Raw genomic sequence first — 57,671 nt, 5'->3', positions numbered from 1 at the left:
TTATTATTTGCAACCGTAAATGATGGGACAAAAACACCCATTACGAATTTATATCACGCTCTTAATAAAGGGCTGGAAAAAGTCATTTCAACAATTGGAATTCATGAATTACGCGGTTACGGTCGCCTCTATTCTTCTATCGGATTACATGAGGAAATCGCAAATATATTACAAATCACGAATTTCTTCGGTTCAAATAATTTAGCCTTTTCGCTTGCTTCACTTGCTGAAGATGCACAAATGCGCGCAGATGATTACAACGATCCTAAAGTTAGAATGCGAAAATCTTTTCATATATTCCCGCGAATTTGGAAAGCAATCGGCGATGTCGCAAAAGGAAACTCTTATGATGATTACCGTGACAAGTTAAGTGAATTAGAAGAAAATAACCCAATTGCAATTAGACACCTTGTTCAAATGAAAGAAACAAAACATATCGTTCCGGCTGAAGAAGTGTCGATCCGCATTCAAAATCATGATTTACCATTTATTATTAGTTCCATGTCATTCGGTTCTCAAAATGAAGTTGCCTTTCGTTCGTATGCAGAAGCAGCTGACCAACTAAATATGATCAGTTTGAACGGTGAAGGCGGCGAAATTAAAGACATGATCGGAAAGTATCCACATACACGTGGACAACAAGTTGCATCTGGGCGATTTGGTGTAAACGCCGAACTACTAAATTCATCAAACTTAATTGAAATAAAAATTGGTCAAGGTGCAAAGCCTGGTGAAGGTGGACATTTACCAGGCTCAAAAGTAACAGCCAAAATCGCTGAAGCACGTAACGCTACAATTGGCTCAGATTTAATTTCACCTTCTAACAACCATGATATTTATTCCATTGAAGATTTAGCTCAAATGATTACAGAAATTAAAACCGCCAATCAACTTGCGAAAGTAGCTGTAAAAGTTCCTGTTGTCCCTAACATTGGAACAATTGCTGTCGGTATCGCAAAAGCTGGCGCTGATTTTATTAACATTAGCGGATTTGATGGCGGTACAGGAGCTGCACGTATTCACGCATTGCAACATGTAGGCCTTCCTGTAGAAATCGGTGTGAAAGCCGCTCACAATGCTTTATTAGAAGCAAATATGAGACACAAGGTAGAAATTTGGGCAGACGGTGGTATTCGAAGTGTGAATGACGCCTTGAAAATCATGCTTCTTGGGGCAAACCGTATTGGATTTGGTACATTATCCATGATTGCAATCGGCTGTACAACTTGCCGCGGATGTCATCTAGATACTTGTCACGTTGGAATTGCAACACAAATTGAGTCTGAAGCTCAGGCGAAAGAACACGGATTACGCCGCTTCGTCCCACGCGAATTAGAAAGCGCCGTTGCTGGATTATTACATTTATTCACCACTTTTGGTGTAGAACTAAAACGATTAACAGGAAATCTTGGTTATACAAATTTACAAGAAATTGTCGGGCGTTCCGATTTATTAGAACAAGTTCGAGGCGAAAATTCATTAGACTTATGTAATTTACTACAAACGATAGAACATCCATCTGTTACACAAACAGAATACGTACCGGAAAAACAATTTGAAACAGTTCATTCCCCTCATTCGAAAGAATTAGTAGGCGTTGGCGTAGAGCAACGTGTTATGGGTGGTCTAGAATCTTGCTATCGCGTTCGTAGTAAATTATATGAAGACACGAAGCTTGAACCACTTACATTAAAGTATACGAATGGTTCTATTCCCGGAAATGGATTAGGTGCTTACAATAGCGAGAACTTATTTATACACGTAAATGGCGGTGCACAAGATGGCATTGGTAAAACCTCCTTTGGTGGTGGTATTTATATAACGAAAGCAAAAGGAAAAGACGGCATATATTATAACGGTTCTGTCGGAAAAGGTTTTGGATACGGTGCACAAAAAGGAGCGCTATACGTTCAAGGCAATGCTGATGCTCGCGCTGGTATCCGCCTCTCTGGAGCAGACATGATAATTGGAGGGCGTATGACAAAGCCACTCCGTGAAAGAGAGCAAGGGAATATAGGGGCATACTCTAATATTAAAGGTTTCGCTTTTGAATATATGACAAATGGGCGAGCGCTTGTTTTAGGGGATCCTGGTCCATGGATCTGTGCTGGTATGACTGGCGGTGTTGTATATTTACGTCATGATTCAAGCTTAGGTTTAACTGCACAGGCTTTAAAAAGAAGAATCGCAAAAGGAGCAAATGTTACATTACAACCAATTAGTAAAAATGGTGTGCAAGATGTAACTGAGTTATTGCTAGATTATATTCGTGTATTAAATGAGCATGAGCAATACGAGGAAGTTGCTTTATTAACACCGTTACTCGATGATATGCAGCAACAGTTTTTTGAAATTATCCCGAAAAAAGAGCAGGCTGATCCATCTATCTCAACAGAGTGATATACCTAACTTTCATTTTCAAGAATAAATTGACGAAGTACACTTCTCATAGTAATCTATAGTAACAATTTGAAACCTGCTGAAATTCAGCAGGTTTTTTTACTAAAAATTGATGTTTAAAAAGAATTAGGAAAAAGTATAAATGAATCTTAATTTCTTATTAACGTCACTAAAATATCACTTGCTAACATATTGTAATGAATGTATAGTATCATGTTGTACATTCATTATGACAAGAGAAAGGATCTTATTAAGGGTATGAAACTTGGTGCTCGCATTTTAAAAACGGGTATTGCCATCACATTAGCTTTATTTGCTTGTATTTTACTTCAATTACCGAGTCCGGTATTTGCGGGAATCTCAGCTATATTCGCTGTTCAACCGTCTGTATACCGCTCGTATTTAACTGCTCTTGAGCAAATTCAAGCAAACGTCATTGGCGCGGTATTCGCTATCGTATTTGCTACTGCTTTTGGACATAATCCTTTTATTATTGGATTAACATGTATATTAGTAATTGCGCTTACGTTACAATTACGATTAGAAAACACAATATCAATTGCTTTAGTAACAGTTATCGCCATTATGGAGTATCAAGGCGAAGATTTCTTCAGTTTTGCCTTACTTCGCTTTGCGACAATTATGATTGGAATTATTGCGGCTTCACTTGTAAATTTAGTGTTTATGCCGCCAAAATACGAAACAAAATTGTATCATCGTATCGTTGATAATACAGAAGAAATTGTAAAGTGGATTCGAATGAATAGCAGGCAAGCTTCTGATTTTACAACGCTAAAAACTGATATTGATCGTATGAAAGAAAAAATGATCAAACTAAACCATTACTATTTGCTGTATAAAGAAGAAAGAAGCTACACGAAAAAAGTACAGTTCGCAAAAATTCGTAAGCTCGTTTTATTCAGACAAATGTTAGCGACGACAAGCCGTGCTTTAAGTACGCTAAAATCATTACATCGTACTGAAAATGAACTGCGCTATATGCCAGAAGAATTTCAGGAATCTATCCAAAACGAACTTGATTCATTAACGCATTATCATGAACAAGTGCTATTAAAATTTATTGGCAAAGCAAAAAAACAACAATCCGTTGAAATGCTTGATGAAGTTGAAACAGGTAAACAAGAATTAATTGATATCTTTATGGATTATCAAAACAAAGACGATGAGGAAGCGTATAAAACATGGCTACACCTCTTCCCTCTAATTTCTGCCATTATTAACTATAGTGAAGAAGTAGAGCATTTAGATTTACTTGTGGATAGCTTCTACACATACCATAAACCAGAAGCAGAACTCCAAATCGAAGATAAAAAAGAAGACGAATAAAGAAAACAGCTCCTTTTACGCTAAAGGAGCTGTTTCTGTTATATGTTGAAGTTGATATAAATTGTAATAAAACCCTCTTTTTTTCATTAACTCTTCATGAGAACCTGTTTCTTTAATTTCACCATCTTCAATATAAATAATCGTATCCACATGCGTAATCGTCGCCAATCGATGTGCGATTATGATCGTCGTTCGATCAGCAGCTAACGTCTGAAGCGCCTCTTGAATATACCGTTCATTTTCTAAATCTAAAGCGGATGTCGCTTCATCTAATATAAGTAACGATGGATTCTTTAGAAACACTCGTGCAATCGCTACACGTTGCCTTTGTCCACCAGATAACTTCACACCGCGTTCCCCAACGACAGTATCATAACCATCAGGTAACTCTATAATAAAATCATGAATTTGCGCAGCTTTGGCAGCTGCAATCACTTCTTCCTCTGTAGCTTTCGGATTTCCATATAAAATATTTGCCCCAATTGTATCACTAAATAACAAATTATCTTGCAGTACAATTCCAATATGACTACGTAAATTTCTCATATCATACTTTCTAACATCTATCCCATCTACATAAACTGCACCTGAAGAAACATCATAGAAACGCGGGATTAAACTAGCAAGGGATGACTTCCCTCCCCCACTTGCTCCTACAAGTGCTACCTTCTCTCCTGGCAACATAGTTAACGAAAGGTTATGCAATATCTCTTTTTCATCTGAATTGTAACGAAAAGATACATTATCAAATATCACTTCACCATTTAATTTTTTCGTTTGTACCGCACTTGGCACATTCACAATATCGTATTTCTCATCTAACAATTCAAACACTCGATCCATCGATGCGAAAGACTGCGTTAATGTCGTAGAAGAATTAACAAGACGACGAAGCGGACTATACAAACTATCCATATATCCAACAAAGGCAACCATAGTCCCTAATGTTAACTGCCCCTGTATCACTTCGTACGCTGCAAAACCGATCACAAGTAACGGGCCTAAATCTGTTAACGTATTCACTGCCGAAAATGTTCTCGCCGTCCAACTCGTATGTGTTAATGCTTTCGTCAAAAACTCATTATTTCTTTTTTCAAACTGCTTACCCTCATACTCTTCTAATGCAAAGCTACGTGTCACTTGCATCCCTTGAATACGTTCATGTAAATACCCTTGCATCGTCGCTAAAGCTTGTGAACGCTCTTTCGTCAATTTTCGAAGACGCCCGAAAAAATATTTCACTGCCACTACATAAATAGGTAAAATTAATAGTGCAACAAATGTTAATTTTACATTCATAGAAAACATAACAATAATAGCAATAGCAATTGTTGCCGTATCTAACCAAACATTCATCAAACCAGTAATTACAAAATCCTTCGTTTGTTCTACATCATGAATGACACGTGAAATAATCTCTCCTGTTTTTGTATTCGAATAATAGCGTAAACTCAACTTTTGCAAATGACCAAAAATATGCTTTCGCAAATCATATAGTATTGTGTTCGCGATACGCTGCGCGAAATATTGACGATAATATTCAATTGGCGGTCTCACTACTGCAAAAATAAAAAAAGCAATCCCAACAGCTGTTACTAATTGAGATGTTTTATCTTGAAGTGACCCTCCGCCTTGAATTACATCATCGATAATATATTTTAATAACCACGGCATAATAAGCGGGATGCCGAATTTAACTAGACCAATCATAATCGTAATAGCAATAAGCCATCGATATGGTTTAACAAATTGCAAATATCTTTTTATACCCTGCACATAATCCCCCCTCTAATAGGACAAACCTGCCGGGAAATCCCCTGCAGGTTCGTTTTAATTTCTGTACATTAAATATCTTTCATACCACATATCTACGAAATCTGGCGCGAATGGCCCTTTTCTCTGATGAATCCATTGCGTTAATTGCGCTACATTTCGTTTTAAAATAGTATCAATAACAGGTGGGTACTGCATAATTTGACTATGCTTTTCATACTCATCTTCATCTAAAAGCGTATATGTCATATCTGGATACACTTTAATATCTAAATCATAATCAATGTACTTCAATGCTTCAGAATCATATGCAAAAGGTGAGCCTAAATTACAATAATAATATACTCCCTCTTCCCTTAGCATCCCAATCACATTAAACCAATAGTTTGCATGAAAATAACAAATTGCTGGTTCACGAGTAATCCATGTTCGGCCATCTGATTCTGTCACTACTGTACGATCATTTGCTCCGATCACAAGACTCTGTGTCCCTTTTAAAATTGTTGTCTCTTCCCACATTCTATGAATGGAGCCATTATGTTTATAACTATGTATTTGTACTCTTTCTCCTTCTTTGGGAAATCCCATATATACTCCCTTCTTTCAACTGCAAATGCCCTTTGAACTGCATCCACTTTTTTTCTATTATAACTTTTTTGTCGAAATTTTAAAACTAAAGCGACAAGACTCTATTTTTTCACACTGCATACCATATCTCTAACCTTCTTAAAGGCCAGACCCTTCGCTACATTATTTAGACACGAGGAATTGAGAATAGAAAAAGCCCTTCCTTATTTCTATCTAAAGAAGGACCTTTCACCGAAAGGTAACAATATGTCTTATCCTAAATTTGAAATCATTTTTTCAGTTTCAAAAGATTGAATCACACTATTTGTTTGCTCTTCAAATTTCTCATGTAACAGTTTTAACGCTAATTCTGTTCTATATATTTCTTGGCGGATAAAATGTAATTCCTTTTTATCGCACGTATCCTTTTCGCTCATTTCAATTTGCTGATACTTCTCTAGATGCGCTTGTAACTTTAACAACTCATCCATCGTTTCCAATTGCTCTCCTACCAACTTATCAAAATCGTTCATTACTTACCCCCTTTTGGACTTATTTATCAGTTATTATTCCTCATTACATATTTCTAATCTTTAACTTCCTTCTCCTTTGACTACATTTGTTGACTTATTAGAAGTTATGTCGTTCACTTTCTTTTCATTACCATGGCCCAAGCACAAAGAAAACACTTCTCTTGAGTTAGAGAAGTGTTTTTCTTTCATTACTGATTTGAACTAGAAGATTGTGATTGTTTTGCAGCTGATTTTGCATTTTGTTTTTGTACAGCATGCACATCTGTTTCAGTTGCAAATTCTGTACCATAACTAGCGTTTGCACTTTGTGCACCAGAAGCTTGCGCTTTCTTTGCTTCTGATTGTGCGTTTGCTTGTTTTACTGCTTGTACATTTGTTTCAGTCGCAAACTCTGTACCATAACTAGCATTTGTACTTTGAATGCTAGCGCCAGAAGTTGCCTTGTTATAACCTTGTTGTTTTTTACTCATCTTTCTCACCTCCACAATCAATAATGTACCCAATTGACTTAAGAGCTATCCGTAATTTTCTTTTGAAAAAATTCTGCATATATCTCTTATCACTCATTCAAACTACAGATGATGGAGGTGGAAATATGTACACTGGACGTGACATGACTGCTCTAACGATGATTTCAAAACATGAATGGAAAGAAGATGAATTAGCTCATTTTCATCATTCATTTCAGCAAATTATGCCTTATCTAAATGTAGAGGGACAAACAATCTATAAAGAAATTGTGAAAGAAATTGAATCACGCGGCGGATTATAAAGTGAAACTTTAATCCGTCCGCAAATAGTGTGATAAAAGCGTAATTTTTTACATCCAAAGTACAAAATTATCTTAATAAAAAAACGTGTTCTAAAATTCTAGAACACGTTTTTTATCATTTACCCCGCTATTCACCGGGCAGTAAGACCCTCACTGATTAAAGTTTCACTTTATTGCATCGTAATTTTCTCAACGCAATTCTCATAAATCGTACGATGCGATTTCGAGAAAGGTAACTGCTCAAATGCTTCTTTCGATACAAATTTCAATGTATCTGTTTCAACAATATCACCGGTTACTTTTCCGTAAAATACAAATATGTCCCAAGTACGATGTGTAAACGTATGTTGCACATTCATTGCGTATTCTTCAATAGAAATCGAGAGCTCAAATTTTTCTTTCATATAATCTGTAAGCTGCTCTTTCTGGTTCCGAATCCCTTCGCCTAGTTCAGCATTTGGAAACTCCCACATGTTAGCTAATAACCCGGTACTTGGACGTTTATTAATGACGTAACGACCATCTTCCGTTTGAAGTACCCCTGCAACAATCGGTACCATTGTCGGAGCTTTCGCTTTACTTTTTACTGGTAACTCCTTTTGAACGCCTTCAGCATATCCTCGGCAATGCTCACGTACAGGACAAAGTAAGCAAGATGGATTTTTTGGAATACAAATTAGTGCACCTAATTCCATCAAACCTTGATTAAAATAAGATGGATTTTCAGCCGAAATAATTTCACGTACAATCTCTTCAAACACTTTTCTAGTTTTCGGTTTTGCAATGTCATCCCATACTGATAAAATACGGGATAATACACGCATAACATTTCCGTCAACTGCCGGCTCTGGTATACCATATGCGATACTTAAAATAGCACCTTTTGTATAAGGTCCGACTCCTTTTAATTTTTCGATCTTCTTTACATCACTCGGTACAATCCCGCCGTATACTTCTTTTACTTCTTTTACGGCCGCATGTAAATTTCGTGCTCTAGAATAATACCCTAAACCTTCCCACGCTTTTAACACTTCTTCATCATCTGCATTTGCCAAAGCTTCTAGAGTAGGAAACTTCCCCATAAAATTCGCGTAATATGGTTTTACAGCTTCTACCCTTGTTTGCTGCAACATAATTTCTGAAACCCAGACGCGGTATGGATCTTTATTTTTACGCCACGGTAAGTCGCGTTGCTCTTTTTCAAACCAACCAATTAAATCATTTTGAAACTGCTCTATGTTAAAATTATTTAATATTTCAAGTGTCAAACTTGATCCCCCTCATTTTTTTGCATATAAGTACTATTATAAAGATTTTAGGAAAAAATTTAAGTAAGATGACATAGGAAATAGAAGGCAAAGGACTTGAGGTATCGAATAAAAAGAGTTACATTAATAAAAAAACGGAGGTGTATTTCTATGGACACAGCCACTCACCTTGTTATGGGCGTTACTCTAGGCAGTTTGGCAACGTTAGATCCAGCCATAGCACAAAGTGATATTGGACCACAAGCAGTTATGCTTGCTACAATTGCCGGTTCCAATATTCCTGACATCGATACAGTTTTAAAATTGCGTAATAACGCTAAATATATAAGAAATCATCGTGGAATTACTCATTCCATTCCTGCAGTGATTCTTTGGTCATTCCTTATAAGTGGCATCTCTTTCGCCTTCTTTTTAGACGCCCCATATTTGCACCTACTACTTTGGTCATTTATTGCCGTCTTTCTTCATGTCTTTGTAGATATTTTTAATGCCTACGGTACACAGGCATTACGACCCTTCACAAAAAAATGGGTAGCGCTCGGTATCATTAATACATTCGATACCGTCATTTTCTTTATTCATCTACTCGCTATTGCATGTATGCTCGTAGGTTCCCATAAAGGGTATACTGCCTTAGCAGCGTATATATTGATGATCGTTTACTATATCGGACGGATTATGATGCATAGAAACATACGTAGCGTCGTATATAAACGTTTCAATAACGTTGAGAAGATAATCATTTCCCCTTCTTACAGATTTTACCATTATCATTTAGCAATCGTTACAACTGATTATTACTACGTTGCTAGATGGCATCGTGGTAACATCATGGTCTATGATAAGTTCGACCGGGTACCATTCCCAGATAACGCTATTATGCGCGCAGCGAAACAAGATGAAAACATCTCAGCATTTCTATCTTTCTCCCCTGTGTATCGCTGGGACGTTTTCGATTATGATCATTATTACGAAGTTCGATTCATTGATTTGCGATATCGCAGTAAAGATTATTATCCATTCGTTGCAATCGTTCAACTCGATCATAATTTAAATATTATTAGTTCCTATACAGGATGGATTTTTAGTGAAGAAAAACTCCGAAAAAAGCTGGAGTTACTTCCACATTAAAAAAAGCGACTTAAGTCGCTTTTTTTAATGTTTCAAATGATCTTCTTGATTGATTAAATGGCTATATTTCGGATTATTTGTACGCATTTCATGAAGACGCGCTCCATGGTTATTAATCCATGTTCTTACCACTTGTTCAGTCATTTCTTCTCCTTGATAACGACCTGATTTCGCATAAGTTGTTTGAAAATCTTCCCACAGTAATTCAACCCACGCACGAGCCTGCGCGTAAGAAAGATTGTCATTTTTGTCTAATAGTTCTTTCGTTAATGCTTCATACATATCATTCATGTTCTAATCTCCTTTTACCTATTTATCCCTTCATTTCTAAAGGATAGTTTCTTCTATTTTGCACATTCTATAATTGATACTTCTTCAAGAGGTATCAACTGATGATGAGGAGGGCGTTCGCAATGGGTAAACAAGCCGAATTTTGGTCTGAGTCAAAAAACAACAGCAAAATCGACGGTCAACCGAAAGCGAAATCACGCTTCGCTTCGAAACGACCTAACGGCACAATTAACACGCACCCACAAGAACGTATGCGTGCTGCAAATCAGCAGGAAGAGTAGTACAAATTAAATTAACTTCCTACACGAGGTGATAAAGATGAGCTACCGTGATCGCTTAGATAGTCGTTCTGAATTATTTAACCATACGTGGACTCGTCCGAAACATGCGAAAGCGCAGGTTAACGGACAGACGCAACAAACCCAGTCTCTCATTATATTGGCGAATGAATGTAAAAAGCGCCAATTTTAGAATCTCCTATCTCCTGTAACGCCTACCAAAGATGAAAACCAGAGAGATATTCGCTCTCTGGTTTTTATTTTTCTTGCAATAAGGAAATCGGTATTCCAATCTCTTCATTATCATTTTGCTTATGTCCCCAAGCAAATACCCCATTGAAATACGTAATTTCAAATAATATACCAGGTTCTTCTACCAATTCATATGTCTCACCAATATGGAATTTATTTATGTCAGTCATATAAGCGCGAGCCATTGCCATCTTTCTCATTAATACATCGAACTCATTTACAATTCCAAGCTGCTCAGCCTTTATCGCTTGCTCTTTCAAAAGGCCAATTTCTTCCCTTAGCTCATGTGGCGTCATTTCACTGTAGCGCTTTGGCATATTCATCTTATTCCCCTCATCCCTCTTCGCGTTTCATCTGCAAAAATATCTCTATCTCATCAATAGAGAATCCTTTGCGATATAACGCTTGTTTCATCTTATTTTCGAATGTCCATCCATCATACTTCTTATATTTCTCATAATATTTATTCCCATGATAGTGTAACGCTTCTTGTTGCTGTTCGTCATCTTTTTCGTCTTTCAATTCTTCCAAACAAATTTGAATCACATCTCTAGAATATCCTTTACGAACGAGCATTTCGTCTAACTTTAGCTTCATTTGTAAAAAGGAATGCTTTTGATAAGACCTTTTCTTCTTTTCTATAAGAATTAAAGCATTCTCAATTTGCTTTTCCTTCGGATATTCTTGTAAACTATGCGTAATAATTAGATCCTGAACACCCTTATTTAACAACTCTCTTTTAATAACAGTGGGACCTTTTCGATTCACATTACTTTGCGTTCTCGTATATAAAACAGCGTACTCTTTATCATTAATATATCGGTCATGTAATAATTTCGAAACGACTTCAGAGATGATGGCCTGTCCCACTTCTTTTTTTCGTAAAAAATCTTCTATTTCTTGTTTCGTTCTCATTTGATAGGATAAATAGGAGACTGCTTGTAAATATGCTTTTTGTACCTCTTCATTGTACAAAATATTTCCTAACGCTATTTCATCAATTTCTAAGCCCTTTTGTAATCCGTGTTTTATTAAGATTACTTCATTCACACTAAACCCGTACTCTTCACCTTGACCTTTACCTTTATCAATATAAATATTAAACCGTTCTTTCGATCGTTTTTGCACTTCTATTTTTGTAATGACAGCCATACTCTCACCTCTCTATTATTTTAACATAGTCAAGGAACGTTTTTGCTTTTCAAGAATATATATAATGAGGAGGAAATAATTGTGAGAATCGCAATTTCTGGTGGTACCGGCTTTATCGGTAAATACCTTTCTACTTTTTTGATTCAAAAAGGATATAATGTTTACATTCTTACTCGAAACAAAACTATTGAAACTTCCCACCCTAACCTTCAATACGTACAATGGACACCAGATTTACAAACATTCCCCCTCTCTTCTATTGATGTAGTTATTAATCTAGCTGGAGAGTCTATTAATAGTAGATGGACAAAGAAACAAAAAGACTCCATTTTAAACAGTAGAATTCAAACAACAAAAGGACTCATTAAACAATTGCAAAAACTAAATACAAAACCAAACACATTTATTAACGCAAGTGCTATTGGCTACTATGGAACGTCTGAAACTGAGTCTTTTACAGAACAGTATGAGATTCCTGGAAATGACTTTTTAGCAAATACAGTATATTCATGGGAACAAGAAGCATCTAAAGCTCTTTCTCTCGGAATTCGAACAATCTACGCTAGACTCGGAGTTGTATTAGGCGCAGACGGAGGAGCTCTTCCCAAAATGCTACTCCCTTATCAATTCTATATCGGAGGTACAATTGGATCTGGAAACCAATGGTTATCATGGATTCATATAGACGATGTCGTTCGCCTTATTGATTTCATCATACACAAAGAAGAAATTGATGGACCTTTTAACATTACAGCTCCCCTACCTATAAGAATGAAGGAATTTGGAGAAACCATTGCAACTATAATGAAAAAACCTCATTGGTTACCTGTCCCTTCATTTATGCTTCACGCTTTATTGGGTGAGATGAGTATACTTGTACTAGAAGGACAACACGTATTACCTAGTAAAGCAATTAAACATGGGTATCAATACACATTTCCGGCAATAGACCATGCATTACAAAATATACTTTCGCATACAATGTAGTACTTCTAAAACACAGTTTTACAGGGGCCCCTTTCAAAACTTTCATGTTCTAGAATCCGGAGCATTATTACACAAATAATCTTTCAGTTACTTTCCCTTAAATTCCATTAATATTGTAAAGTAACAGAAATGAGGTACCTATGAAAATATTGCTCAAACAAGCCATTGTCTATCCTATTACATCCCAAAAATTTCAAGGGGATGTACTCGTTATAGGAGAAAGAATTGCCGAGGTCAAACCTTCCATTCAACCTACCCAAGATATGACAGTTATAGACGCTCGCGCTCTTCATCTTTTACCTGGATTTATTGATGTTCATACTCATCTTGGTCTCTATGATGAAGGTACTGGTTGGGCTGGCAATGATGCAAATGAAACATCTGAAGTTTCAACACCACATATCCGTTCCTTAGACGGAATCCACCCTTTTGATATTGCATTTCAAGATGCTGTACAAAATGGAATCACAACTGTTCACGTTATGCCAGGAAGCCAAAACATTATCGGTGGTACTACTTGTGTAATAAAAACAGCTGGAACTTGTATTGATCATATGATTATTCAAGAACCTGCTGGCTTAAAGATTGCCTTTGGAGAAAATCCTAAAAAGGTCCATAGTAATGGAACAAAAGAATCCATTACACGTATGGGAATTATGGGCTTACTTCGGGAATCATTCTATGAAGCGCAGCACTACGGGCATGAGGCTGATTTTCGAATGCTGCCTATCTTAAAAGCATTACGACGCGAAATACCTGTACGTATCCACGCTCACCGAGCAGATGATATTAGTTCAGCTCTACGCTTTGCAACAGAATTCAACCTCGATTTACGCATTGAACATTGCACAGAAGGACACTTTATTGTTGAAGAGCTTTCAAAACACAATTTGAAGGTTTCAGTTGGCCCCACTCTTACACGCCGTTCTAAAATCGAACTTAAAAACAAAACATGGGATACTTACCATATATTATCGAAAAATGGAGTGGAAGTTTCTATAACAACAGATCACCCTTATACACCAATTCAATATTTAAATGTTTGTGCTGCTGTCGCAGTAAGAGAAGGATTAGACGAAAAAACTGCACTAGAAGGCATCACTATATTTCCAGCACGAAATTTACGTTTAGAGGATAGAATTGGAAGCATTGAGGTTGGAAAAGACGCTGATCTCGTGTTATGGACTCATCATCCTTTCCATTATTTAGCCAAGCCTGTACTAACCATGATTGATGGAAAAATAATTTACAAAAAAAATAAAAAAAACTAGTTTATTTTTTTGACTAGATAAAGTATTATACGATTATAAACTGAATGAAACCATAATCAATTTGTGTCGTGATTATCATTTTCAAATTGATGAATGGGGAAGGCAAATGGTGCGCCACCAGCGTTAGAAACTGGTTCTAGTGGGTTCGATTCCCACCCCGAAATTTTTTAAAGATTGATATAAAAATTTCGAGGGTGGGGTGCTTTTTCGTCATGCTACCCTCGTGTGAGGAGGAGTTAGTATGTTGAAAAAACGCGACTTACACGACAGCCACGTTCTATACGAGTTAATGGTGGATCCAGCTGTCTTCCCTTTTGTGCGTCAAAAGGCTTATTCTTATGAGGAGTATTTATTTTTAACGAAACAAACGATTGAAGCTGAAGAGCGTGGGGAATTAATTTCACGCACAATTTTAGATGAATGGGGTAACCCTATCGGAACAATTACTTTATTTGATGTGCAAGAAAAAGCCGGATTTCTCGGAACCTGGCTTGGCAAACCCTATCATGGAAAAGGCTATAATAAATTGGCGAAAGATTCATTTTTTAGCGAACTTTTCTATGAATTAGATATTGAAACAATCTTTATGCGTATTCGCAAAATAAATATTCGTTCTATTAAAGCTGCCGAAAAACTACAATATGTTAATCTAGCAAACGAAACAAGAAAAGCCGTTTATGATGAAATTAACGCAAATGAAGAAGTATATAACTTATATGAAATTCCAAAAGATCAATATACACTTGCTACAATGCGAGATACAACGTTCCAAGATGCTCATCAATTAAAAGAAGCATAATATAAATTTTCAGAAAAAATAATTAACCATTAACATTTTGCCATATACGTATATCACCCCATGTCTTTGGAAACGATAGATAGTGACTTTAGGACACGAGGTGATTTGTAATGGATAAAAAGAAACGTGACAAAGCAAAAAACACATTATCTAGTACACAAGAGGTTCTCTACCAACGAGAATTTCGCAAAGCAGATCGCGCAGCGGGTTATCGCTCGAAAAGTATTTAAAGTGAGAATGAATAATTAGAAGTTTTCCCCCCTAATTATTCATTCTCATTACATATTTTTTCTACGTGATAGAATAGACAAAAAAGGTTCCTTATAAATGAGGAACCTTTTTTGTGTGGATAACGTTATCCACACAATATATAGAATTGTGCATAAATTCCGCAAACCCTTCACAAATTTACATATTATAACGCATAGTAAATGTTAGAATTGTGGATATTTTTCTAAAAAATGTGGACAATGTGGATATAGTTGTTAATATTTCGACTTTACTGTTTAATGAAAGCGTAATCTTCATGTGGATAAGTTGCTGCTTTATCGTATAAAACAACAAAGAACCCTCTTTAAACATATAAAAGAGGGTTTCATATTAAGTAAATAATTGTGCAAGAGCAGGTGATTTAATAGGTATATGATTCGGTTCTACATGATTTTCTGCCAAAATTGTATCCACAATATGACCAGCTGGCTCCGGACGATAAATGCTTTTCATCGCTTCTTTCATTTGAAGAAGCTTCATATCATCTTGTAATAACGCCTCTGTCTTTGCAAAAACCTCACTATCATCACGAATAACAACTGCAGCTCCTTTTCTTTCAAAGTACATCGCATTTTCATTTTCTTGTCCTGGAACAGGCTTATATAAAATGACAGGTACTTGCAATGCTGCCGCTTCACTTAACGTAATACCGCCTGGCTTCGTAATCATACAAGAAGTAACACGGAATAATTCATCAATATTTTCAACATAACCAAATACTTTTAATACATCAGGATTTTTTTCCTGTAACCCTAATAGATCCTGCTTTAACGCTTCATTTTTCCCACAAACGACAACTACTTGTAAATCAGGTACTGACATAAATGATTGGCATAGTTCTTTTACACTTCCTAATACCCCATGAGCACCTGCTACAATTAGTAAAATCTTTTTATTCTTACATAACTGATATTTATTATATATAATGTCTGGATTGATCTTTAGTTCAAAACTACTACGAATCGGAATTCCAGTTTCAACAATTTGCTCCGCAGGCACACCGATATCAACCATAACTTTTTTCACGTGATCAGTTGCTACAAAATAACGATCTACTTCCCGATGAATCCATATTTTGTGCACACAAAAATCCGTTAATACGTTATACACAGGAATTGAAATACCTGTTTGCTTTTTTAACTCTGGTACAGCTATGATCGGAAAAGTATTAATAACAATATCCGGTTTCTCTGCTTGTAAAAGTAATTTCAAACGTTTTCTTCCAAAGTTCGCATACCAAGATGCTATTTTTTTATCATAAATTTTTTCTACGCCGTAATAAAACAAGCGGTATAATTCTTTTCCTATTGTATAACTTTTCAAATATAAATATTTTGTAATATCGGTTATAACTGGATGTGATTCTCCGAACAAATCACATACAATTACATCTTCAATTCCTTTTTGGCGAAATGTTTGTTCTAATGTTTTCGCTACTTGCACATGACCATTGCCGTAATGTGCAGTTAATATTAAAACCTTGGGGTTTTTTATCAAACAAATCCACTCCTAGCTTATTGTTTCTCCATATTGCATATACGACAATAGGAAAAACATTTTCCTTAAAAATTACATAAACAGATTCTAATACTTCTCTTTCAGCTATGTACCTGTCGTGGATATGCAAAGCATATAAGATTGACCCCTTAATCCTATCTGTGCTCATATCTTTACATTATACTTTCCTATAAGAGCTTTCGCAATAACTTACAAATGTTCTCTATTCCATGATACTCACTCTTTTACTTCTTAATTCTTTTTACTATTTTGATTTCCCTTTACAATTATGTAAATTTCTCCACTTATTCCTTACAAAAATATGGATATTCTATTTTCAGTATACTCTTTTCTATATACATACTCTAGGTTTTATTGTGAAGAAAGCAAAAAGCCTAACCCAATATTTGGATTAGACTGCTTGTAAAATATGTCTTGCTTGTTCTACATTTTTTTCAGTAGGTGGTTCTACATTCGCAAGTGGATACTTATGTCCAAGCGCCTCCCATTTATATACACCAAGCTTATGGTACGGTAGCACTTCAACTTTCTGAACATTAGACAGGCTTTGAATAAAGCTAGATAATTTTTGTAGATCCTCTTCATTATCCGTAATACCAGGAACTAATACGTGTCGTACCCAAATCGGTTTATTTTTATCCGATAAATAACGAGCAAATTGTAAAATATGTTCATTTGGTTTTCCTGTTAATTTACGATGTTTCTTTGAATCAATATGTTTCAAATCCAATAAAACTAAATCTGTGTAATCCATTAAAATATCTAGCTTATTTTGGAATTCTGGCTCTTCAGAATAACAACCACCCGAAGAGTCAATTGTTGTATGAATTCCAGCTTCCTTACATTTCTTAAATAATTCAATTAAGAAATCTAGCTGTAATAATGGTTCGCCACCACTAACTGTTATACCGCCTCCAGAAGCTTCAATAAACGGAAGGTAACATGTCACATCCTGCATTACTTCTTCAACTGTTATTTCGTTTCCTTTACCAATCTCCCACGTATCAGCATTATGACAATATTGACAACGTAATAAACACCCTTGTGTAAATATGACATAACGAATTCCTGGGCCATCAACAGTACCACAAGACTCTACAGAATGAATTCTTCCTTTTACCATGTTACTTCCTCCTTTATTGAAGCAGCCTCCCTCTGCTATTTATATAAAGCAGAGGGACACTTTTTCACTTACATACTTTCATGCATTGTACGGTTAATTACATCGATTTGTTGTTCACGAGTTAATTTAATAAAGTTTACAGCGTAACCAGATACGCGAATTGTTAATTGTGGATATTTTTCAGGATGTTCCATTGCATCCATTAATGTTTCACGATTAAATACGTTAATATTTAAGTGATGACCTTCTTTTACTGCATAACCATCAAGCATTGATACTAAGTTACGTACTTGTACATCATCTTCTTTACCAAGTGCTTTTGGAATAATAGAGAATGTATTAGAAATACCATCTTGTGCATCTTCATATGGTAATTTAGCTACAGATAATAATGAAGCTAATGCACCTTTTGTATCACGGCCATGCATTGGGTTCGCACCTGGTGCAAATGGTTCTCCAGTACGGCGACCATCTGGAGTGTTACCAGTTTTCTTACCGTATACAACGTTAGATGTGATTGTTAAGATCGACATTGTATGAACAGAATTTCTGTATGTTTTATGTTTACGAAGTTTATTCATAAATGTTTTTACAAGATTTACAGCGATTTCATCTACACGATCATCATTGTTACCGTATTTAGGGAAATCTCCTTCGATTTCAAAGTCAACTGCAATTCCGTTTTCATCACGAATTGGTTTTACTTTTGCGTGTTTAATTGCACTTAAAGAGTCTGCTACTACAGATAGACCCGCGATACCTGTTGCCATTGTACGAAGAACATTTGTATCATGAAGTGCCATTTCAATACGTTCGTAGCTATATTTATCGTGCATGTAATGAATAACATTTAATGTGTTTAAGTATAGACCCGCTAACCATTCCATTGTCATATCAAACTTATGCATAACTTCTTCATAATCTAATACTTCAGAAGTAATTGGTGCGTACTCAGGACCAACTTGTGCTTTAGATTTTTCATCTTTACCACCGTTAATCGCATATAATAATGCTTTTGCTAAGTTTGCACGTGCACCGAAGAACTGCATTTGTTTACCAATTCTCATTGCAGATACACAACAAGCAATTCCGTAATCATCGCCGTAGTCAGCACGCATAATGTCATCATTTTCATATTGAATTGCTGATGTTTTAATAGACATTTTCGCACAGTAGTTTTTAAAGTTCTGTGGTAATTGTTTAGACCAAAGAACTGTTAAGTTTGGTTCTGGAGCTGGTCCTAAATTATCTAATGTATGCAAGAAACGGAATGAGTTCTTTGTTACTAATGGACGACCATCTAATGCCATACCACCGATAGACTCAGTTACCCAAGTTGGGTCACCAGAGAATAATTCATTATAATCAGGTGTTCTTGCAAATTTCACAAGACGTAATTTCATAATGAAGTGATCCACAATTTCTTGTACTTCTTCTTCTGTTAAAGTACCATTTGCTAAATCTCTTTCAATATAAATATCTAAGAATGTAGAAGTGCGTCCAAGACTCATCGCAGCTCCGTTTTGCTCTTTAATTGCTGCAAGATATGCGAAGTATAACCATTGGAATGCTTCTTGTGTATTTGTTGCAGGCTTAGAAATATCAAAGCCATGAGAAGCAGCCATTTGTTTTAACTCTTGAAGGGCACGCATTTGCTCAGATAACTCTTCGCGTAAACGCATTGTATCTTCGCTCATTACACCGCCAGTTAAATTCAAATCAGCTTTTTTCACTTCAATTAAATGATCAATACCATATAATGCTACGCGTCGGTAGTCACCGATAATACGTCCACGTCCGTATGCATCTGGAAGACCAGTAATTACACCTGATCTACGAGCCGCTTTCATTTCTGGTGTGTATGCATCAAATACACCTTGATTATGCGTTTTTCTCCAATCTCTGAAAATACGACTAAGTTCTTTATCCATTTCGTATCCATAAGATTCACAAGCTTGTTCCGCCATACGAATACCACCATATGGCTGTAAAGAACGTTTAAATGGTTTTTCAGTTTGGAAACCGACTACTTTTTCAATATCTTTATTTAAATATCCTGGTTCATGTGATGTAATAGAAGAAACAATTTTTGTATCCATATCAAGAACGCCACCATTTTCACGTTCTTTCGTTGTTAAATCCATTACTTGATCCCAAAGTTGTTTCGTTGCTTCAGTTGCTCCCGCTAAGAAAGATTCATCTCCTTCGAAAACGTTTACATTATTTAAAATGAAATCGCGAACATCAATCTCTGCTTTCCATTTTTCACCTTTAAAGTTTTCCCATGCGTTTTTAACATTTTCTAATACTTGAGTCATCCTAATCTCCTCCATTTTTGATTAGTACAGGACTAAGATTTTTTATATAACAGCTTACACACTTAGAATACTACTTTTTGGCGAAAGTGAACGAAATAGTTGTGACATGTTTGTGAAATGTTGAGCAATCTACTATATGCATAGTATTAACTTCACTTAAAAGTCTTTATAATTAACCCTTCCCTTAATTGTATTTTTTTGGTATCCTTATATACGAGTCCTATTTTGTAATATAAAAACAATACCCATTGTAGAGCTGTAATACTCTTATCTCCTAATCTGTTATAGTTTTTATAACAGAACAAAAAAGTGTACATATGTTGTACACTTTTTTTGTTACTACTCTAAAACATCTCTTTTTCTATTCCCATCATAGAATCCACCACGACTACCTTCTAATACAATTAATTGCTCTAATCCTTCTATATGATCACCTATAATTCGCAAGACAGCTGGAGGGTGACCTATTTTTGCAAAATGTTCACTGGGACGAATACGGTTCATCTTATCAACCTCTACACGACTTACACATGCAATCTCGAATCCCGACAGAATGGCTTTCACTTGAGCTACACAAGGTGAAAGTAAAGATCTATATCCGATTTCTTTCAAACACTTACGACTAAACGCATTCGGTACAGCGATAAGAGAGCCTACTCCTAGATCTTTTCTATCACAAGCTAAATTTAATGCATATTTAAATGCAGTTACAAGATGAAGCGGTACTCTTAAATCTAAATAATGATTTAGATCATTTAAGGCGACATCCATTCCATCTGCAATAGCTTTTGCGAAAGGATATAACTCTCTAGCTGGAATAACAAAGTCACCGTCTATAAATAATACAATTTCCCCTTTTGCAAAATAAGTTCCTAGTGAACGCCCTACATCATTTCCAAGTGCTTCTTTATATACAATTGTTGTTGCTCCCTTGTCTTTTGCAATCGTTGCTGTTTGATCAGACGAACCATTTACAACAACGATAATTTCAAAAGGTTCAATTTTGCGGAGCTCTTCTATAACGTTTCCAATTGTTTTCTCTTCATCTTGTACAGGAATAATGACCGATAATTGCTTTCCTTTATACAACTTAGATGTGACGCCCCATCCTTGATAAAAATCTTCGAAACTTAAAGTATGATAAACACACTCTCTTTTCCTATTTCCATCGTAATACCCTCCGCGCTCATCGCTGCCCGCTATTCGCTCCGCTACAGCTTCTATATGATCACCTATCATCCGTTTTTCAGATTGAGAAAGACCCGTTCCATACGCAGCATGCTCAATTGGCCGAAATTTATTTGGCGTAATAACATCTATTGCACAATGACGACTAATTCTCCATTTGCTTTGTACTAGGCGTAAATGAGCTACAATAGGATTCACAAAACATTCATATCCAATGCTTTGAACAACTTCTTTCGTCAACGCATGAGGTACAGATAATAAAGAATCAATTTTTAACTCTTCACGCTCTAACATTGCATTTAATATTTGGCGCCATACTGTCACGGAGTGCGGTTTTTGTTTCTTTAAAAATAGTGCGTCCAAATTATTTAAAACGATGTCGGCCTGATCATGTAAAATTGGATTCAGGAATAATTGTAATTTTGAAGTTTGAATAGCAAAATCTCCATCTATAAATAGTAGTACATCACCTATCGCGTGTTTTGCGCCGACTGCACGTCCAACATCGTTCCCGAGCAGCTCTGTATACTCAATTACTTTACACCCTAAACGACTGGCAACCTCTTCTGTACCATCGTTACAACCGTTTGCTACTACAATAATCTCTACTGGATTTAATCCTTTTACCGATTGAATAACGTCTGAAATCGTATCTGCTTCATTACATACAGGTATAATAATTGATAGCGACTTAGCCATTGTTTTCTTCACGAAACCATTTAATAGTTTCTTTCAATCCTTGTTCCCACGTTACTATCGCTTCAAACTGCACAAGTTCTTTTAATTTCGTTACATCTGGTCTTCTATTTGGAATTTCTTCAAAGCCATGTGGGTATACCTCTTCGAAAGGAACTTGGACAATCTTTGAAGAAGATTTCGTTAGCTTTTTAATTACTTCTGCTACTTGCTTTATACTCTTTTCGTTCTCAGAACCTATATTAATAATCTCACCATTTACCTTCTCATCCATTGCCCGAATCGTTGCCTCTACCGCATCACTTACATACGTAAAGCAACGTGTTTGCTTTCCATCTCCATATACGAGAATGTCTTCTCCTTGCAGGGCCGCACTGATAAATCGTGGGATTACCCCTGCATACGGACCATCTTTCGCTCTTGGACCATAAATATTAAAATAACGAACAATCGTTACAGGTAAACCTTCTAAAGCATATCCTAAACATAATGTTTCTTCTAACGTTTTACAAATTGCATAACTCCAACGTATTTTAGAAGTCGCCCCGTATAATCGATCCCCCTCTTCAGAGAAGGGTGGTTTTGCTTTACCATATACTTCTGAAGTAGACGCAAAGACTACTTTCTTCTTTTCTTTTAGCGCTGCTTGTAAAATGTTTCTCGTTCCATCAAAATTCGTTTCAATAAGCTCTATACTCTTTTCCATTGTCGTTTTCACACCTAAAATTGCGGCTAAATGAAACACTACATCATGTTGATTTACTAATTCATAAATTGAGCTTTTATCTAAAACGCTTATTGGAATAACCCGAATTTCTTTCATTAACTCATCATGATATTTATTTTTTCCTTTATAGAAGTTATCAACGATTGTGACCCCATAACCTCTTTTCACTAATTCTTCAGCTAGATGCGATCCAATGAATCCTGCTCCACCTGTAATTAAACATTTCTTACTCATACACTCACCTTCTTTACAATTCCACGTGTATCTATTACTCGCTTCATTCCTTTAAAAAGCTTCCAATCGATATTAGAGTGATCAGTTAAAATTAAATTACAACCCGCTTGTTTAATGACTTGTTCATCCAAAGAAACAGATTGGTACACCTTATCTCCAAATTTTGCAGAAGAAATATATGGATCATGATATTCTATCTCATATCCTTCTTCTATTAACAATTCAATAATTGGCAACGCTGGTGATTCTCTTAAGTCATTTACATCTTTCTTATACGCAATTCCTACAATTAAAACTGATGCAGGTGATTGCACCATGCCTTTTACTTTCTGGACTATTTTCTCTGGCATTTCTTCATTAATTACATGTGCCGCCTCAATTAATTGACTAATTGCTCCATTCTTTTTTATTCTCCATTGAAAATATAAAGGGTCTACTGGAATGCAGTGTCCCCCTATTCCTGGCCCTGGCCAATATGGGGTAAATCCAAACGGTTTTGTAGATGCAGCTTCAAGCGCCTCGTAAAAATCAATTCCTAAACTTTCACATAGTGTGTTTAACTCATTTACTAATGAAATATTGACTAAACGCTGAATATTTTCAAATAACTTACACATTTCCGCTACTTTCGGAGAACTAACTGGAACAACTACATCAAATATAGTGCTATATAACTCCTGTACTTTTTGTTTACACTTTTCTGTTTGTCCACTAATAACTTTTGGAATCGTTTGAACGGAATAGTGACTATTAGCCGGATCAATTCTCTCAGGGGAATATCCGATATAGAAATCTTCTCCTACCTTTTTTCCTGTTTGAGAAATAATCGGAATGATAACTTCCTCGAGCGTACCTGGATATGTGGAGCTTTCGAAAATGAAGGTTTGTCCTTTTTGAAGGTGTTGTTGTATATAATGCGAAGCTGAAATGAGGGCACTTAAGTCTGGTTCTCTTTTTTCATTAATCGGAGTCGGAACAGTGACAATAACATAATCACTATTTTGAAAATCAGCAATACCTTGATCCGGTGTATTTACTATTAATTTTTTTTTAGCCAATAAACTTTGTAACAATTTAGAAGAAACATCTGGAATATAACTTTCTCCTTTTATAATTGATTCTATTTTTCTAGTATCTTTATCTAATCCAATTACTGTATGTCCCCTCTCTGCAAAATGAACTGCCAAAGGAAGGCCAACATACCCTAATCCGATAATAGCAACTGTACTACTAACATTCATCTGTATTCTCTTCTTCCTTTCTCAATTGTTGAATTATATTTCTATCCCGCTCTCCATCTGTAAAACTCCCGCGTTCATCTGTGGATTGCAATAAATATGCAATTGCCTCAAGTTGGTCACCGAAAATACGGTCAAATGCTGGAATACGTCCATTTACAAATCCATGTTGCTCTGGGCGTACACGATTTGTTTTTATAACATCTACAAACTCTACCGCTGTAATAGAGAATCCCTCCAAAATAGCTTTCATTTGAGCTAGTGGCGGAATGATAAGAGAATCATATCCTATTTTCTCTATTACCTTTTTATGCATAGCATGTGGTACTGCCGTTAATGAGTTATTCCATAAATCTGGTCGTTTCGCTACCAAATTCACAAAATATTTTCCCATGCTAATTGGATCTGCCGGATGAAACATATCTAATAAACACTGTAAATCATTTAATGCCACATCATGCCCATCTTCAATCGCATGTAAAAATGGAATTAATTTTTTTCCCGGAATAACAAAATCACCATCGACAAATAAACAAATATCGGCCGTGGCATGCATAGCTCCTATCGCTCGGGCCACATTATGTCCGAGTGCTTCCTCAAATTCAATAACGATAACATGCTCTAACTTTGCTTGTTTAATTGTCTCCAAATCAGCTCCATTCGCAACCACTATAATTTCATCTACTCCTGCTTTTTTTACTTCTTGTATAACAGATCTTATAGTCATCTTCTCTTCTGATACAGGGATAATGGCACTATATTTTGCTTTTTTCTTTTGTAATACAACTCGTTTATACTTTCCTACAAACTCTCTATCCCTAGTTCCTTCCGAAAAACCACCACGCTTACCATAGGTTTCGATTACGTATTGCAAAGCACGTAAATGATCTCCCATAATACGACTAGTCGCTTTCGGATAAGGCGAACCGGGAGATGTACCAGTATGAACAGGACGCACTTTATTTGTATGAATAACATCGACCGAAGCCATATCGACAATATCTACTCCTCTAAACATCGCCATTGCTTGAAACAGTGCGGGATCGGCTAAATTCCACCAACCGAATTTCTGAATAACTTCTCTACTCATTGCATGTGGAATTGCGATTAAAGAACCAACAACAAGCTCTTTTTTATCCAAATAACGATTCAACATAAACTTTCCAACTGTCGTATAATGCGGCCTCATCTTTAAATAAACGGACCATGTTAAATTATTCACAACAATTTGGTGACCTTGCTGAATTCCTTTTATGAAACGTTGCAATTCTTTATTATCAATAACGATGTCACCGTCTAAAAATAAAACAATGTCACCCTTCGCTTCTCTTGCTCCAATCGCCCGTCCAACATCATTGCCAAGAGAATATTGATAATAAATTACTCGGCAATGGTGTTGTAACGCTATTTCTTTTGTCCCATCTGTCGATCCATTATCTACTACGATAATTTCATAAGGTTTCAATTTCTCTACTTCTACTAAAACTTGTGATACAGTACTTGCTTCATTATGCACTGGAATAACAACTGATACTCTCATACTTGTATCACGCTTACCCTTCCAAGCGAACATAAGAAATAATAGGGATACGTACAACTACATCTTCCGGTGGTCCATAAGAAGGAGAAGTACGAACACTTACTGCCCCGTCTGTCACAGATAACAGAATACCTGCAACAATTTCGACCGCTGTCACAACTTGCACTAGCTCACCAACATGATTACGTAATTCATCAGTAAATAACATATATAAGTCTCCTTTCTTACGCCTCTTTAATTGATATAATACTTGTAAATGGTAATAAAACTTCCGTCCCTATTCCTTCTTGCAGTGTTAAGAAATCATCACCAACTGCTACAATCACACCCGTTAACTGTCCAACCGTTACAGTAATTTCTACGTTTTTACCCAAATACTGCTCTGCAATTTCTTTAAAAGGTGATGTATTACATTCTTTTAAAATGTTACAAATAATAGATTGAAATCTACTTGATTCAATAAATTCTTCCGTAGCTTGCTTAGAGTTTCTTTGAATAAATCTCGCAAAGTTTTGTGAAAATAAAAGTCTTTCCACAGCAGGTAATAACTTATTATCTAAAAAATAATCCAATTGCCTATTAAACAATCTCGATAACTTTTTCCAATACTTACCGAACAGACACATACACTTCTCCTCCTATTATTTTTAAAGTATACAAAATACATCTATACATCTTAATGTATACAAAGCAGGCTTTTTTTGTGATAGGTAAGACATACATTTTTCAACGAAACAATATGTTCTAAACACAAAAAAGATAGATGGTATCCCATCTATCTTTATATATATTTTAATTTTTAATTGTAATTATGGCAGAGACACTGTAATAAACCGCTCGTGGCAATTCTGCCTGTTCACTTATAGAAGCTGTAACAAGTGAACCACCGCTTGCTGAAAAATACTTAACAGCTTCTAACGGAATACCATCCTCTTTCACATCAATATGCGTTCCATCTCGCCAGTCTATTTTCTGCATTGTTGCTGAAAGGTCCCCAGTCACTTTAGCATATTCTTTACCATCCACACCTAAAAAAATCCATTCCCACTTTGTTAAACTTAGTACTTGTTTCAATTCTCCAATTTTCTTTCCCTCTACATCGGAAAAAATATAGAAATGGCGTACTCCCATCTTCTTTTGAACACGCAACAATCTTTCTCCCGAGTGATTATATAAATAAAATTGTTGCTTATGTAGTCCCTTAACAAAAATAGAAAGTACAGCTTGCCATACACGTTGCATAACAAAATCATACTCTTCTTTTAAAAAACCTACTGCACTGCCATCTAACCCAAAATATGTTATTACTTGAAATATCCCTACCTCTTTGCGAACAACAAATTTTCGTTGCTCTAATAATTCAGAAGCCTCTATATTATAAATTTCCTGCTTAAGCATTTTCGATCTTCTTTCTTCTATAAAGCTATATATTAATAATCCAAATGCTGGTAGTACAACACCTATTAATTTTAGATTTTCTTTCTCCGAAGTGAATAGCATCCCCTTTTTATATTCCATTACTAATCCAATTGCGACAATAATCCATACGATGACAGCTACAAAAAAAATGCGTTTCGCGTTACGTGCGTGATGCTTATGTATACCCATATCCCTCCCCCTTTTCCATTTATCCCGCTATTCGCCGTGCAGTGAGCCCCCCACTTCAAAATTCAGCGAAAGCAAAGAAGTTAGGTGGGGATCGACTGCTCGTTAATGCCCGATTGGTTCAACTAATAATCAGTAAGGGATGAAGAAAACCCCCACTGATTAAAGTTTCACTTTATTTCATTATCTCATTGCACATACACGTCCTCAATAAAAAAAGACCATCCAAAAGGATAGTCTCTTACACTTCAACATTTCGCAACATCGTGTAAATGTCGTTATTCACTTTACCAAATGATTTAATGTTGTTTTGAATGTTAGATAATAAAACGACATACACACTTCCGTTTTTACTAAATCCATTTAAACAATTCCATCCTGGCATTACACCGTGATTCGAATAACTTCCTGGGTCTACATACCAACCAAATCCGTAATCCTTTTTCACGGCCGTAAACATTTGATCATAACTCTCTTTTGAAATTAACTTTCCAGAGAAGAGTGCTTCATTAAATAAATATAAATCATGTGCACTTGTATATATATCACCACAACCATATAGTTGTGACATACTTGGAATATTAGGTGTTGTCATATTGTTATTTACTATTTTATAACCTGTCGATGGAAACCTTGTTTGCTCTAGCGCTTTGCCGAAACCAGACTGCTTCATACCCGCAGTAGCAAAAATATGTTGTTTAATATACTCTTCTAACGGTTGTCCACTTACCTTCTCAGCGATATAGGCCAGTATCGAATAGTTCGAATCGGAATATTTCCATTTCTCCCCTGGACTCCCAATACGCTTTTGTTTTCCTATTCGTTTTATCAATTCCTCATGAGAAATATCCTCTGTTCCCTGTTCATACTCTGGAATCCCTGATGTATGTGTTAGTAAATGTTTTAACTGAATACCATTACCTTGAGGGAAATCTGGAATATACTTTGCAACCGTATCCTCTACGTTCAACTTATTTTGATCTTTTAATTGCATAATAGCCGTCGCTACAAACGCCTTTGAAATAGATCCAATATAAAAAGTTGTCTCTGAATTATTCGGTACTTGTTTCTCTTTGTTCGCCATACCGTATCCTTTATTCAAAAGAACTTTTCCGTTCTTCACAATAACAGCTGTCCCGCTAAATCCTGCGTTTTGTAAATATTGATCTAATTGAGCGTTTTCATTAATTTCTTGAGGTGGTCCCTCAGCAGGCTTTTCCACAGCTTGTACTTGCTTCACTTGTTCTTCCTGCTCTTTTTGTTTTTGTGCTTCTTGTTTCTTTTTTTCTTCTTTCTTTTTCAGCTCTTCTTGTTTCTTCATTTCTGCCGCTGCTTTTAAAGTTTCTTCTTTCTTATTATCCGCAACAATTTTTGTATACATGAAATATACAACTGAAAATAGTAAGACGAGAATGATTGTTCTTTTTATGTATACAATCGGCCGACGTGCTTTCCCATTCGCATTAATTTTTTCCTGATCCATGATTGCTTTTTTCCCCTTATTTACCGATAATTTAATTCCACTACACAAGATTCATTTCGGATCTTTTTCATAGATTTTCGACATTCCATTCGACGTCATCCCTACTTTATCACGCACTGCACATATTACCAACCTATATGTATAAAAAAGAAAAAGAAAATTTACAAAAGTAAGATTGCTGTTAAATTTTTAATAAAAAAAGAGGATATCCTCTAAAAAATTGATGTTATCAATCTTTTGGGATATCCTCTTATCTCATTATTTATACGTGTTTTTTCATATCATCGGCAACAGATTCAACATTTGTACCTACAATAACTTGGACACTCGTGTTACTTAATTTCATAACACCTTTTGCACCAGCACGTTTTAATGCTGCTTCGTTTACTTGACCAGCATCTTTCACTTGTAAGCGTAGACGTGTTGCACAGTTATCAATAACTGTTAAGTTTTCTTTTCCACCTAAAGCTGCTACGTAAGTTTCACCAATTGAACCTGCAACTGGAGCTTCTTCACCTTCAGCTAGCTCCTCTTCGTCTTCACGACCAGGAGTTTTTAGGTCGAACTTCTTAATTAAGAAATAGAATACAACGAAATAAATTACTGCGTAAATTAAACCGACTCCCGCGAGTAATACTGGTTTTGTTGCAATACCGAAGTTTAAGAAGTAATCGATTGCACCGGCACTAAACGTGAAACCATCGTGAATGCCAAGAGTTGTTGTAATGAATAGAGACAGACCTGTTAATACAGCATGAATACCATATAATACTGGTGATAAGAACATGAATGAGAATTCAATTGGTTCTGTAATACCAGTTAAGAATGAAGTTAATGCTAGACCACCTAACATACCTGTAACCATTTTACGGTTTTCTGGCTTAGCAGCCGCAATCATTGCGAAACATGCTGCTGGTAAACCGAACATCATAACTGGGAAGAAACCAGTCATAAACATACCCGCTGTTTTATCTCCTGCAAGGAAGCGAGCAATATCACCATTTACAACATTACCTGCTGCATTTGTAAAGTCACCAAGTACGAACCAGAAGTATGTGTTCATTACATGGTGCAAACCGATTGGAATTAATAGACGGTTTAATAAACCAAATAGACCTGAACCAACTGCCCCTAAATTAACAATTCCATGAGCTAATGCATCGATAGCATTTTGAATTGCTGGCCAAATTTGTGCGAATAGAATTCCTAATAGTAACATCACAACCGATGTAACAATCGGAACGAAACGTTTTCCAGCAAAGAATCCTAACCATTCTGGAAGTTTAATCTTATGGAATTTATTATAAAGAAGTCCTGCTATAACACCGACAATAATACCACCTAAAACTTTCATATCCACTTTAGTCGATAATTCGGCTGCTTTAGATACCTGTGTCATTGTATCTGCAAGCTTAGATGGATCTACATTAGCGCTATTACCTATTAAATCTTGAACTTTGCCTAACTTATCTTGTAATTCTACAGTAGAATATCCCTTACTAAGTGCATCAATACTATTTTTCATAACTAGATAACCAATTGCACCTGCAAGACCTGCCGCACCACTACCATCAACAGACAAACCGATTGCAATACCAATTGCAAAAATAAGTGCTAAATTATCAAAAACTGCTGCACCGGCCTGTGCCATAACAGGAATATTAAATACATCTGGTTGCCCTAAACGAAGCAATAATCCTGCTGCTGGTAGCACTGCGATTGGAAGCATTAACGCTTTACCAATACGTTGTAGAAACTGCAACATTTTAATTCCCCCTATCAAATTTATGAAATCGTTATCATTATAAGTACGCCTTAGAAAACGCTTTCTATTTACATATCCATAATAACATATAGTTGTATAGATGTGTAGTTTTTATTTTTGAATTTTTTATGGATAAATCTCCTATTTCCAAACTGTTATATAAAAGGAAAATTCTCCTTTTTCAATATAGAATACTCGAAACGAAATACCTACTATAGAACATGTAACTTTCGTTTTATCATTCCACTTTTTCATGTTATTATTTATTTCCGAGCATATCGGGAAAAGTAAACTTAGTTAATTCGAAATAGGAGCGTCGGTACTATGCAGTGCATTGAAACAAACAACTTACAACAGTTGTTAGAACAAGTAAAACCATATACGAAAAAAGGAAAGCTTGCTACTTATATCCCCGAACTAGGAAATGCAAATCCAGATGATTTAGGGATTGCCATTTTCCATAAAGAAACAGAATACATCCATGCTGGCAACTCACAAACACTATTTACTCTTCAAAGTATTTCAAAAGTAATTACACTTGCACTTGCCCTTTTAGATCGTGGTGAAGAATATGTATTTTCTAAAGTTGGAATGGAGCCAACTGGTGATCCATTTAATTCTATTATTAAGCTAGAAACGACAAGTCCCTCTAAGCCACTTAATCCAATGATTAATGCAGGGGCACTAGCCATTACAAGCATGTTAACAGGAAAAGATAATGAAGAAAAAATGGAGCGTATCCTTCATTTTGTACGTGAAATAACAGATAATCCTACTATTAATTATTCTTCTAAAGTTGCCAATTCAGAATTAGAGACAGCTTACTTAAACCGTTCACTTTGTTACTATATGAAACAAAACGGAATTATCGATTGTGACATCGAAGAACTTATGGATTTATACACTCGTCAATGTGCAGTTGAAGTAAACTGTATAGATTTAGCGCGTATCGGCTTAATTTTTGCGATGGATGGATATGATCCATATAAGAAAAAACAAATTATCCCTAAACATATTACAAAAATCTGTAAAACATTTATGGTTACATGTGGTATGTATAACGAGTCTGGGGAATTTGCGATCCGCGTTGGTATCCCAGCAAAAAGTGGCGTAGCTGGTGGCATTTTCGGCTGCGTAAAAGGAGAAATGGGAATTGGTATTTTCGGACCGGCTTTAGATGCAAACGGAAATAGTATCGCTGGTTTTAAAATTCTTGAACTTCTTTCTGCTCAAGAAGGTTGGAGCATTTTTTAATTGAGAGTTATCCTGCTATACTAGCAGGATTTTTTTATTTCATAAAACACTCAATTTTATCAGCTATCCGTCCCCTCACAAAAACCGTACAAAAGTTTCTCTATATCATGCATATTTGCTCCCCCCTCCTGAATAATATAGTACAACCTAGCGCTATATGTGGAGGTGTGAAAGATGAAACTAATATTTCAAATGGAAAAACAGCCTGTTCTTGAAAAAACAATTCTTCTCTTTATATTGAGTATTGTAGAAAGCTTGAAGTTAAAAGTGGTTTCACTCGATGAAGCTCACCGATACATATTCAATTTAGAAGTACTTGAACTACTCATGGATCGGAACATCGATGATCAAGTGCTTGAACTTATTCATTTCGGAATGGGACTTGAAGACATTCATCACGTGCTTCCTGAAGAACTTGAACATACTATCGAAGAACTAAAGTGGCTCTGTATTCAAGTTTTAAGTGAGTACAGTATGCATGAAGAATCGGAACAATTAATTGAAGATATACGTTAAAAAAGCACCTATGTAGGTGCTTTCATATTTATAAAAACAGTAACGTTTCGGTAATTGCGCATCCGATGTCGATATATGCAATTCATTCGAGTATTTCCGAGGAAATGCTCGAACATTGTATGTTACAATAACTGATCTATCCCAATAAGAATTAATAGCACGCCCGCAATCACAGTAGCCCATTTCCCTAAGTATGCTGCTAAAAATCGTTTTCCTACATACGCAAAACCACTAATACAAATAAAACTAAACACCCCAGAAATACACGCCGTAAGCCACAGATTCAAGTTTGTTACCCCAGCATCAAATCCACCTGCGATATTATTAATAGACAACGCAACGCCTAAAACAATTGCTTCAGAAAAACTGATTGTTTTAGATCCATCAAAATCTGCTTTTTCTGGATCACGTAAAATTCCAATAAGTACACTATCATCTTTAGAGTCTACGGTCTCTTTTTTACTCAAGAAAGGCTGACATAAAATAAACAACCCAATTATTCCTAAAACAATTGCCCCAATCAAATTTGCCGTAAAATCTGAAATAAATAATGCGATCCAATTCCCAAAAAACCCAGCCAATAAAGTAAATAAAAATCCAAAAAATGCAATTATAAAATTATTAAACCACGAAATTCGAATTTTACGAATGCCATAAGCAATCCCAACACCTGCATTATCTAAATTAGAAGCAATTCCGATTAAAAAAATTGAAAATAGACCTGCCGTACTCATAAACAGCCACCCCTTTTTCTCACTTTTCCATGCATCTTATGAAAATGTTGAGCAACTGTGCCTGTCTGTTTCATATACATGTAATAAATGCTCAACATTCTTTCAACAATAAAAAGGAGTGCCTTCACTATGCCTAAAGAAAATCCCAATGAGCGGCTTAGTATATTAATAAAAAAACTTTTAAAAGAACGTGCCTTATCCATGCGCCAATTAGGAATGCATACAAATATTGATCCCGCAACAATCTCAAGAATCATGAATGGTAAACAACCGCCAAAACAAAAACATCTACAAAAATTTGCAGAATGTTTGCAAGTTCCACCCCAATTGTTATTTGATGAAATGTATCCTGATTCCCCTCACATAAATAAAGAAAAGACGGATATGTACACATCGCTTGATACCATTCAGCAAACGCTGCAATCCTCTAATTTATTCGATTTCGACTATACAACAACGCGCGTAAAACAAGAACTTGAAAACTATGAACGCTATGCTCAAACAACAGAAGGTGAAAAACGTATTCATGAAAGTTTTGCAAGTAAATTAGAACAAATCGATAGCGCTGGCCCTTTTATTGAACAATTAACAGATATGTATCAACAATTTTGCAATGAAACTATTTCAAACGAGGAACGTGCGGTTCTCGGAGGCGCATTACTGTATTTCATTTTATCAACAGACATTATCCCTGATTATCTCTTTCCAATTGGCTATTTAGATGATGCAATTGCTGTTGAATTAGCGAAAGAGAAATTAATCGAACTAAAACGAAAGACCTAGAAAAACAAAGAACTATTTCAGTTGTTTCTGTTCAACTCTGAAATGGTTCACTAAAAAAATCGTACAAGTATACATACTTGTACGATTTCAACATACTAATCTATTTTTTTGTATGACACCATTCATACATAAATGTTGTTATTACTTTTGTAAATTCAATTAACTGTTCTACTTCAACTTTCTCATTTATTGAATGGGCTTCTTCTAATGTACCTGGTCCGTAAATAACGGCTGGAATATGAAATTCACTAAACCAACCACCATCCGTTACCGTTGCAGACATATCTAAAATTGCATGTTTAGATAGAATTGATTCGTGTACTGAGCTAAGAGTTTTTACTGCTGCATGTTCACTATCTACTTCTAAAGAAGGAAAAATTTCGCCACGATCCAAAATCATTGATTCTCCGCCCCACTTAAATTGTGGTGGATTTTCACTTAACCATGGATCGGCTGCTGCTACTTTCCCAATATACTCTTCAATTTCTTTTATTATTTGTTCATGTGTTTCATTTGGATAGAAGTGCACTGTTATCCATAACCGGCACTCATCCGCAATAAACGCTGCATGCCGTCCGCCTTCAATAACAGCTGGGTTAATTGTTGTTGTTCCAGATGGATAACCTTCATATGTTTTCATAACTGCCCAATGACGCTCTAATTCTTGTAAACTTTGCACAATTTTCATCATTTTTTCAATCGCACTCGCTCCGAATAAACGTCCTCCAGCATGAATCATTTGCCTGCGTGTTGCATCATGAAACGTCTGGGGGCTTTTCACAGTAATCCATCCAGTAATTACGCCGCCCTGTCCTTGCATATGTAAATCGCTCGTATCCACTACGACTGCAAAATCAGCATCATAACCTCTTTTGCAGCATTGAAGTGTACCTGCCTCTCCAACTTCTTCCCCAATTACGGATTGAAAGATTAAATCTCCAGGTAATTCAATGCCTGCTTCTTGTAAAATCTGAATAGCAAATAGCGCTCCAGCCAGTCCACCTTTCATATCTGCCGCACCACGTCCAACTAGCCAACCATCTTTTATAAACGGATCAAACGGATTAGTCTCCCACGCCTCATCTGCTGACACTTCAGCTACATCCATATGTCCGTTAATAATAAGACTTTTATGTGTGTCACTTTCTATCCCTTTTTTCACCCCAACAACGTTCGGGTCATTCGGATATACATCCCATTTATCAACACTAAAATTTCGTTTTCTTAGAAAATCCGCAACAAATTCTTGTGCCTCATTTGTGTTTCTCGCCGGCGGTGCTGGTGTTTCAAAACGGATTAAATTCTTTGTAAGCTCTAGTAACTCATCTTTTCGTAAATCAATCTGTTCTAATAGCTGTGAAACTTCTTGATTCATCGCTAATTCCCCTTTGCATACATAGTATGTTTCCAGCTTTATTGTCACAAAAAAAGAGACTGTTTACAATTTTACAGTCTCTTTTTTCAGCATAAGTTTCTAATTATATTTATAAACTTTCTGCTTCTGTTGTATTTACCTTTTCAACATGTTCTATTTTGCTTCCCTTATTTTTTGTCGCACGGTAAAACAGTAAACAAACAATCATAAATGGAATTCCACAATATAACGCCATTCTTTGCTCTGGGATAAAAGCCATAGCAATTATAACTGTTACATTTAATGTTAATGCAAGGAGTGGTACGAATGGATATAGCGGGGTTTTAAATTTCAAGTCATTCACATCCCCGCCCTGCTTAATATATGACCTTCTAGCTAATAAGTTAGATAGAGCAATAGATGCCCAAACTAATATTGCCCCAAATCCGGCAATAGAAAGTAGCCATAAATAAACTGTATCTTCCGCATAAATACCTGATAGTAATGAAAGACACCCTACAATTGTACTTACAATCAATGCATAAATAGGAACACCATTTTTAGATAACTTACCGAAAATTGGACTAATCATTCCTTGATTAGACATAGACCATAGCATACGAGAAGTTGCATATAACCCTGAATTCGCAACGGATAGAACCGCTGTAATAATAACGAAATTTATAATATCAGCTGCATAAGGAATACCAATTTTATCAAATACAACTACGAATGGACTTTCTATTACTCCCGCTTGCTGCCAAGGGAATAGTCCTGCAAGAATAAAAATAGATAATACAAAGAACACAAGTATACGCCAAACTGTATTATTAATTGCCTTCGGGATCGTTTTTTCTGGATTTTCACTCTCTCCAGCTGCAATACCAACTAGTTCCGTTCCTTGGAAAGAAAAATTAACTGCAATCATCGTAATTAAAATGGCTGATAATCCATTTGGGAACAACCCACCATAATCAGTAAAGCTAGAGAACATTGGTGCTGGTTCATTTCCCTTCATATCTAGAAAACCAAACATTGCTGCCCCGCCCAAAATAATAAATGCAATAATTGTAATGACTTTAATACTTGCAAACCAAAATTCAACTTCTGCAAAACTTCTTGAAGATAATGCATTGATAGCAAAGAGAAGCACCGCAAACGCTACACACCAAATCCATGACGGTACATCAGGAAACCATCGTTTCATTAAAATACTAACTGCAATCAGTTCAATCCCTATCGTAGCAGACCAGTTTAGCCATGACATCCATCCGACTACATAACCCGCTGCAGGGGAAATGTGCTTTGTAGCATACGTTTGATAAGATCCTGCATCGGGCATCGCAACAGCTAACTCTCCAAGACAGAGCATCGTTAAATACATAACAAATCCTCCAACAAGATACGCTACAATCGCTCCTCCAGGCCCAGCTTCATGAATTGTATACCCAGATCCTAAAAAAAGACCGGTACCAATAACTCCTCCAAGTGCAATCATAAATATGTGCCTGCTTTTCAATTCCCGTTTTAACCCTTGGTTTTGATCCATCATATAAATCCCCCACTTTTCCCTTTGGAAACCCACTTCATGTAAGCGTTTTTAAAATCATTCATATTAAAAAAATTATTGAAAAGAGCAAAATACATAGATTAATCACTACCTGTTATTAAAAGATCATCCCTCACTGTTATTAATAACTTTTTATCCGCGATAGCTTGTCCTTCTACTACTTCTAATGATTCGATATACCCACTGATTCCTACCTTAATTTCTACTTTCTGTTTATCTATTGTTTCAATTAACGCTAATTTCTCCCACTCGTATACGTATGAACTTTCCGCAACAAATAGCTTCTCTACTTTCCCGTAACAAGGACTATACACGCCTTCTATAACCATCTTCACTTTATAAACTCCTCCTTCTTATTAATCGCTACTGAAACGTTGCATATCCCTCCTTTAGAGATTTCAACTATTATTTATGCAAAATGCGTACCAATATCCAATTCCTATTTAAAATGAAGGTTTCTCAAAAAAAAATCTTCATAACCGCAAAATTTTTCTATCATTTGAGAAGTTTTAAAAGGAAAATAGCAAAAAAATTTTGCGATTTTATAAGAATTTTAATAAAATTATAAAAAGTCAGTCTTCATAGGGTGAAATGAGGAGAAGATAATCTATGCGTACAGAAGAAATTAATTTTAAACAGATCATTGAAATGAATATGCTATATGAAACTTTGCTCAATGAGCTCGATATCGGGATTCATATTATTAATGAGGAAAGTAAAACGATTATCTACAACCGCAAAATGATGGAAATTGAATCCATGGAACGCTCAGATGTGCTATATAAAAGTCCTTTAGAAGTATTCGCATTTGAAGAAAATAAAAATAGTACTCTTATAGAGGCATTAAAATTAGGAAAAACAAACAAAAATATAAAACAAACGTATTTTAACAATAAAGGGCAAGAAATTACGACGATTAACAACACTTTCCCTATAATAGAAAATGGAAAAATTAAAGGTGCTATTGAAATTTCAACAGAAATTAACCATTCCAAACAAACAATGAAAACAAACCTTTCTCGAAAACCAAATAATAAGTTTACCTTTGATCACATAATTGGTGATTCTAGCGCTATTCAATCCGTCATTACAGAAGCAAAGAGAGTAATTCGTACATCCTCATCCATACTTCTCGTAGGAGAAACAGGGACCGGTAAAGAACTATTTGCACAAAGCATCCATAATGAAAGTCAGCGTGCAACAAAACCATTTATTTCACAAAATTGTGCCGCCATACCTGACACACTCATGGAAAGCTTATTATTTGGTACGAACCGAGGTGCATTTACAGGAGCCATCGATAAAGCTGGTTTATTTGAAGAAGCAAACGGAGGTACCTTGTTATTAGATGAAATCAACTCATTAGGTCCAGCTCTTCAAGCGAAATTACTACGAGCTATACAAGAAAAAACAATACGAAGAATCGGAGGCACACAAGAAAAAGAAATTGATGTTCGTATTATAGCAACTATTAATGAGGACCCTCTTGAAGCTATTACACACAATCGATTACGGGAAGACTTATATTACCGATTAAGCGTCGTTACTTTATGCCTCCCGCCTTTACGCGAACGAAAAGAAGATATTCCAGCTCTTGTTCAGCACTTTATCGAAAAGTACAACATTCAATTTGGGCTCAGCGTGACGGATCTAGATGTACATGTAAGAGAATTTTTGTATGCATATGATTGGCCTGGAAACGTACGAGAATTAGAACATATCATTGAAGGTTCAATGAATTTAGTTGAAGAAGAAAATATCATTACAGCGTTTCATCTTCCCACTCACTTTCGTGAACGAATAAAAAAAGAATTCAATATGCAACCTTTCCTAACTAATAACGATGCTGATGCACCTAAAACGTTAAAGCACACAATAGAGGCAATGGAAAAGAACTACATCAATCAAATTCTGAAAGAGTACCACGGTAATATCTCACAGGCTGCAAAGTTTTTGGGATTAAGTAGGCAAAACTTACAATATCGAATTAAAAAATTGCATTTACACATATGAAATGAAGTGAAACTTTAATCTGTGGAGGTTTTGTCCACCCTCACTAATTGGACCTTTATTTCCTGTTAATGCAGGATAAATCTGCTTCCAAGTGTAAATAAGAATTGGTAAAATATGCTACAATAAACATATAACGTACTAGAAAGGAATGATATATATGAGTAATGATAACAAATTAAAGTTATTACAATACTTAGCCTTCTTCCCTACCCTTGTATGTATGATGTTACTCATGGATATGAACAGCTTTCCTTATGCAAAGCTATTCGCAACAATTAGCGGCTCCTTTGCAGCCATTATGCTTGCTGTTTTTTGGAATTTGAAGATACGTATGAAGAAAGAACAATCTTCTTAACACCAAAACATAAAAAAATCGAGCCTACACAGCTCGATTTTTTTACTGATTATTAAAACTCAACATTCTCCAAATACAAACCACTCGCCTCAGCAAGGCAATTAATTTGATTGCGTTGTTTCGCCTCTAAAATATGTGGAATTGCTTCTGCATCTAATTGTCCTAATCCAACTTCAATTAATGCCCCAACAATTTTTCGTACCATGTTATGAAGGAATCCGTTGCCACTTACTCTAATTTGTACAAATCCTGCCTCTTCCATCACATCAAGTGTATATACTTCTCGAACCATAGACTTTTTCTTTGATTTCGCATTTGAAAAAGCAGTAAAGTCATGTGAACCAACTAAATGTTTCGCAGCTTCTTTCATGCTTTTCACATTTAATTTTTTATTCACATGCATGCTGTATTTACGCATAAATGGATTTGTATGCTCTTCATTCCAAATCTTATAAAGGTATGTTTTTGCTTTAGAGTTGTAACGAGCATGGAATCGATCTTGAACTTCTTCTACATCCGTAATACTAATATCGTTAGGTAAATATTGATTTAAATATTTTTTCACTTTATGTTCCACTAACTTCTCATCACTTTGAAAGTTAGCAACTTGATTCAAAGCATGTACACCAGCGTCTGTTCTACTACAACCGATAATTTCAATTTCTTTTCCGACCATTTCAGATATAACACTTTCGATTTTCCCTTGAATCGTATTATCGTTATTACCGAGACGTTGCCATCCTTTAAAACGTGCACCATCGTACTGAATCGTTAATTTATAATTATTCATTTTATTCTCCTTCATAGAAAATATTCCCTCATATCGTGAGGGAATATGAATACACTTTACTTTCTAACAAGCTTCACTACATTTTCTACATGAGCTGTATAAAGTATATCATATCATTTAATGTAACTTGTACTACTGTTGTGTATTCTATTGCAAAGAAAATAAAAAAGTAATGTAATTCTGTGCGTTGAATGTATTTGATTTGTTTTAAGTGTGTGGTCATTTTTGTGGTCGGTGGTCAAAAGAGAGTGGTTATTTTAGTTACCACTCTCTTTTTAGTAAGTATGCCCATAATTATTTTTGTTTTTAAAGATCTTCTAGTACATAAACCCTCAACAAAACATCATATTTAACCGCTAATTCTTCTAATTTCTTTTCCCTGTATTTTGTCACTGTGAAAAAATGAATAACTGGCATTTTCCCTTTGTGCTTCTGTTTATAAATTTGCGTAAGCTCTTCATATTTTTTAAACTTCTCTTCATTCATTTTCATTTTCTGCGAACGGTCTACCTCGACTGCATGGAGAATCCCTTCTTCATCTCGATACTTCACATCAGGAATGATTCTTTTTTTCTCACCATCTTTCTTGTAACGTATTTCGGTTTCAATTTGCCAATCATCAGGACAAAATAAATGCAGCCATGCTTCATTTCTCAATATCGCATGCTCCATTCTATTTCTAGAAACAACCTTTCCTTCCCCTAATAATGCATGCCCTTCTTTATTTAAGTAGTACACATATTCTTTATAGTAAGTTACACGACTTATAAAAGGTGTTAAATCTTTCATAATCCGATTTGCATTCCGTATACCACCCATATCATGCACACACATTAAATGCCTTCTTGTAGCAAACTGTAGCTTTCTAATCGTCGCAAGTATCATCATTTGACGTTCCTTTTTCAGTCGCTTCAATGTGCTCATCCTTATCCACCTCATATTCTCTAAGATGCTTCCACATGATCTCATCTTCGATAAACGGGACTTGTAACTCAGTAAAGATATCTTTCATGTAAATGGCTCTTCCTGGAATGGATGGCAGTGCTTCTAATCCTGGCTGATCTATTACAACCTCAGATGCAGTACGTGTAGGTAATCTAAAACCTAATTTTGCATTAGACATCTGTTTTACAACCCTTGGTAGGGAATCACTAGTTGGATATTGCGTGCAAAAAACAATCCGAAACCCTAATGCTCCACCTACCCTTGCGATGTGACTAATCATATATTGGCATTCTTCTAGCATTTGGTTATGCGGTTTTGGCAATCCTTTTGCGGGAGCTAATACGGCCCCTTCATCGATAACAATAAAATAACGATCTCTTTCTTTGGTATGAACGATATTTTTCAGCCCACGTTCTTTCATGATTTTTCCGCGCTCACTCATTTTCTCCATAACTTTTATAAGCATCGCATGTGCTTGCTGTGGTGTTTCTGCTATCATTTCAACTTGCTGCAGTTTCTTATACTCACTGAATTCCAATCCTTCTTCTTTCAAATCAATTAAATAAAAATGCGCGTGATTAGGATTAGCCAACGATAAGGTAGTAAACATATTCTTTAAAAACACCGTTTTCCCCATTCGAATTAAGCCACCTATTGCCATATGTGGTGTTTCATCGAAATCATGGTAAATAACTTTTTCTAGACTCTGGCCAATAGGTACACACCATTTTCCTTTTGTCACTAATCCTGTAGACCAATCCCATTTCTTCGGTATTTCTTTATGGAATACACGGATATTCAGTCTGTAATTGTCGTATTGGATTCGAACGGGTTTATTTAATCCTTCGCTCACTACATCCTCCACCTTTTGGATTATTTTACTCGGCATACCAACAGGTAAGGTGTAAATAAAAGTTGTACTGCGATCATCATCGACTTGCTTTTGAAACTTTGGATAATGTAATTTATCTTCTCTTTTGATTGCAATTCCCGATACTTCAAAGAATACTTGTATCTTACGTTTATCATCATCTTTGCGTTTGAACTTATCACCGAACAATGCAACTGTTAAACCTGCAGCTGGCACCAACAATAATTCGATCATTTTCCTCCCCCTTTTTATACCCTTTATTGGGTATAAAACTCCCTCGTTAATAAACATCGTTCATACAAGGAAGTTTCCTTATTGCCTCTATCTACTTCAATTCCATCACCCTATTCCTTTATAGAAATGCGAAAAGAACATAACGTAGAAGATACAAAAACGAGCCTGCGAGTGTTGTGTACATGGTCATATGTGGAAGCCAATGTGGAACACACTGCCCCATTTTCTCTGCGACTTTCATCGTAATCACTGACAAGCCCGTTGCCGTCCATACAACTACCACTTCTCCCACGATTGTCATTTAAACCCCTCTTTTCTAATGAGTTGTAGTCCCTTTGGAGTCATTACAGGTTGATACTTATTGATAACATCTCCCCACTCCAACACTTCGTCTTTATCTTCATATAAATCATCCATAATATCGTTTGATAAGCGGTAATATCCTTTATATTCACGATTGTTAAAAACTTCATGTCTTTCCATGTGGTCCACAATTGTATTTGTTTCTTTCTTACCATTGGAACCTCTATACATATTTCTCAATTCCTTTGATGGATATAGATAAGGTGTTTCATTCAAGTGTGAATATTGCCAACGCATGCGCGCCCTCTCCCTTCTTGATGTCCTTGATTCCACTTGGTATTCCTCGCGGTCTTAATAAAGGTATATGACTTAGAAAAGAGGATTTTGCACGTCCGTTCTCAAAATATTTATATGGACAAGCAAAAATTTAAAATGGATGTGAAAATTATGCGAAGTCATCTAAAGCAAATTCTTGATGAAAAAGGCATCAAATATGGATATATCGCAAAAAAATCTAATATAAGTAATTCTGCAATGACTAATTTATTAAAAGGGGGACTCCCAACCTTGCCTGTTGCGTATCGAATAGCTAAGGTGTTGGATATGCGTTTAGAAGATATTTGGATTGAAGATGATTATAAGGGCAAATAAAAAAAAGAGCCGTTCATCAACGGCTCTTTTTTTATAAAACTATTCTTTTGTAATAATCACATTACTATCGAATCCAACGAATAACTTTTTCGTCAAATTCAATCCAACCTTTATCTTTAATGTAAATCCAATTACCATCACGAAACTCAACTTCCCATTGCCCAACACCTACACGGTCACGGATTCCACTATTGTAATTTGCATGGTGATAGCATTCTAAACCATCCCATTCATTCCAAATGACGCCTTTACTTCGTCCATCTTTTTCAATATGCATCGCTGATTCTGGAACCCAGTTATCATTTGCAATTTGGAACCAGAAACGGTTTCCATCCCATGCTGTTTTTAAATACACATGTTTACTACCTAGTGGAATTTTACCTACAACTTGCGCTGATTCATTCGGCTCTCTGTAAACCCATGATTGGCGCTCTAAACATGTTAAAAAGCCTAGATTGTTTGTTTGCCAGTCAGAAGGTAAAAGGGCGTTTGTTCTAGTATCTTTATCTTCTGGCAATGGTGGGTTAATTGTTCTGCCGATAATAACTTCTGCTACAGCCTTTGCTGCTTTGTCAAAGTTAGCGCGATATTTATTCATATCTTCTTCATTATCAATAAAACAAATTTCCGGTAACAATCCCGTTTTTGTCTTATTGATCCATCCTAGTTCGGTTGAGAATTTGATACCACGATCTCTTAATCCAAAAGCATTAGCCATTGCTTTAGAAATCTTTGCTGCTAACTCTCTATTTCCATATGAAGGATGTAACCAAACTTCGCAGCCTGTACCACCTGGAAAAGCATTTAGATGAAACTGTAAATCTACATTACTATCTGCAACACGCAAATGATTATTTGCTGCGTTATTCCAAACTGCGGTTTGTGTTGTTCCTACTTCATCAGAGCAATTAACAAATTCCCATCCTGCTGCTTGTACATATTTAGCAACAGCATCAAGAAAACGTCTATCCTCTACATGTTCTTTTCCATAAATACTGTTTGCACCTTGTACAATAGAATTATGACCACCTGAACCAGCAAATTTACCCATTATTGAACATCTCCTTTTTTATCTTCTTGTTTTTGTTTACTACCTAAAATTTCAACTGCGTTTGTTAATGCTGAAGGTAAAGGAATTCCCATGCGACCAGCATTTTCTAAAAGTGAAAGCAATTCGTTTCCGATAAAGAAAAAGATTGTCGCTTCACGAATAGCACTATTTGTCCCTATAGCGGTATCGGCCTGAGTGGCTGCAGCAACCAAAAGAAAAAGCACCACCTTTTTGGCGATGCCTTTAAATCCAACTTTACTTTTTAACTCTCTGTTAATTCCTGCTGCTAATACTCCTGTGAGGTAGTCGATAGCTGTCATGATAACTAGAACTTTCAATGTTGTATCCCACCCTCCCAAGAAATACCCACAGAATCCGCCAAACGCAGCTACAAATGTTTTCATTAATACATCAATACGATCCATCTTTTCACTCCTTTATGCAAAATAAAAAGCCCACTATTGTGCGCTATCCGTAATTAAATCTGCTCTTCCGTTTTCAGTTAAATATTTATCAATTCTTTCTTTATATGCCCCTAGTTTTGTAATAACAGCAATATACGTAAAAACTCCATCAATCACTCGTTGCGCCATGTACTCAGCCATTTTTCTACAGCTCCTTTTTATACGTGTTATTACCCATTATTAAATCGTCCAAAGCCTTCTCTGTTAGTGCCAATTTCTTTTTAAGCTGTTCTGACTCGGATGGTTCCTGTGGTTTAGGTTTATTCATTTCTTCTAACTCTTCCTCTGTAATGGTTTCAATCCACTTTTCGCCATCCCATACAGGTTTCCAGTTCGGAACAGGTAAAGGAATCTCCGTGTAAGGGTAGTCAGGATATTCATAAATCTCTGTATAACCATCGGACACTTCTTCTTGATAACTTAACTCGACTGGTGTGTACTGTAACTTTCTTCGCTCAACTTCTTTTTCTTGATAACTACCATCTGTATCAAGATATTTATGAGTAGTTTTTACAGTTACGATTTCTGGTATATCAAATGTTTGTTTTCTATCTTCCAACTTATTTAAAGATTTAAAAACTGGAGATATCATTTTTGTTTCTGTGAAAGCGCCCGTTTCTTTATCATATAAATACAAAGTTTTCATGTTAAAATCTCCTATTCTTTTATTTTTAGATGATGTATGTGAGTGTGAATGACCAGTATTTCAAAGGGTTTGTCCCTTCCGCTATCCACTCACAATGTACTGATCCATCTGCGCGAAGTGTAATAAATCCTGTGTTCGTATCTAAGTTGTTTAAAACATAAGTTGCCGAAAATGTTAAGTCCCTTACAGGTCGGAAATTTGCTGGAAGGGAAGCGATAATGTGATTGTTCTTCACACCTATAACATTCATATTAAGGCAAACTGTATTCCCTGTTCGTTTTATCTGGGATGTTTTACCGGATTGATTTGTTACACCGTTTATTAGTGTTAAGTTTGTCCAATTGGTATCCGTCGTTTGATTGATGGTACCATCGGGTTTAATTCGAAATGCCTTATTCCAGTCCCAATCACTACCACCAACAGTTGTACTAGGTACAAATGAACATTCTCCGTTCGAAGATTGATACATTCGCCAACGCAGACTTGATGCGCCGCCACCTTGGACGATACCTGAACCTAACGAGTCAAACATAGCAGATCCTGCGGTTTTTAAGTCTCCTGTCATCGTGTCTCCTGATTTTTTTAGGAGGTTTGTGCTACCAGGAACATTAAATTCCTTAGTGTCTTTATTGTAAGAGAAAATCATCCCTAACCCTGTAGCATACGCTCTCCACAACCCAGCATTATCGAGACCGACATATACGTCAGAACTTCCTCCTGTCGTCCATCTAAGATCTCTTGTAACGGTATTATCTGTTCTATCTAAGGAGAGGTTTCCTGTCATAGTTCCACCAGACCTTTTTACAACGTCTGCCTTATCGACTGCTATTTGCAAAGCATCTATCTGTTTCTTGAGCTTATCAAACTCTGCAATATAGTTTTCTATTTGGATAGAACCTTCTTTCACATCGCTTCCTAACACAATCTTTAAATCTTGTGTGGTAAAACGTTCTTCACCTTTTTCAAAAGCGAAATAGGCTAACCATAATGAAGATGTAGATACCGCTTCTTTCGAAAAGATATATTCAAAGATTCCTTTTGTTGCATCAGTAACTTTTGCATCCACACGAACAAAGTTACTTGATTGACCTGCCGCTTCATATTTCACCGCATATCCTGTTAAATCAACGGGTTTCCCGTACTCCCTAAGATAAACCGTTAACTTCAATCCATTTTTGTCGTTTTGACGTGAATAAATTGTTTTGGCTAGTGAAGGACTAGATAAATCAATTATGACTGTCTCGTTTCTCATTTATCTCACCTTCTTTCTGTTGTGTCGTAATTGCTTGTATTTGTGCTTTTAACGCTATATTGTCAGCGGTTAATCGAAATATTTCTTCCATCGCAATCTGTAAGATAAGTTTATCTTTGTTCATTATTTCACCTTACTTTCTAACGCCGATAATCTTCTACGCGCTTCTTCTGCAAATGTATCTAAATTTCTAATAATGGTATTATCACGTCCTATAGACTCATCATTCACCCTATCAAGGTCTTTCCTCATAGCGTTGTCACGATCGACAGATTCTCTATTCACACGATCCATCGTACTTCGGACACTATCGAAAGCTCCGTCTACCACTTTCACACGCGCTTCAAAAATTCCGCGAGTAGTAAAATCACTGAAAGCTACACCGTTCCACTTCGCTGCCCACATTTCAGCCCATGTCCAGGTAGTCGTTCCAAGTGATCCTGTACCAGACTTCTTAGGCGCAAAAATAGCACCTTGATGACCACCAATATTATCAATCGTCCAAGATGTCCCTTGTAGTTGCGAATTTACATAAGATGATGGTGTAAAGTTAATTGGTCCTGCAAAATCGACCCATCCAAAGTTTTTTTGATAAGCGTGTGTTTCAAAGAATGGAGCATTGATAGCAACATTACCCGATTCGCCATCCACAAAGATGTTATTACCTACTGAACCATCTGGGTTACGAACACCGATAGATAAAGATGCTTTTGGATTTCTGATACGTTCGATCGTCCAGTATGTGATTTCTCTACCGTCTGGCCCTATCGCTTGTGAAATGGTGGAAGCTGGTGATCCGGATAGACTGTAAAATTCAATTGAGGATTCTTCTAAATTGATACCAAAGCGATTATTAACAGCTTTTAAAATCCCTGCTCTAACGTTATTTGCACTAAAAGCACCAACAACACCTACTTTTGCTACTAATCCTTCGTAAGTAAGTGCTTCTTGGAATGTATGTCCACCATCACGAGTAATCCCCACGCCGTTACTATTAATAATTAACATGTTGTTAGGGTTAGTTTTATCAATAGCTAAGATGCCATTTTCGAAAGTCAATTCGGTTTGAGCACTCTTAATTGCTTCAGTAGCAAGTTTTACAGCTTCATCTAATACGTTGAATCTAACTTTACCGTCATCGGTTACAATCTCACCAAGGGTTTTATTAACGTTTTGTAATAACGTACCAGCAAAGTCTTTCCGGTAATTTGCCAATGTGACTCGACAAGAAATCGGATCTAAATTCGCGTCATATTCTTCTTCGATTTCCATAATACGTGTTTCAATATCGACATCCATTGGCTCATAAATAAGAAGGACTCGATCACCTTCGTTCGGGACAATATACGGATACCCTGCTTTTCTTAAGTCCACAAAATCAATTGTGATACTTACTAGCGGTGCATCTTGTATAGCCTCCCTTAAAGCTCGATCTAGTCCCTCTGTTGTTGTGAAACGATCATCATTTATCTGTGTTGCTTCAAGAAAACCAAATTTCTCTTTGTTAGGGCTTGTATATTCCCTCATTAACCCATCTGCGCCATATCCGCGAATATAGGTACCGAGATTTTTTGTATCGACATTTCGTTCAAATGTTTTAATGTTGAAATTGTAGCGAAATTGAAAATCAGTGTCCTCACCAATTCGAGTTTGAAATTTAACTATATTCCCACTGATAGACATTTCGGCTTTATAACGCTCTAAGACTTTCTTTAATAAAGCTAATCGATTGTCCTTGCCGAAATTTTGAAAGTCCTTGGCGTAAAAATTTTCAATTGCTACTGGTTGGTATCCTGTATCTTTAAAAACAAAATTCAAAGCATCTAAAAATTGCATGCTCCCATCATGAACTTCATATTTCTGTTTATTGATCATATTTACAAAGAAATCATGGATACATTCGACTTGCTTATAATAGGTGTTGCCGATAGTTCTTTCTGTTAAAGATTTAATAACATACGTTTCATTTTTAAACTCAACTTTATGTTCTTCCTGAACCATTGGAAAGGAATGTTGATTACCTTCGGTTGGCAAGATTAAAAAACTTATTATTTTTTCGCCATTTACTCGGCGATTACATTTAAAACTTTTAAACCCTGTAAGTATTTCTGTATTCCCTTGTAAATCGGTAATTGTGAGAGTCTGCAAATTATCACTCCTTTCTTAGAAGTAATAAAAGCGAAAATCAAATGAAATAGAAAAAGCGCCTGTAGCGCCTGTAATTTCAAATTCATTAACTCCCGCATTCAATGAAATGACTTTTTTATTTGTATCCCGCACAATCGATAAGCTGTTTTTTGTGCTTCTTACCCGATCTAATCGAATGATATCGTCCGCTGTTGTTTTTCCGTTATACGCCCATTCGTCTCCAGTTGTTTTGTTTTTAATTTTCAACTTATCCGATGCACCTTTAAACGTAATAAGTAATGGCGTGTGTGGGCTTCTTGGATCAATCTTCGCATCACCAGCATTATATACAGAAAATGAGTTTGTATTGTATACATATTCATTGCTCCCTGATTCTAAAGTGGTATAAACGGATTCTGAAAAAGTAGATGGCGATTTAAAAACTAAATCAATTTCTCCATAATTCCCACTAGCTTTAGGTTCAACTTCATATTTTGAAGCTACTCGGACTTTCCAACGTTTTTCAGGTTCCCTATTGGTTATTACATAAAATAACTCTTGTGAAGCAAACAAACGAAAGATAAAGTTTCGAATCCTATAAAATTCATCTATGTTTTTCGAAAAGAATACAATTTGCGATCGGATGGAATCTCTAGCTTCAAATGTTCCTCCTAAATCTATCACTCCATGCATTCCAGGGAAACGTTCTTCCTCATTACTAAATACTGGAGATGATGGTAAGAAATTAAGAACCATCATCTCTTCACTTGACGAAATTACAAAGGGTTCTGCACTTTCTTTTATTATTGTTAGTGTTTGTTCTCTCATCATCTAACACCTGCATTATATAAATTTGTTTCGAATCTCTGTCCTTGCAACAACTCTAGTGGTGATACTAACATTTCAGCTAAGACCATTCTATCCATAACAATCTGAATTGGTCTTTGTTGCGCAAGGTCTCTGTTACTATATGGCATATATTGCCCTTTATCTGGGTTATCGTTGTCTGGTCGGTATTGTATAACATTCGGATTATCAGATAACACCTCTCGCCACCTCGAAAGACTACCAACGTCGTAGATTGAAAGACCCTCAAAACGTTCCATTTGGCGCCCGATTTCTCTAACCATATCGCGCATACTCTCAGGAATATGAGTAATCCAATCGTTTTGCCAATCTCCATCCACAAAGATTGCATTAAAATATTTGGATAGTGGATCATCACCTTTAAAACTAAATATTTCTTCTGGTTTTATTGAGCGAATACCATCCATTGCACCCGATACTGTATCTTGTAGGGCATCTCGTACTACAGAATATTGACTCTTAATCCCAGCTGCAAGTCCTTGCGCCATTTGAACACCTGCAAATGTTAAATTCTTAGATTTTAACGTATTTACAAGAGACTTATAAGCATTCGTCCCAAGAGTTCGACTTTCATTCTCTGCCATATAAGATGTTTTTTGAATACCCAGCGCAAAACCAGCACTAAAAGGCTTACCACCTTGATCTCGTGTTAATCTTGATGGAGAGTTCACATTAAGTGTTGCTTTTAATGCTTCAAATGCACCTTTCGCTAAACTAGATGCTACATTTTGTACATTCCACTCACCATTAGAAATACCTCTAGCAAACCCACTCGAAAACGCTTCACCCGGGCTAACAGAACTAACGCTTTTTAATCCAGAATTCCCACTCTCTGCTACATTAGAACCACTCGATTTTGCTTGTCCCTTTGTATTTTCAAGTCCTTGCGAGAATTCATTCCCACCTTTTTGACCGTGAGGGTTACCATTTATAGTGTTGAATCCTCCGTGAGCATTAGCCACTGCCTCTAGAGCGCTTCCTCTTATATAACCATTTTGGGAAACAATTCCACTGCTAACTCCTTGTCCACCCTGAATTCCAGCTGGGTTACCATTTATAGTTCCAAAGGCACCATGTGCACTAGCAACTACCTGTAAAGCGCTTCCTCTTATATAGCCATCTTGGCTCATTATCCCTTGCCCTAATTCATTCCCACTTTTACTTCCACCGCCACCATCAGTTGTACTACCCAAAACCCCTTCAACAGCTTGTTTTTTTCCTGTCGCCGCATTCTCAGGAGCCATATTACCAGAAATTCCATTAGCTTGTGTTTGACTGATATCAAATCCGACCTGCGTTAGGTCTAACTTAGCTCCATTTTCAACTAATAATGCAATCGCCTTAGCTGCTAGTTCAGCATTAATAGAGCCATTTTGCATACCTTGAACGAGAGTCTGTACATTAAACTGTCCCGCTTCCCCAAGGTCGACTTGTACATTACTTTTAATATCAAGACCCATAGTCTGTGCGACTTGTGGTAATGATAATGCTCCAATTTGCATTCCATTAATTAAAGTTTGTATGTTGTTTTGACCTTCTTGAGTGGCATCAACCTTCATTCCGTTTTTAACGTTTTGTTGGAAAAATTGGAATACTGTATCAAATGATAATGTTCCATTCTGAAGTCCTGTTATCCACGAATCCATTGTCATTTTTCCATAGATACCAAGATCAATCGTGGTATTACCTTGCATATTTTTACTTAGGAATTCTCTTACTTCTCCTGTATCCTTAGTTTTGATACCTTCAATCCACTTTTGCATAGACTCAATACCACTTTGTGAAAGGTCTACTTTATATACATCTTTTAATTTATTGGCGTTTGCGGTTGCTACAGCTGAAGAATCTAATTCACCTTTTTGGAGTTTTTGTAAGAAAGTATCGATTGTAAATTGCCCAGCTGGTCCTAAATCAATTTTCATCTTCCCATCAACTTCTTTTGCCATTGATTCAGCTAGCAATTTAGAGGATTCTGTACCCTTTTGAAGTTCAGATACATACATTCCTATACTTTCAATTTTCGATTTTCCATACTGTAATTCAAATGCTAATAATTTATCTTTATGATCCTTTTCAGCTTTTTCTTGCTCACTATTAAAACGGTTAGAAACTTCTTCGTAAGTTTCTTTCCCAAAAAGATAGGCTTTTGTCTTTTCAGCCCAACCTTTATTTTCAGCTTCTAGTTTATTGGCATTTGCCAAAACAATAGAAGCATCTTCAGCTTTTAAATGCTCTTCTAACTTTTTAAAAGCATCCCCTCTTATGGTTTGTAGATCAGATAAATGCTTGGATTCATAAAGAGCGATAGCATCTAATGTAGTTTTACGTTGTTCAGGCGTGTAATCACCTGTGTTGAAGGCCTTTTCTACATTTTCACGCCAGCCTTTTGTTTGCTTTTCTAAAGATTTCACACCATCATCATACACTTTAATGATGCTCTCAAATCTTTTCTTACCTGCATCTACAGATAACATTCCACCAGCTTCTATTTCTTTTGAAATAGAAGTGATTTCTTTCGCTTTTGTATAGAATTGTTGAACATTTTTATCAGCTACTTGTAAGGCTTGATCAAATTTTTGTGCGAAATCTTTTGGCATTTTCATGGTATCTCCTTGATACCTTTTGATACCTTCTTCTAAGATTTTCTCGGCTTGCGTAGCTACTTCAATTTCTTTATTAATAGATTCAATTACATTATTTCTAACTTGCTCCAAAGATTCTTTTGCACCTTCTGGAACAGTTCCCATCAGCTGACTAAACATTTTGTTAAACTCGCTTTTCTTACCTTCTAGCTCTTTAACGACTTCATTTGTCATTCGTTGAAAAGCTTTAATTGTTTCATCGGCTGCTTTATTTGCTTCTTCACCTGTTTTAAGTTTCAAATCAATCATATTATTAATTGCTTTATCTTTTAAATCCACATAAGCGCCAGCTGCTTTACTTGTTGCATCGCTCACTATTTGACCAAATTTCCCTACTTGAGATTCAGCCTGTTTTGATTTTTCATTCAGATCAAATAACGCTATACCCAGCGCTCCGACTGCAAGAACAGCTCCTGTTATAGCTAAAGCAATTGGATTTGCCAATAAAGCACCTACACCCATAGCAAGGAATCCTAAAGCTGTTGTTACCCCTGCTATTCCGAAGGCCAACAAAGAACTTTTTGCAATCATACTTTGTGTGGATTCATCTAAATTATTAAACCAATCTACTACACCTTGAACACCTTCTACCACATCAACTAATATTGGTAACAAAGCATCACCGAATGATTTTTTCAGTGTATCTACAGCACCACTTAACTGTTCTATTTTCCCTTTAGTTGTATTCATCTTCGTCTCAGCAACTTCTAATGCCGTTACCTTGGACATTTCTGTATACATATTTTTAACACCATTTGCGCCCTCTTTATAAAGGATATTAGCGGCACGAATAGCATCCGATCCAAATAACGTATACATGTAGGACTGCCTTTGCTCAGCCGTTAACCCTTGCATTGCCATTTGGAGAATTTCAGCAATATCGGACATTTCTTTCAAATTTCCATTTGAATCAAAAAAAGCATTCGTCATAATTCCAGTTGAGAACGTTAATTTTTGGAATGCTTTTTCAGCTTTTTCAGATCCGACTTTCACACCAGCTTGTTTAGCTGCGTATTCAGATAAAGATCCAGTTACATCTTTAAAGGATGTTGAAGTTGGTTTGATACCTTTTTCCCCAAGAAACTGCATTGCTTTTCCAGTATCGATTGTTATTAATCCCAACTCACTAAACATATCGTATGCTTCATTAGACTTAGGAATTAAGTTTGCAAGCATAGTTTTCAGTGAAGTACCTGCATCAGAACCTTTTACATTCGTTATATATGAGCTCTTTATCTCATATTCTCCAATTTTCACTGGAGTATCGGACTATATCATCATCCTCGTCTTTCTCGTTAGGATGGGACGCGCTCGTGGGGTTTTACTGTCCGTTCTGGACTCCATACCCTAGTCTCTGAACCCTTCATTTATTCCTAAATGACTCGGCTGCTGATTAGCATAGTTATATAACCTTAGCTTCCCAGCAATTCACGTCCTTTACGCTGCAAATTTCTCTACAACGGGGCTATGTGTTAACCCATTCTGAGCAAATAAAGCTAAGGCTGTTGTAGTATCTTTAAAACTTAGTCCTACACCCGCTGCCACCGCTGAAACCATCGATAAACCAAATTTCAATTCACTAACATTCGTTGCGGAAGCATTTGCTGCACCAGCCAATAGATCAGCTGCTTGAGCTACTGATAAATTATCATCCTTGAACGCATTTAGAGCTGTCGAAGCAATTTCTGCTGCATCTCCCAATTCCAATTCCCCAGCTGTCGCTAGGTTAAGAGCGCCTTCTAAACCACCATTAATAATGTCAGTTAGACTTACCCCAGCTTTAATTAACTCTTCAATCCCTTGTCCTGCTTGTACAGAAGAATATTTTGTTTTTTCTCCCATTTCTACGGCAAGTTCACTAATCTTTTTCATTTCATCGCCAGTTGCACCAGAAACTGCTTGAATATCTGCCATCTTCTGCTCAAAGTTCATCGATTCTTTCACAGCTACCGCAAGTCCAGCTCCGATAACACCAGTCATTGCTGCGAAGGTTGTTCCGACTTGACCGCCAACGTCCTGCATTTTATTCCCTGTATCACGCATTCGCTCTCCAGTTCGATGTAGACGATTCTGCTGTTCGGCTAATTCGCGATTTGTTTCTCTTATTTCATTTTGAATCCGCTCTTGAGCTGTTTCAGCACGATTCATAGCAATTGTATTGTTATCGATTTGCGTATTTAATCGCTGTAATGCCTGGCCGTTTGATGTATATTCAGCTTGAAGCTGCTTTAATTCTTGCTTCAATTGTTTAGCTTCTTGTGAATTACGTCCGAAGTTTTGTACAGCTTGGTTATACTGTGTTTCAAGGCGTTCCATCGATGCTGCCAATGTTAAATTGGATGCTTGTAATTGCTCTTGCTTTTGTCTTGCTTGTTCAATTTTTTGACGGTAATGCTCTACTTTTTGTCCTTGTAGAGTGAACTTTTCATTCAAATACGTTAGTTTATTTCGTAACTGCTCTACAGAATTCCCAAGTAACCTAGCGCGTTCACTCGTTAAGTTAAACTCTGAGTCTATTAAGCGTAAACCACGATTAATTCCTGCAACACCATTTTCAAACCGTTGAGTGTCAAGTGTGACCCGGGCACCAATTTCCATATCTCCAGCCATTTATCTCACCTACCTTTATAACCAAGCTGGCGCTTGATCAGCTGTTCGAACAACTTTTTTATCGTCTTGCTGTTGTTTGTAGCCTAGTGTTTTAAAAAAGAGGACTAAATCCATTTGATTTATATCTGCTTGAGATATACCAGAATCTTGAAGCATGCTATAAATACCAAGCATCATTTCTGTTGGGTTGAATGGTTCCTTCTGTTTCTCTGTTTCTTTTTTTTTGATGAATTTGTCTTTGAATCAATGGCATTGATAATAGCAACTGCTTCAGCAATACGTCCTATAATTGCTAAACAAATAGAGTAAATAGTTGAAGTTAAAAACCAAGCATGTATACCATTAAGAAAATCCTCTACAGTGAACCGATTACCAAACAATTGAACAACAAATTGAGTAGCTTCTTTTAATAAATCAAATTGAACAGTTTCAGCATTTAACTTTTCTGTCCACTCTGCCGCTGCAAACGCATCAGTAGCTGAAATGAAATTAGGTAGAAAGAAAGTTTTTTTACCAGTAGATAAATTCAAAACCAATTTAAACGTTTCTGTTTTTTGTGTTTCCTGCATAATTAAATCTCCTCTCATAAATAAAAGGCACAGCATTTCACTGCGCCTTCTCATCGTCAGATTTATTAAATTTAAGGTCCTGCCACTACTGGTGGACTTGGTACTGTTTTGAACCAATTTGAAGCTACAGAAGTGTCCGCACCTGTTGATTCTTCATCCAAAATATGTCTCCAATTCCCATCTTCACGTTGAATTGCTTTACATTTCACTTTGGATGATTGGAAGTTCGGTTTGTCTTCTGCTGTTTTGTGCTCGTCCTCTGGAATTTCAAATTTTGTTTTATAGTAGCAATAGAATTTGTTTTTTCCGTTGTCCTTTGGCAAGCGATATAAAATTGCTACATATGGAGCGATATCATTTACGTTATCGACCACTTGTCCTTTAACAACCTTCTTACCTAATACCTCTGCATACACTTCTAATGGCAATGAATCTACTTCAAATTCAAGTTCTACTCCACCAAAAGCTGAAGCTGTCGCTCGTGGACCACCTTCTGCGTAAAACGTAACAGATTCGGATTTAGGTGATGCTTTCCCACTTACCGTGTAACCAACTCGTTTAGGCGTAGCATAGGTAGCCTTACCATCAGGTGTTTCTGTTAAAATTGCATAATGTAAATCCCTAAAATCGATTGGAATAGCCATTTATTTTCCTCCTAAAGTTTAATGTCAGTACGAAATCTCATACCATAGTGATATATTTTCGTATCTGATTCGTATAAATTCGCTGTTGTAATACGCTTAAAACCTATATTTTTCATAGAACTATTTACCGCTTCTTTTAGATCACCCTTAACTGGCATGAAAGACCAAATATCAACTTGAAATAAAATAGTGCTGGTAGATTCCGCTCCTTCAGCGTATCTTCCAGCACCATTATCTAATTCAGAATAAGTGATCCATGTTTTGCCGTTATCATCACCACGAACCATGTTATAAATGTATTCTCCACCAAGCTTTTCCACAATAAAAGGAGTCGTAAGAGCACGTAACACATCTTTTTCTAGAAACCTCATACGATATGCAACGCCGCCGCAAAGACATTTCTCATTTCATGAACCGCCTTTACTTCTGTATGTGTTACTGTTTTTTCTATAAACCCTTTATGTGGTGGATGTGGCATCTTACTAGTTCCCCAGTTTTGAAATTTCATATAAAAGTGTGGCGAATTATCATCTTTTTCCCATCCTACACTAATTGATTTAACTCCATTTCGAGTTTTTACTTTACCGACAAGAACTTCATCTTTTGCATGCTTACCTGTCCGCCATGACTCTTTCGGAGAAGGTGATTTAGGCGATGCACTGGCTGGACTTTCTACCTCTAGTGCATCTTTTACTACTCCAGCACCTTTTTTCAACGCTGCGTTTTCAATAGTTTTTACGTTTCTTCCCAACGCTTCGAAACGCTGAATAGCTTCCTGGATTCCAAAGGTCGTTACTTCTGCCATATGGACCTCTCCTCACACACTAAACAGATTTCTTTATGCTGTTCATCAACATCTACAACTGCTCTAATTTCAAATAAACGCCCGTCATATAAAACGCGCATTTTCGCATCAATCCCTTTACGAAATCGCATAAAAAAATTCACTGTGTTAACCGCATTTTCGGTATTTCCAGTGAATATTTCATAATTGAATCCCTTTCCGAATGGTGTTTTTGCCCTTGCCCAAACAGTGACAACATCTTTCCATTCTGACGGAACTGGATTACCTTCTTCATCTTTTTCATTTGTGATTTCTTGCTGAATTGTTATTCTTTTATTTAATTTACTTGGATTCATGATTATCACCGTAATTATAGTCCCTTAATTGTAATATCGTGGTTTCTAATGAATGCTTTAATGCTGGGACATTTAATGATTTATCTTGATTCTCATAGTTTAATAAAACATGCGTTATTACCGCGATTTTATATAGTGACTTTTCACTTTCAGGAACACCAGATTGCAATAAGGATTCTTTTGCTCCATCGATTAGAAGTTGAATATCTGTATCCTCTTCATTTCCATCGATTTTCATTTTTCTTTTTAATAACTCTAACATATAATCACCTATGATCCTGAAGCATTGGTTTTCGTTGATAATTCAACGCTTAACGGAGAATTTAATCCGTTATTTCCAACGGCTTTCACTTGATAAGAATATGTTGTATCACCAGTTAGGCCTGTGTCTTTATAGGTCGCTGTTACTGATGTCCCTACTTGTTTTCCATTGCGAAGTATTTGATACTCTTTAATGCCCCCATCATACACAACAGGAGACCAACTAATGTTGGTCGTTGTTACTGTTGTAGAATCAACTTTTAACCCTGTTGGTCCTTGGGGAGGATTAGGGTGTAGTTTGTACTTCAGCGATACGGAATGCTGATTTCAGTTTGATTTTATGGTCAAACCAAGCAGTTAAAACAAATAGTTCAATACCTGTTTTTACATCTTTGTCACGATCATAAATCATATTCGGATCGTAATTGAAGTGAGAATATCGGAAATCACCAACAATAGGATTCACTGCTGAATCACAGAACTTTACTGGCTTCCCTAA

64 protein-coding genes and 1 pseudogene (2 of these 65 only partly in view) are annotated in these 57,671 nt (G+C 36.2%); 16 read left to right on the top strand and 49 right to left on the bottom strand.

Features of this window, described 5'->3' with window-relative positions; translation table 11 throughout:
* Window positions 1-2,400, top strand: the 3' portion of a protein-coding gene (locus MR115_RS21840) for a glutamate synthase-related protein (RefSeq protein ID WP_242242749.1). 2,037 nt of this gene lie to the left of the window's left edge; 2,400 of the gene's 4,437 nt are visible here — the last part of the coding sequence; the start codon falls outside the window, past its left edge; the stop codon is at window positions 2,398-2,400.
* A gap of 258 nt (window positions 2,401-2,658) precedes the next feature.
* Window positions 2,659-3,747, top strand: a complete 1,089-nt coding sequence (locus MR115_RS21835; protein ID WP_061676753.1) for an aromatic acid exporter family protein — start codon at window positions 2,659-2,661, stop codon at window positions 3,745-3,747.
* Window positions 3,748-3,762: 15 nt separating this feature from the next.
* Here MR115_RS21835 and MR115_RS21830 read toward each other — a convergent pair whose 3' ends face one another.
* From MR115_RS21830 to MR115_RS21815, 4 genes are all read right to left on the bottom strand, one after another.
* A complete protein-coding gene (locus MR115_RS21830; RefSeq protein WP_242242748.1) occupies window positions 3,763-5,523 on the bottom strand; it encodes an ABC transporter ATP-binding protein in 1,761 nt (586 codons plus the stop codon).
* 54 nt (window positions 5,524-5,577) lie between these two features.
* Window positions 5,578-6,108, bottom strand: coding sequence for a nucleoside tri-diphosphate phosphatase (ntdP, locus tag MR115_RS21825; protein WP_061676751.1), 531 nt, complete (start codon window positions 6,106-6,108; stop codon window positions 5,578-5,580).
* 251 nt (window positions 6,109-6,359) lie between these two features.
* Window positions 6,360-6,620 carry a YgaB family protein gene (locus MR115_RS21820; RefSeq protein WP_000997582.1) on the bottom strand — a complete coding sequence of 87 codons (261 nt, stop codon included), beginning with the start codon at window positions 6,618-6,620 and terminating at the stop codon, window positions 6,360-6,362.
* Window positions 6,621-6,808: 188 nt separating this feature from the next.
* Window positions 6,809-7,090, bottom strand: coding sequence for a gamma-type small acid-soluble spore protein (locus MR115_RS21815; RefSeq protein ID WP_071724351.1), 282 nt, complete (start codon window positions 7,088-7,090; stop codon window positions 6,809-6,811).
* A gap of 125 nt (window positions 7,091-7,215) precedes the next feature.
* Here MR115_RS21815 and MR115_RS21810 point away from each other — a divergent pair, with 125 nt between their 5' ends.
* Window positions 7,216-7,392: a hypothetical protein gene (locus tag MR115_RS21810; RefSeq protein WP_242242747.1), complete on the top strand. Its 177-nt coding sequence runs from the start codon at window positions 7,216-7,218 to the stop codon at window positions 7,390-7,392.
* A gap of 170 nt (window positions 7,393-7,562) precedes the next feature.
* On the opposite strand, the gene mutY is transcribed toward MR115_RS21810, so the two are convergent.
* A complete protein-coding gene (gene mutY / locus MR115_RS21805; RefSeq protein WP_061676748.1) occupies window positions 7,563-8,660 on the bottom strand; it encodes an A/G-specific adenine glycosylase in 1,098 nt (365 codons plus the stop codon).
* 150 nt (window positions 8,661-8,810) lie between these two features.
* On the opposite strand from mutY, the gene MR115_RS21800 reads away from it, so the two are divergent.
* Complete coding sequence (locus MR115_RS21800; protein ID WP_061676747.1) at window positions 8,811-9,791, top strand: metal-dependent hydrolase; 981 nt, start codon at window positions 8,811-8,813, stop codon at window positions 9,789-9,791.
* 24 nt (window positions 9,792-9,815) lie between these two features.
* Here the strand turns inward: MR115_RS21800 and MR115_RS21795 are convergent, their stop codons facing one another.
* Window positions 9,816-10,082 (bottom strand): YfhJ family protein, encoded by a 267-nt coding sequence (locus MR115_RS21795; protein WP_132134420.1) that lies wholly within the window; start codon window positions 10,080-10,082, stop codon window positions 9,816-9,818.
* Between the two features lie 122 nt (window positions 10,083-10,204).
* On the opposite strand from MR115_RS21795, the gene MR115_RS21790 reads away from it, so the two are divergent.
* Together MR115_RS21790 and MR115_RS21785 are read left to right on the top strand one after the other, a co-directional pair.
* Window positions 10,205-10,363 carry a small, acid-soluble spore protein K gene (locus MR115_RS21790; RefSeq protein WP_000517891.1) on the top strand — a complete coding sequence of 53 codons (159 nt, stop codon included), beginning with the start codon at window positions 10,205-10,207 and terminating at the stop codon, window positions 10,361-10,363.
* Window positions 10,364-10,400: 37 nt separating this feature from the next.
* Window positions 10,401-10,553, top strand: coding sequence for a YpzG family protein (locus MR115_RS21785; RefSeq protein ID WP_000122093.1), 153 nt, complete (start codon window positions 10,401-10,403; stop codon window positions 10,551-10,553).
* Window positions 10,554-10,617: 64 nt separating this feature from the next.
* On the opposite strand, the gene MR115_RS21780 is transcribed toward MR115_RS21785, so the two are convergent.
* Entirely contained in the window at window positions 10,618-10,935 is a 318-nt protein-coding gene (locus MR115_RS21780; RefSeq protein ID WP_132134423.1) for a YfhH family protein, read from the bottom strand.
* Window positions 10,936-10,945: 10 nt separating this feature from the next.
* Entirely contained in the window at window positions 10,946-11,764 is an 819-nt protein-coding gene (gene recX, locus MR115_RS21775; protein WP_061676744.1) for a recombination regulator RecX, read from the bottom strand.
* A gap of 81 nt (window positions 11,765-11,845) precedes the next feature.
* Here recX and MR115_RS21770 point away from each other — a divergent pair, with 81 nt between their 5' ends.
* The 4 genes from MR115_RS21770 (at window position 11,846) to MR115_RS21755 (ending at window position 15,051) form a co-directional block, all read left to right on the top strand.
* On the top strand, window positions 11,846-12,751 hold the full coding sequence (locus MR115_RS21770; RefSeq protein WP_242242746.1) for a TIGR01777 family oxidoreductase: 906 nt from the start codon (window positions 11,846-11,848) through the stop codon (window positions 12,749-12,751).
* A 140-nt stretch (window positions 12,752-12,891) separates the two neighbouring features.
* On the top strand, window positions 12,892-14,022 hold the full coding sequence (locus tag MR115_RS21765; RefSeq protein WP_000698308.1) for an amidohydrolase: 1,131 nt from the start codon (window positions 12,892-12,894) through the stop codon (window positions 14,020-14,022).
* A gap of 241 nt (window positions 14,023-14,263) precedes the next feature.
* Window positions 14,264-14,821 carry a GNAT family N-acetyltransferase gene (locus tag MR115_RS21760; protein ID WP_000914737.1) on the top strand — a complete coding sequence of 186 codons (558 nt, stop codon included), beginning with the start codon at window positions 14,264-14,266 and terminating at the stop codon, window positions 14,819-14,821.
* Window positions 14,822-14,931: 110 nt separating this feature from the next.
* Window positions 14,932-15,051 carry a YfhE family protein gene (locus MR115_RS21755; RefSeq protein ID WP_000358484.1) on the top strand — a complete coding sequence of 40 codons (120 nt, stop codon included), beginning with the start codon at window positions 14,932-14,934 and terminating at the stop codon, window positions 15,049-15,051.
* Window positions 15,052-15,421: 370 nt separating this feature from the next.
* Here MR115_RS21755 and MR115_RS21750 read toward each other — a convergent pair whose 3' ends face one another.
* From MR115_RS21750 to MR115_RS30090, 13 genes are all read right to left on the bottom strand, one after another.
* Entirely contained in the window at window positions 15,422-16,588 is a 1,167-nt protein-coding gene (locus MR115_RS21750; RefSeq protein WP_242242745.1) for a diglucosyl diacylglycerol synthase, read from the bottom strand.
* 412 nt (window positions 16,589-17,000) lie between these two features.
* Entirely contained in the window at window positions 17,001-17,732 is a 732-nt protein-coding gene (gene pflA, locus MR115_RS21745; RefSeq protein WP_063263175.1) for a pyruvate formate-lyase-activating protein, read from the bottom strand.
* Between the two features lie 68 nt (window positions 17,733-17,800).
* Window positions 17,801-20,050 carry a formate C-acetyltransferase gene (pflB, locus tag MR115_RS21740; RefSeq protein WP_061676739.1) on the bottom strand — a complete coding sequence of 750 codons (2,250 nt, stop codon included), beginning with the start codon at window positions 20,048-20,050 and terminating at the stop codon, window positions 17,801-17,803.
* A gap of 339 nt (window positions 20,051-20,389) precedes the next feature.
* On the bottom strand, window positions 20,390-21,937 hold the full coding sequence (locus MR115_RS21735) for a glycosyltransferase family 2 protein (protein ID WP_242242744.1): 1,548 nt from the start codon (window positions 21,935-21,937) through the stop codon (window positions 20,390-20,392).
* Window positions 21,930-22,895, bottom strand: coding sequence for an NAD-dependent epimerase/dehydratase family protein (locus tag MR115_RS21730; RefSeq protein ID WP_063263178.1), 966 nt, complete (start codon window positions 22,893-22,895; stop codon window positions 21,930-21,932). The genes MR115_RS21735 and MR115_RS21730 overlap by 8 nt, the downstream gene beginning before the upstream one ends.
* Window positions 22,892-24,136, bottom strand: a complete 1,245-nt coding sequence (locus MR115_RS21725; RefSeq protein WP_242242743.1) for a nucleotide sugar dehydrogenase — start codon at window positions 24,134-24,136, stop codon at window positions 22,892-22,894. Before MR115_RS21725 ends, MR115_RS21730 begins: the two co-directional genes overlap by 4 nt.
* On the bottom strand, window positions 24,126-25,706 hold the full coding sequence (locus MR115_RS21720) for a glycosyltransferase family 2 protein (RefSeq protein ID WP_375337821.1): 1,581 nt from the start codon (window positions 25,704-25,706) through the stop codon (window positions 24,126-24,128). Before MR115_RS21720 ends, MR115_RS21725 begins: the two co-directional genes overlap by 11 nt.
* Window positions 25,687-25,881: an LSm family protein gene (locus MR115_RS21715; RefSeq protein ID WP_002166988.1), complete on the bottom strand. Its 195-nt coding sequence runs from the start codon at window positions 25,879-25,881 to the stop codon at window positions 25,687-25,689. The genes MR115_RS21720 and MR115_RS21715 overlap by 20 nt, the downstream gene beginning before the upstream one ends.
* Before the next feature lie 16 nt (window positions 25,882-25,897).
* Window positions 25,898-26,299, bottom strand: coding sequence for an LSm family protein (locus MR115_RS21710; RefSeq protein ID WP_000335520.1), 402 nt, complete (start codon window positions 26,297-26,299; stop codon window positions 25,898-25,900).
* Window positions 26,300-26,465: 166 nt separating this feature from the next.
* On the bottom strand, window positions 26,466-27,281 hold the full coding sequence (locus MR115_RS21705) for a sugar ABC transporter ATP-binding protein (RefSeq protein ID WP_242242741.1): 816 nt from the start codon (window positions 27,279-27,281) through the stop codon (window positions 26,466-26,468).
* A 238-nt stretch (window positions 27,282-27,519) separates the two neighbouring features.
* Window positions 27,520-28,761 carry a serine hydrolase domain-containing protein gene (locus MR115_RS21700; protein WP_242242740.1) on the bottom strand — a complete coding sequence of 414 codons (1,242 nt, stop codon included), beginning with the start codon at window positions 28,759-28,761 and terminating at the stop codon, window positions 27,520-27,522.
* A gap of 262 nt (window positions 28,762-29,023) precedes the next feature.
* Window positions 29,024-30,526, bottom strand: coding sequence for an N-acetylglucosamine-specific PTS transporter subunit IIBC (gene nagE / locus MR115_RS21695; RefSeq protein ID WP_242242739.1), 1,503 nt, complete (start codon window positions 30,524-30,526; stop codon window positions 29,024-29,026).
* Window positions 30,527-30,667: 141 nt separating this feature from the next.
* Entirely contained in the window at window positions 30,668-30,781 is a 114-nt protein-coding gene (locus MR115_RS30090; RefSeq protein WP_087957287.1) for a transcriptional regulator, read from the bottom strand.
* Between the two features lie 69 nt (window positions 30,782-30,850).
* Between MR115_RS30090 and glsA the strand changes: the two genes are divergently transcribed.
* Both glsA and MR115_RS21685 read left to right on the top strand, forming a co-directional pair.
* Window positions 30,851-31,780, top strand: coding sequence for a glutaminase A (gene glsA, locus MR115_RS21690; protein ID WP_063221674.1), 930 nt, complete (start codon window positions 30,851-30,853; stop codon window positions 31,778-31,780).
* A gap of 174 nt (window positions 31,781-31,954) precedes the next feature.
* Complete coding sequence (locus MR115_RS21685; protein ID WP_000766602.1) at window positions 31,955-32,296, top strand: DUF3969 family protein; 342 nt, start codon at window positions 31,955-31,957, stop codon at window positions 32,294-32,296.
* Window positions 32,297-32,418: 122 nt separating this feature from the next.
* Here the strand turns inward: MR115_RS21685 and ytaF are convergent, their stop codons facing one another.
* The gene (gene ytaF, locus MR115_RS21680) at window positions 32,419-33,030 is read right to left on the bottom strand and encodes a sporulation membrane protein YtaF (RefSeq protein ID WP_242242738.1); all 612 of its coding nucleotides are present in this window, start codon (window positions 33,028-33,030) and stop codon (window positions 32,419-32,421) included.
* Window positions 33,031-33,159: 129 nt separating this feature from the next.
* On the opposite strand from ytaF, the gene MR115_RS21675 reads away from it, so the two are divergent.
* On the top strand, window positions 33,160-33,813 hold the full coding sequence (locus MR115_RS21675) for a DUF1232 domain-containing protein (RefSeq protein WP_097819900.1): 654 nt from the start codon (window positions 33,160-33,162) through the stop codon (window positions 33,811-33,813).
* A 100-nt stretch (window positions 33,814-33,913) separates the two neighbouring features.
* On the opposite strand, the gene MR115_RS21670 is transcribed toward MR115_RS21675, so the two are convergent.
* From MR115_RS21670 to MR115_RS21660, 3 genes are all read right to left on the bottom strand, one after another.
* Window positions 33,914-35,188 (bottom strand): acetylornithine deacetylase, encoded by a 1,275-nt coding sequence (locus MR115_RS21670; protein WP_242242737.1) that lies wholly within the window; start codon window positions 35,186-35,188, stop codon window positions 33,914-33,916.
* A 109-nt stretch (window positions 35,189-35,297) separates the two neighbouring features.
* Window positions 35,298-36,719, bottom strand: coding sequence for an amino acid permease (locus MR115_RS21665; RefSeq protein WP_242242736.1), 1,422 nt, complete (start codon window positions 36,717-36,719; stop codon window positions 35,298-35,300).
* Between the two features lie 98 nt (window positions 36,720-36,817).
* Window positions 36,818-37,072 (bottom strand): biotin/lipoyl-containing protein, encoded by a 255-nt coding sequence (locus tag MR115_RS21660; RefSeq protein WP_242242735.1) that lies wholly within the window; start codon window positions 37,070-37,072, stop codon window positions 36,818-36,820.
* 274 nt (window positions 37,073-37,346) lie between these two features.
* Here MR115_RS21660 and MR115_RS21655 point away from each other — a divergent pair, with 274 nt between their 5' ends.
* Both MR115_RS21655 and MR115_RS21650 read left to right on the top strand, forming a co-directional pair.
* Window positions 37,347-38,750, top strand: a complete 1,404-nt coding sequence (locus tag MR115_RS21655; protein WP_242242734.1) for a sigma-54 interaction domain-containing protein — start codon at window positions 37,347-37,349, stop codon at window positions 38,748-38,750.
* 157 nt (window positions 38,751-38,907) lie between these two features.
* Window positions 38,908-39,105 carry a hypothetical protein gene (locus MR115_RS21650; protein WP_242242733.1) on the top strand — a complete coding sequence of 66 codons (198 nt, stop codon included), beginning with the start codon at window positions 38,908-38,910 and terminating at the stop codon, window positions 39,103-39,105.
* A 52-nt stretch (window positions 39,106-39,157) separates the two neighbouring features.
* Here the strand turns inward: MR115_RS21650 and truA are convergent, their stop codons facing one another.
* From truA to MR115_RS21625, 5 genes are all read right to left on the bottom strand, one after another.
* A complete protein-coding gene (truA, locus tag MR115_RS21645) occupies window positions 39,158-39,895 on the bottom strand; it encodes a tRNA pseudouridine(38-40) synthase TruA (RefSeq protein WP_061676723.1) in 738 nt (245 codons plus the stop codon).
* A 306-nt stretch (window positions 39,896-40,201) separates the two neighbouring features.
* The gene (locus tag MR115_RS21640; protein WP_242242732.1) at window positions 40,202-40,819 is read right to left on the bottom strand and encodes a replication-relaxation family protein; all 618 of its coding nucleotides are present in this window, start codon (window positions 40,817-40,819) and stop codon (window positions 40,202-40,204) included.
* The gene (locus tag MR115_RS21635; protein ID WP_242242731.1) at window positions 40,761-41,945 is read right to left on the bottom strand and encodes an FtsK/SpoIIIE domain-containing protein; all 1,185 of its coding nucleotides are present in this window, start codon (window positions 41,943-41,945) and stop codon (window positions 40,761-40,763) included. The genes MR115_RS21640 and MR115_RS21635 overlap by 59 nt, the downstream gene beginning before the upstream one ends.
* A gap of 118 nt (window positions 41,946-42,063) precedes the next feature.
* Window positions 42,064-42,246, bottom strand: coding sequence for a hypothetical protein (locus MR115_RS21630; protein ID WP_242242730.1), 183 nt, complete (start codon window positions 42,244-42,246; stop codon window positions 42,064-42,066).
* The gene (locus MR115_RS21625; RefSeq protein ID WP_242242729.1) at window positions 42,243-42,545 is read right to left on the bottom strand and encodes a hypothetical protein; all 303 of its coding nucleotides are present in this window, start codon (window positions 42,543-42,545) and stop codon (window positions 42,243-42,245) included. Before MR115_RS21625 ends, MR115_RS21630 begins: the two co-directional genes overlap by 4 nt.
* Before the next feature lie 150 nt (window positions 42,546-42,695).
* Between MR115_RS21625 and MR115_RS21620 the strand changes: the two genes are divergently transcribed.
* Complete coding sequence (locus MR115_RS21620) at window positions 42,696-42,899, top strand: helix-turn-helix transcriptional regulator (protein WP_242242728.1); 204 nt, start codon at window positions 42,696-42,698, stop codon at window positions 42,897-42,899.
* Between the two features lie 64 nt (window positions 42,900-42,963).
* Here MR115_RS21620 and MR115_RS21615 read toward each other — a convergent pair whose 3' ends face one another.
* The 19 genes and pseudogenes from MR115_RS21615 to MR115_RS21525 form a co-directional block, all read right to left on the bottom strand.
* Window positions 42,964-43,950, bottom strand: coding sequence for an N-acetylmuramoyl-L-alanine amidase (locus tag MR115_RS21615; RefSeq protein WP_242242727.1), 987 nt, complete (start codon window positions 43,948-43,950; stop codon window positions 42,964-42,966).
* A complete protein-coding gene (locus MR115_RS21610) occupies window positions 43,950-44,375 on the bottom strand; it encodes a phage holin family protein (RefSeq protein ID WP_242242726.1) in 426 nt (141 codons plus the stop codon). The genes MR115_RS21615 and MR115_RS21610 overlap by 1 nt, the downstream gene beginning before the upstream one ends.
* A gap of 33 nt (window positions 44,376-44,408) precedes the next feature.
* On the bottom strand, window positions 44,409-44,555 hold the full coding sequence (locus MR115_RS21605; RefSeq protein ID WP_175361206.1) for a hypothetical protein: 147 nt from the start codon (window positions 44,553-44,555) through the stop codon (window positions 44,409-44,411).
* Window positions 44,556-44,559: 4 nt separating this feature from the next.
* Window positions 44,560-45,060 (bottom strand): hypothetical protein, encoded by a 501-nt coding sequence (locus tag MR115_RS21600; RefSeq protein ID WP_242242725.1) that lies wholly within the window; start codon window positions 45,058-45,060, stop codon window positions 44,560-44,562.
* A gap of 25 nt (window positions 45,061-45,085) precedes the next feature.
* Window positions 45,086-46,312, bottom strand: coding sequence for a BppU family phage baseplate upper protein (locus tag MR115_RS21595; protein ID WP_242242724.1), 1,227 nt, complete (start codon window positions 46,310-46,312; stop codon window positions 45,086-45,088).
* Window positions 46,287-46,436 (bottom strand): hypothetical protein, encoded by a 150-nt coding sequence (locus MR115_RS21590; protein ID WP_242242723.1) that lies wholly within the window; start codon window positions 46,434-46,436, stop codon window positions 46,287-46,289. Before MR115_RS21590 ends, MR115_RS21595 begins: the two co-directional genes overlap by 26 nt.
* Window positions 46,436-48,460, bottom strand: a complete 2,025-nt coding sequence (locus MR115_RS21585; protein WP_242242722.1) for a phage tail protein — start codon at window positions 48,458-48,460, stop codon at window positions 46,436-46,438. Before MR115_RS21585 ends, MR115_RS21590 begins: the two co-directional genes overlap by 1 nt.
* Before the next feature lie 15 nt (window positions 48,461-48,475).
* Window positions 48,476-49,267, bottom strand: coding sequence for a phage tail domain-containing protein (locus MR115_RS21580; RefSeq protein WP_242242721.1), 792 nt, complete (start codon window positions 49,265-49,267; stop codon window positions 48,476-48,478).
* Window positions 49,267-53,205 (bottom strand): phage tail tape measure protein, encoded by a 3,939-nt coding sequence (locus MR115_RS21575; protein ID WP_242242720.1) that lies wholly within the window; start codon window positions 53,203-53,205, stop codon window positions 49,267-49,269. The genes MR115_RS21580 and MR115_RS21575 overlap by 1 nt, the downstream gene beginning before the upstream one ends.
* A gap of 216 nt (window positions 53,206-53,421) precedes the next feature.
* A pseudogene (locus tag MR115_RS21570) lies at window positions 53,422-54,558 on the bottom strand (phage tail tape measure protein); the annotation flags it as partial.
* 15 nt (window positions 54,559-54,573) lie between these two features.
* The gene (locus MR115_RS21565) at window positions 54,574-54,714 is read right to left on the bottom strand and encodes a LysR family transcriptional regulator (protein ID WP_088123039.1); all 141 of its coding nucleotides are present in this window, start codon (window positions 54,712-54,714) and stop codon (window positions 54,574-54,576) included.
* A gap of 17 nt (window positions 54,715-54,731) precedes the next feature.
* On the bottom strand, window positions 54,732-55,163 hold the full coding sequence (gpG, locus tag MR115_RS21560) for a phage tail assembly chaperone G (RefSeq protein ID WP_242242719.1): 432 nt from the start codon (window positions 55,161-55,163) through the stop codon (window positions 54,732-54,734).
* Window positions 55,164-55,198: 35 nt separating this feature from the next.
* Complete coding sequence (locus MR115_RS21555) at window positions 55,199-55,771, bottom strand: major tail protein (protein ID WP_242242718.1); 573 nt, start codon at window positions 55,769-55,771, stop codon at window positions 55,199-55,201.
* A gap of 11 nt (window positions 55,772-55,782) precedes the next feature.
* Window positions 55,783-56,142 (bottom strand): structural protein, encoded by a 360-nt coding sequence (locus MR115_RS21550; protein ID WP_242242717.1) that lies wholly within the window; start codon window positions 56,140-56,142, stop codon window positions 55,783-55,785.
* Entirely contained in the window at window positions 56,139-56,576 is a 438-nt protein-coding gene (locus MR115_RS21545; RefSeq protein ID WP_242242716.1) for an HK97-gp10 family putative phage morphogenesis protein, read from the bottom strand. The genes MR115_RS21550 and MR115_RS21545 overlap by 4 nt, the downstream gene beginning before the upstream one ends.
* Entirely contained in the window at window positions 56,564-56,911 is a 348-nt protein-coding gene (locus MR115_RS21540; protein ID WP_242242715.1) for a phage head closure protein, read from the bottom strand. Before MR115_RS21540 ends, MR115_RS21545 begins: the two co-directional genes overlap by 13 nt.
* Complete coding sequence (locus MR115_RS21535; RefSeq protein ID WP_242242714.1) at window positions 56,898-57,173, bottom strand: head-tail connector protein; 276 nt, start codon at window positions 57,171-57,173, stop codon at window positions 56,898-56,900. Before MR115_RS21535 ends, MR115_RS21540 begins: the two co-directional genes overlap by 14 nt.
* An 8-nt stretch (window positions 57,174-57,181) precedes the next feature.
* Window positions 57,182-57,481, bottom strand: coding sequence for a fibronectin type III domain-containing protein (locus tag MR115_RS21530; protein WP_371399286.1), 300 nt, complete (start codon window positions 57,479-57,481; stop codon window positions 57,182-57,184).
* Window positions 57,459-57,671, bottom strand: partial view of a phage major capsid protein gene (locus tag MR115_RS21525; RefSeq protein ID WP_242242713.1) — the end only. 969 nt of this gene lie beyond the right edge of the window; 213 of the gene's 1,182 nt are visible here — the last part of the coding sequence; its start codon lies off the right edge, out of view — the gene reads right to left on this strand; it ends in the stop codon at window positions 57,459-57,461. Before MR115_RS21525 ends, MR115_RS21530 begins: the two co-directional genes overlap by 23 nt.

Origin of the sequence: Bacillus cereus group sp. BfR-BA-01309 (assembly GCF_022664315.1) — a bacterium.
Taxonomy (GTDB): Bacteria; Bacillota; Bacilli; order Bacillales; family Bacillaceae_G; genus Bacillus_A; species Bacillus_A mobilis.
This window is presented reverse-complemented; position numbering and strand designations above follow the sequence as displayed.

Excerpts from the sequence above, each read along its gene's own strand:
- MR115_RS21765 (WP_000698308.1), top strand. The coding sequence starts at position 12,892 with ATGAAAATATTGCTCAAACAAGCCATTGTCTATCCTATTACATCCCAA.
- MR115_RS21715 (WP_002166988.1), bottom strand. The coding sequence starts at position 25,881 with ATGTTATTTACTGATGAATTACGTAATCATGTTGGTGAGCTAGTGCAA.
- MR115_RS21640 (WP_242242732.1), bottom strand. The coding sequence starts at position 40,819 with ATGAGCACATTGAAGCGACTGAAAAAGGAACGTCAAATGATGATACTT.
- MR115_RS21535 (WP_242242714.1), bottom strand. The coding sequence starts at position 57,173 with ATGTTAGAGTTATTAAAAAGAAAAATGAAAATCGATGGAAATGAAGAG.
- MR115_RS21685 (WP_000766602.1), top strand. The coding sequence starts at position 31,955 with ATGAAACTAATATTTCAAATGGAAAAACAGCCTGTTCTTGAAAAAACA.
- truA (WP_061676723.1), bottom strand. The coding sequence starts at position 39,895 with ATGAATAATTATAAATTAACGATTCAGTACGATGGTGCACGTTTTAAA.
- MR115_RS21835 (WP_061676753.1), top strand. The coding sequence starts at position 2,659 with ATGAAACTTGGTGCTCGCATTTTAAAAACGGGTATTGCCATCACATTA.
- MR115_RS21815 (WP_071724351.1), bottom strand. The coding sequence starts at position 7,090 with ATGAGTAAAAAACAACAAGGTTATAACAAGGCAACTTCTGGCGCTAGC.
- MR115_RS21650 (WP_242242733.1), top strand. The coding sequence starts at position 38,908 with ATGAGTAATGATAACAAATTAAAGTTATTACAATACTTAGCCTTCTTC.
- MR115_RS21600 (WP_242242725.1), bottom strand. The coding sequence starts at position 45,060 with ATGAAAACTTTGTATTTATATGATAAAGAAACGGGCGCTTTCACAGAA.
- MR115_RS21785 (WP_000122093.1), top strand. The coding sequence starts at position 10,401 with ATGAGCTACCGTGATCGCTTAGATAGTCGTTCTGAATTATTTAACCAT.
- MR115_RS21755 (WP_000358484.1), top strand. The coding sequence starts at position 14,932 with ATGGATAAAAAGAAACGTGACAAAGCAAAAAACACATTATCTAGTACA.
- ntdP (WP_061676751.1), bottom strand. The coding sequence starts at position 6,108 with ATGGGATTTCCCAAAGAAGGAGAAAGAGTACAAATACATAGTTATAAA.
- MR115_RS21675 (WP_097819900.1), top strand. The coding sequence starts at position 33,160 with ATGCCTAAAGAAAATCCCAATGAGCGGCTTAGTATATTAATAAAAAAA.
- MR115_RS21730 (WP_063263178.1), bottom strand. The coding sequence starts at position 22,895 with ATGAGTAAGAAATGTTTAATTACAGGTGGAGCAGGATTCATTGGATCG.
- MR115_RS21810 (WP_242242747.1), top strand. The coding sequence starts at position 7,216 with ATGTACACTGGACGTGACATGACTGCTCTAACGATGATTTCAAAACAT.
- MR115_RS21615 (WP_242242727.1), bottom strand. The coding sequence starts at position 43,950 with ATGGGTAAATTTGCTGGTTCAGGTGGTCATAATTCTATTGTACAAGGT.
- MR115_RS21555 (WP_242242718.1), bottom strand. The coding sequence starts at position 55,771 with ATGGCTATTCCAATCGATTTTAGGGATTTACATTATGCAATTTTAACA.
- MR115_RS21720 (WP_375337821.1), bottom strand. The coding sequence starts at position 25,706 with ATGTTCGCTTGGAAGGGTAAGCGTGATACAAGTATGAGAGTATCAGTT.
- pflA (WP_063263175.1), bottom strand. The coding sequence starts at position 17,732 with ATGGTAAAAGGAAGAATTCATTCTGTAGAGTCTTGTGGTACTGTTGAT.
- MR115_RS21780 (WP_132134423.1), bottom strand. The coding sequence starts at position 10,935 with ATGAATATGCCAAAGCGCTACAGTGAAATGACGCCACATGAGCTAAGG.
- MR115_RS21790 (WP_000517891.1), top strand. The coding sequence starts at position 10,205 with ATGGGTAAACAAGCCGAATTTTGGTCTGAGTCAAAAAACAACAGCAAA.
- MR115_RS21820 (WP_000997582.1), bottom strand. The coding sequence starts at position 6,620 with ATGAACGATTTTGATAAGTTGGTAGGAGAGCAATTGGAAACGATGGAT.
- MR115_RS21620 (WP_242242728.1), top strand. The coding sequence starts at position 42,696 with ATGCGAAGTCATCTAAAGCAAATTCTTGATGAAAAAGGCATCAAATAT.
- MR115_RS21610 (WP_242242726.1), bottom strand. The coding sequence starts at position 44,375 with ATGGATCGTATTGATGTATTAATGAAAACATTTGTAGCTGCGTTTGGC.
- MR115_RS21725 (WP_242242743.1), bottom strand. The coding sequence starts at position 24,136 with ATGAATGTTAGTAGTACAGTTGCTATTATCGGATTAGGGTATGTTGGC.
- MR115_RS21550 (WP_242242717.1), bottom strand. The coding sequence starts at position 56,142 with ATGAGGTTTCTAGAAAAAGATGTGTTACGTGCTCTTACGACTCCTTTT.
- nagE (WP_242242739.1), bottom strand. The coding sequence starts at position 30,526 with ATGTTGCAGTTTCTACAACGTATTGGTAAAGCGTTAATGCTTCCAATC.
- MR115_RS21800 (WP_061676747.1), top strand. The coding sequence starts at position 8,811 with ATGGACACAGCCACTCACCTTGTTATGGGCGTTACTCTAGGCAGTTTG.
- MR115_RS21605 (WP_175361206.1), bottom strand. The coding sequence starts at position 44,555 with ATGGCTGAGTACATGGCGCAACGAGTGATTGATGGAGTTTTTACGTAT.
- MR115_RS21540 (WP_242242715.1), bottom strand. The coding sequence starts at position 56,911 with ATGAATCCAAGTAAATTAAATAAAAGAATAACAATTCAGCAAGAAATC.
- MR115_RS21710 (WP_000335520.1), bottom strand. The coding sequence starts at position 26,299 with ATGTGTCTGTTCGGTAAGTATTGGAAAAAGTTATCGAGATTGTTTAAT.
- MR115_RS21545 (WP_242242716.1), bottom strand. The coding sequence starts at position 56,576 with ATGGCAGAAGTAACGACCTTTGGAATCCAGGAAGCTATTCAGCGTTTC.
- MR115_RS21670 (WP_242242737.1), bottom strand. The coding sequence starts at position 35,188 with ATGAATCAAGAAGTTTCACAGCTATTAGAACAGATTGATTTACGAAAA.
- MR115_RS21625 (WP_242242729.1), bottom strand. The coding sequence starts at position 42,545 with ATGCGTTGGCAATATTCACACTTGAATGAAACACCTTATCTATATCCA.
- MR115_RS21705 (WP_242242741.1), bottom strand. The coding sequence starts at position 27,281 with ATGGGTATACATAAGCATCACGCACGTAACGCGAAACGCATTTTTTTT.
- glsA (WP_063221674.1), top strand. The coding sequence starts at position 30,851 with ATGCAGTGCATTGAAACAAACAACTTACAACAGTTGTTAGAACAAGTA.
- MR115_RS21565 (WP_088123039.1), bottom strand. The coding sequence starts at position 54,714 with ATGCTTCAAGATTCTGGTATATCTCAAGCAGATATAAATCAAATGGAT.
- recX (WP_061676744.1), bottom strand. The coding sequence starts at position 11,764 with ATGGCTGTCATTACAAAAATAGAAGTGCAAAAACGATCGAAAGAACGG.
- gpG (WP_242242719.1), bottom strand. The coding sequence starts at position 55,163 with ATGCTGTGCCTTTTATTTATGAGAGGAGATTTAATTATGCAGGAAACA.
- MR115_RS21635 (WP_242242731.1), bottom strand. The coding sequence starts at position 41,945 with ATGATCGAATTATTGTTGGTGCCAGCTGCAGGTTTAACAGTTGCATTG.
- MR115_RS21595 (WP_242242724.1), bottom strand. The coding sequence starts at position 46,312 with ATGAGAAACGAGACAGTCATAATTGATTTATCTAGTCCTTCACTAGCC.
- MR115_RS21630 (WP_242242730.1), bottom strand. The coding sequence starts at position 42,246 with ATGACAATCGTGGGAGAAGTGGTAGTTGTATGGACGGCAACGGGCTTG.
- ytaF (WP_242242738.1), bottom strand. The coding sequence starts at position 33,030 with ATGAGTACGGCAGGTCTATTTTCAATTTTTTTAATCGGAATTGCTTCT.
- MR115_RS21700 (WP_242242740.1), bottom strand. The coding sequence starts at position 28,761 with ATGGATCAGGAAAAAATTAATGCGAATGGGAAAGCACGTCGGCCGATT.
- MR115_RS21590 (WP_242242723.1), bottom strand. The coding sequence starts at position 46,436 with ATGAACAAAGATAAACTTATCTTACAGATTGCGATGGAAGAAATATTT.
- MR115_RS21735 (WP_242242744.1), bottom strand. The coding sequence starts at position 21,937 with ATGGCTAAGTCGCTATCAATTATTATACCTGTATGTAATGAAGCAGAT.
- MR115_RS30090 (WP_087957287.1), bottom strand. The coding sequence starts at position 30,781 with ATGAAAAAGTGGAATGATAAAACGAAAGTTACATGTTCTATAGTAGGT.
- pflB (WP_061676739.1), bottom strand. The coding sequence starts at position 20,050 with ATGACTCAAGTATTAGAAAATGTTAAAAACGCATGGGAAAACTTTAAA.
- MR115_RS21795 (WP_132134420.1), bottom strand. The coding sequence starts at position 10,082 with ATGAATGATATGTATGAAGCATTAACGAAAGAACTATTAGACAAAAAT.
- MR115_RS21655 (WP_242242734.1), top strand. The coding sequence starts at position 37,347 with ATGCGTACAGAAGAAATTAATTTTAAACAGATCATTGAAATGAATATG.
- MR115_RS21760 (WP_000914737.1), top strand. The coding sequence starts at position 14,264 with ATGTTGAAAAAACGCGACTTACACGACAGCCACGTTCTATACGAGTTA.
- MR115_RS21580 (WP_242242721.1), bottom strand. The coding sequence starts at position 49,267 with ATGAGAGAACAAACACTAACAATAATAAAAGAAAGTGCAGAACCCTTT.
- MR115_RS21665 (WP_242242736.1), bottom strand. The coding sequence starts at position 36,719 with ATGATGGATCAAAACCAAGGGTTAAAACGGGAATTGAAAAGCAGGCAC.